The sequence below is a fragment of the Campylobacter sp. RM19072 genome, from assembly GCF_024723485.1.
In the GTDB taxonomy this organism is placed as follows: Bacteria; Campylobacterota; Campylobacteria; order Campylobacterales; family Campylobacteraceae; genus Campylobacter; species Campylobacter porcelli.
Genome location: NZ_JANQCU010000001.1, coordinates 57,672 through 115,342 on the forward strand (window position 1 = coordinate 57,672; position 57,671 = coordinate 115,342).

Genomic DNA, 57,671 nt, shown 5'->3' on the forward strand with positions numbered 1-57,671 from the left:
ATAGTATAGGCTCGTAAATTCCTACATGATTTAATGCCTCATTGAACGCATCTTCTACAGCTTGCATATTTGACTGGGTTTGTAAGCCGCTGAATTTAGAGCCATTATAGCTATATTTTAGAGCGATTTTCATTAGTATTTTTTTATAACTTTATGTTTAAAAGTAGCTATACTAGCTAAAATCGTAGTTGTAAATATAAGTGGAATTGCGTAAAATGGATATTGCGACATTAGCAAAATTGCGGTAAAATACGCCGCTAAAACAGCAAAAATACCTATATAAATAATCCCCTTTTCATACCTATATGTCACTATACCAAAGCTTAGGGCAAATAGCACACTAGCTAGTGGAAATAGGGCTATTAGAGTATAAATTGTCAGTTTTTTGGCTACTTTTGGGTCGCTATTTACTTGCTGCCAATATTTAATTATACTAAAATTATCTCCATATTTATCTTGTATATTTGAGCGGATTGTGAGCGTATCATACTTTGATACATTCCATTTATTACTTTTAATATCATAGATATAGCCATCTTTTAAGATTAAATTTAGCCTAGCATCTTCATTTGTGATATCTCCGCTACTTGCTGTTATAAATCTCTCATCATCTATACTATTATTATAAAGAACGATATTTTCATATCTTGATAGATTTTCATCGATATTTTGTCTATCTATAAATATCATCCAAGAGCCAAATCTTTGTCCAAATTCGCTTGGTTTGATATTTAAGCTTAGTTTAGTTTTTTTATAAGATACAAAGCTACTATATAAATTTAGTGCCGTAGGCATAGCGACAAGGGCTATAAATAGCAAAATTATCGAGACTATGGTTGAGATTTTTAGGAAAAATTTAGCTATATCCTTTGGGCTATATCCTAAGGTGAATATCACGATACTTTCATTCTCTCTTGATAGTCTAAAAAAGCTCATAGCCAAAGAGACAAAAAACCCAATAGGCACGGTAAATAGCAAAATTTCTGGAAGCATAAATAGATATAGATTGATAAGTTCTAAAAAATTAATATCAATATAGCTGGTAATTCTAGCAATTTGAATAAAAAATACAATCGAAACTATCAAAAATAGCGTCGCAAAAAGCGAAGCAAATGTAGATAAAAAGCTACTAAAAAGATATCTATTTACTCTATTCATATTAATCCTAAATTTATATTATTAAATTTACTTATTAAAACAATAATAAAACCCACAAATAGTGCTGGGATAAAGGCTATTTGGCTACTTTTTTTAATTAAGTGAATTATAAGCTGGATTATAGCACCTATAAATAAAGCTATAAATCCCAATTTAAGCCCCAAAATAGCAACCATAGACCCAATAAATATGCTATCAGCATCGCCCATTGGCTCTATGGCATTTTTACGCAGTAGCATTAGTGTGCTTTTTAAGATTATCATAAAACCAATGATAATAAGCGAGTTTAAAGCATTATCAATATCGCTTATAAAAGCGTAAATTATAGCTAAAAAATATCCGCTCATTAGCAGCGAGTTTGGCACAGCCTTTAGCCTAAAATCAATCACGCTAAGAGCGTAAAAAATGGTAAATATTATCACTAAAATTACAGCTAAAATTAAATTTGGCTGAATAAAATATGCCAAAATAGCTAAAATCCCAATTAAAAGCTCAGATATAGGGTAGATGGCTGGTATTTGGAATTTACAGCTTTTACACTCTCTTTTTAGGGCTAGATATGAGATTAATGGAATGAGCTTGTAGAAATTTAAATTTTTATGGCATTTAGGGCAGCGACTACGAGTAAAGATAATATCTTGTGAATTTGGTAAGCGTTCTATCAAAACCATAGCAAATGAGCCAAGACATAGACCAAAAATAAAAAATATAAATAGCATTAAATTGCCCCAAATTTACGATGCGTAGATCTAAATTTGGCGATGATTTTATCAAGCTCTTGACTAGTAAAATCTGGCCAAAGAGTTGGTGTAAAGGCTAACTCAGCGTAGCTTGATTGCCATAATAAAAAGTTGCTAAGTCTTTGCTCTCCGCCTGTTCTAATCATCAGATCCACATCTCCAAAACCAGCGCTATCAAGGTGATTTGATATGCTTTGTTCGTTGATCTTAATCCCACTAGCAAGAGCTAAATTTACAGCTCTTACAATCTCATTTTGACTTCCATAGTTTATAGCTAGGATTAAATTTAATCTATCATTATCTTTGGTTTTGTTTTTAAGATTAGTTATAGCATCTTTTAGCTCATTGCTAAATGGGCTTAAATCCCCAATAGTGTGAAATCTAATGCTATTTTCTAAAAACAAATTCTCCTTAAGCTTAATAAATTTTAAAAGCAAATTTAGTAAAAAATCAACCTCGCTTTTTGGCCGTTTCCAGTTTTCTGTGCTAAAGGCATAAAGCGTGAGATTTTTAATCCCATTTTTAGCACAGTAAATAGCTATATTTTCTACTACATCGGCACCTTTTTTGTGTCCATCAGTTCTTACTAGAGTGCGACTTTTTGCCCATCTGCCATTGCCATCCATAATGATAGCTAGGTGATTTAGGGTATTCATATGGTTGCCTTTATAGTTGCTTTTTGCCATAGCGGAGCTACAGCTTTAATCTCAAATTCGCACTTTAATTCACTAGCTAGGGCTTTGCCAAGGCTTGGGTATTGTGAGCTAATTAGGTTAAATTTCCCATCTTTTATAGAGATGATTAATGGTGCAAATATCGAAAATAGAAGGTAAATTTTAGGATTTTTATTAAGCTGAATTTGAAGTAGAGCAGAGCGATTATCATAGTAAAATGGTATATGAAGTATATTTTCATTTAACGCCATAATCATATCTGCATATATGCTAAATTCATCCTTTGATACTGGATTTGCCATTTTATTTTTAATGTGCGAGATGAGCCATGAGAGATTTTGAGAGTTTGCTACCATCTCTATCAGATTTGCTCCACCATCTAAAACTGGCTCTATAATGCTCCTTTTAGTTAGGGAATTTATACTTATCACTCCGCCGCTTTGAGAACCGATATTTGCGTAATATTCACTACCAACTTCTAGATCTGTATAGCTTGTAGTGCTTATGGTTTTAGTGCCAAATTTGATATTATAGCGATTAAATCTAGTTTGCTCTAAAATTTTGATTATCACAGGCAAACTCGAATTTATCATTGTTGGGATATTATTTGCAATCTTTGCTGATTGAATTTGATTTACCCTATTTATCATAGATTTTTCACCAATTTTGTAATTTGCGATGCGATTATCTCTTTTGGGGCTAAATCGGTTTGCGTGATTGAGTCTTTGGTTATAAAGCTTATTTGCGTCTTAATAGAGCCGAATTTAATCTCATCATTTAAGATATTTAAGCACACAGCATCAAGATTTTTATCTATTAGCATATTTTTAGCGTTATTTAGAGCATTTTGTGCGTCCATCTCCATTTTAAAGCCGATTTTTTTACACTTTAGATTTAAATTTTTCAATATATCAATATTTAGTTTTAGCTCGATTTTATCGCCCATTTGATCTTTTTTAATCTTTCCATCTTTGGGATTAAGACAGATAAAATCACTAACTGCCGCACACATTACTAAAATATCATTTTGGGTAACTTTTTGAGAATTTAACGCATTTAAAAGTTCATTTGAGCTTTTAAATTTAATAGTCTCATACGGGGTATCAAAATCAACCGAGCTTATAAATACTACATCTGCACCAGCGTAATAGAAGCTATCAGCTAAGGCCTTTGCCATTTTGCCACTTGAGTGATTAGTAATTGCTCTTGCGTCATCAATCTTCTCTATTGTTGGACCTCCTGTGATTATCACCTTTTTGCCTTGATAGAATTTATCTTGATTTAATACCCTTTTAGCAGTTTCTACAATGATCCAAGGCTCATTTAATCCGCCTTTTCCATAATCCAAACAAGCTAAAGTCTTAGCAATTGGCTCAACTATTATATAGCCACCATCTTTTAAAAGCTCTAAATTTCTAGTTGTCGCTGGATTTTGTAGCATATTATGATTAGCCGCTGGAGCGATTATTTTGGGGCAAGATGCGGCTAATATGGTTTGTAAAAATATATTATCAGCAATCCCAAGTGCGATTTTATTAATGCTATTAGCGGTGGCTGGTGCGATGATGATTAGATCATTTTTGCTAAAGCTTATGTGATCCAGTCCACCCACCCAGCTCTCATTAAGTGAGCTTAAAACACCATTACTAAGGGCTTCAAAGCCTATTGGGGTAGTAAATTTAAGCGCTCCATCACTTAGCAAAACACGCACATTTGCTCCATTTTTTTTAAGCAGACTTAAAATTTCATAAGCCTTATAAAAGCTGATACTACCACAAACGGCTAATAGGATATCTCTATTTTTCATCTTTTATACCAAAAAATTTATAGAAAAATCCGCTTTTATTACTCTGTTTGGCTCTAGCAATTATCAAATCACCTTTTTGGCTATCTTTTGTTACGCTAGAACCAGCTGCTATTATCGTATCATCGGCGATATTTAGCGGTGCTATAAGCTGGGTATCGCTACCGATAAATACATTTTTGCCTATTATAGTTTTATTCTTGTTTTTGCCATCGTAATTACAAGTTATGGTGCCACACCCTACATTTGTGCCTTCATTAATCTGACAATCTCCTAAATAGCTTAAATGCCCTGCCTTGACCCCATCTAAATTTGCATTTTTAAGCTCTACAAAGTTACCAATATGAGTGGATTTTATATAGCTTTTTGGTCTTAAATGTGCCATTGGACCAATGTCGCTATCTATTATTGTACTATACTCTACTACTGAGCCGCTTTTGATAATTGAGTTTTTAATAAGGCAATCTCCCTTAATCACACATCCACTCTCTATCTCACACTCACCTTCAAATTTGGCTCTACTATCTATAAATACACTATCAGGTAGCCTAATGATAATCCCATTTTTCATCAAATTTGATTTAATCTCATTTTGCATTAAAATTTCAGCCTTGCTTAAGGCTAGTTTATCATTTATCCCCATGAAATTTTGCTCATTAACCAAGACAGAACCAACGCTTTTACCATCTTTTATAGCTATTTCTATAGCGTCAGTTAGGTAGTATTCATTGCTTGCGTTTTGGTTGTTTATTTGTGGTAGAATTGATTTTAATAGATCTGTATTAAAGCAGTAAGCCCCAGCGTTACATAAATTTATATCTTTTTGGGCTGGAGTAGCGTCTTTTTGCTCTACAATCTTTACTACTTGATTGCCATCTTTTATTACTCTACCATAGCCAAATGGATCTTTGGACTCAAATGTGGCTATGGTTATATCGCTATTTGCTTGAGCTATTGATCTTAGCTCTTCTACTTTTACTAGCGGCATATCAGCGCAAATTATTAATGTTTTATCAAATTTTGGCTTTGCTGCCATAACAGCCCCAGCCGTGCCAGGATAACTCTTAATATCTTGTCTTGCGATATTGATACTGCTAAATTCGCTATTTATAGCTTGGCTAACTTCATCAAATTGATACCCTAAAACCACAGATATATCATCAGAGATTTGAAGTGATTTTTCTATTATATGGCTAATCATAGATCTGCCGCTTAGAGTGTGGAGAACTTTGGATTTTGGCGATTTCATTCTTGTGCCATTACCAGCTGCTAATATGATGATTGATATATTTTTCATACTCTTTTCTTTGGGGTTAAATTTGGCAATATTGTATCTAAAATATGGTTAAAATTGATTAAATTTGATTTATGGACTTAACAATAAATTTACATAAATTATTTACAATTTTGCTAAAAATAATCAAGGTAGAAGATGAAAATATCCAAGAAAATTTTAATTATTTCTAGTGTTATCATAGCTAGTGGAGCTATTTTGTGGTGGGGCTTAAGAGATGAAGCACCAAAAGATGAGTATATAACAACGATGGTAAAGCGAGGTGATATAATTCAAAGCGTAGATGCTGTGGGTGAGGTTTTTTCTCGTAATTTAGTTGATGTAGGTGCTCAAGTAAGCGGTCAGATAAAAGAGCTATATGTAAAGGTAGGAGATAGGGTAAAAGCTGGAGATAAAATAGCTCAAATAGATAGCATAAAACAGCAAAACACGCTAGATCAGCAACTAGCGGCTTTAGAGATTTTAGAAGCTAAATTAAATTCGGCTAAAATTTCAGTTGATATTGCATTAAAGCAGTATAAAAGGGAGGAAAATCTAGCTAAACAAAATGCCACAAGCCAACAAAGCTTAGAAAACGCTAAAGATACTTATAGCTTAAAATTGGCTAGTTTAAAGGAGATTGAAGCTCAGATTAAGCAAACTGGAATTGAGATTGATACTGCTAGGACAAATTTAGGTTATACTGATATTAGAGCGCCTTTTGATGGGGTTGTGGTATCTGTGCCTGTGGAGGTAGGTCAGACTATTAATGCTAATCAAACGACTCCAACTTTAGTTAATATTGCTGATTTAACTAAAATGGAGATAAGATTACAAGTAAGTGAGGGCGATGTGCCAAATATAAAGGTAGGAAATAGGGTAGAATACTCGATTCTTTCAAATAATTTTAAAAAATATAGTGCGGAAATTAGCTCAATTGACCCAGGTCTTACTACGCTAAGTGATGGCAAATACTCAACTACTAGCTCAACTACTAGCTCAACATCAAGCTCGGCAGTATATTATTACGCTAAGGTAAATGTAGATAATAGCGATGAGATTTTGCGTATTGGAATGACAACAGAAAATAGAATAATAATCGCTGAAAATAAAGATGTTTTGTATCTTCCTACAATGGCGATAAAATCAGGCAAAGATGGGAAATTTGTCTATATCAAAAATGGCGATAAGATAGAGCAAAAACCTATAAAAACTGGTATAACAAATGGGATAAATACTCAGATATTAAATGGATTAAATGAGGGCGATGAGGTTATATATTTCCATCTAAATTCATCTAATATTAAAAATATGATGAATAACCAAAGAAAACCAATGATGAGATTGTGATGATTAGATTAAGTAATATTCGCAAATCTTTTAAGATTGGCAATACTCAAACTGAGGTATTAAAAGGGATAGATTTAGAGATTAAAAAGGGTGAATTCGTAGCTATTATAGGGCAATCTGGTAGCGGTAAAAGCACACTTATGAATATCTTAGGTTGCCTTGATACCGCAACTAGCGGAAGCTATGAGCTTGATGGCAAAGATATAAGTAAATTTAATAAAGATGAGCTATCTTATCTTAGGTTAAAGAAATTTGGCTTTATCTTTCAGCGTTATAATCTACTTAGCTCTAATGATACTAAAAGCAATGTAGCCTTGCCTGGAATTTATGCTGGTATGCAAAAAAATGATAGATTAAATAGAGCCAAAGAGCTATTAGCAAAGCTAGGCTTAGAGAGCAAAATAGATACTATGCCAAACTACCTAAGTGGCGGTCAGCAGCAACGAGTAAGCATAGCTAGAGCGCTTATGAATGGTGGGGAAATTTTGCTTTGTGATGAGCCTACTGGAGCGCTTGATAGTGCTAGTGGATTGATGGTAATGCAAATTTTAAAAGACCTTCATAAAGATGGGCACACCATCATAATAGTAACGCATGATAAGGATATAGCTAACTGGGCAAATCGCATTATAGAGATTAAAGATGGTAATATAATAAAAGATGAGATAAAAAGCGATGAGATCTATGAAAATAGATCTAAAAATATATCTATAGAGTCAAATTTCCAAGCCTTTAAAGATCGGTTGATAGAGAGCTTTATAATGAGCGTATCAGCTATTAAAGCTCATAAGCTTAGATCGTTTTTGACTATGCTTGGCATTATAATTGGTATCGCATCAGTAATTTGCGTGGTGGCCTTAGCCAAAGGGAGTGAGCAGAAAATTCTAGCTAGTATAAATAGCATGGGGACAAATACTATTACTATGAATTTAGGCAAAAATTTTGGTGATAGAAATGCTAAGAAGCTTAAGGATTTTAGCATAGAAAGCTATAAAATGCTTGAGGGGTTAAGCTTTGTAGATTATGCTACGCCTAGGATTAATAGCTCTGGACTTTTGACATATGGCAGTAAAAATATAGACGCTAGCCTAAGAAGTGGTAGTGAGAATTTGCTTAGCGTATCTGGTGTTAGTATTATAAGTGGTAGGGATTTTGAGCTTGATGATTTGATATTTTCTCGCTCAAATATTATTATTGATAATTTAGCTCAAAAGGAGCTATTTGATGGGGTTGATCCTATTGGCAAGACAATTATATTTAATAAACAGCCATTTACTATAATAGGGGTAGGATATAAAGATCCAGGCTCATTTGGTGCGGATAATATCACAGTGTATCTGCCATATACAACAGTAGCCAATAAGCTTACTGGTCAGCAAAATATCCGCTCTATAGTTGTTAAAATCAATGAAAAGGTAAATACTCAAGTAGCTGAAAGTGGCTTAATAGAAGCTATGAGTTCTATTAGGGGAGAGAAAGATTTTTTTACCATAAATTCAGATACCATTAGGCAAACCGTCCAAAGCACGGTAAATACAATGGGGCTTTTGATCTCTGGGGTGGCATTTATATCTCTAATGGTTGGTGGTATTGGTGTGATGAATATTATGCTTGTGAGTGTTTTTGAGCGGACTAAGGAGATTGGAATTCGTATGGCTATAGGGGCAAAAAGTAGAGATATATTGCTACAATTTTTAATCGAAGCAATACTACTATGCGCTATTGGTGGTGTGATTGGAGTAGCAGTGGCGTATTTAGTAGGTGCCATTGTAAATAGCATAAGCACTGAATTTAGTATGATATTTAGCGTTGCTTCAATTATTATAGCTATTGTGGTTTCTAGCCTTATAGGGATAATTTTTGGCTATATTCCAGCTCAAAATGCCTCTAAGCTAAATCCAATTGATGCGTTATTAAGGGATTGATATGAGATATGTGATTGCTATTTTTATCGCTTTTATAATTAGCGGATGTGCTAGTAAAAAGCTAGATTATGAGATAAAAGAAGTTGAGTTTTATACTCCGAGTTGGTATAAGGACTTTAATCAAACTACATTAAATGAGCTTATTGATTTGGCTATGAAAAATAGCGAAGATCTTAGCAAGGCGGCTTTAAATTTAGAGATAGCTATGCTAAATGCAAATGTAGCAAGCGATGGATATATCCCATCATTTGGTGGAGAGATTAGGGCAAACTCTAGTAGGGATATTAGTAGGAGTGATGGGTTTAGTAGTGGGTTTAACTCTAAATTTAATATTAGCTATGAGCTTGATATATTCGGTAAAATTTATGATAAATATAAATCTAAAGAGTGGCTATGGGTTGCTAGTAGATCAACGCTAGAGAATTTAAGGCTAACTATCATAAATCAAGTAGCAAATATATATTTTAATATCTTATATCTTAATGACTCTTTGCGTAGTTTAAACCAAAATTTAGATAATGCAAAGATGCTTGATGAGCTTGTGAGAATTAAGTATGAAAATGGTAAAGAGGAGTTTTTATCCATTAAGCAAAGCTCACAAAATATATTAAGAATCCAAAATCAAATTCAATCAACCCAAAGATCTTTAGAGCTAAATTATGAGAGCTTGAAAAATCTTACAAGAAGTGATATGAGATTTGATGAGCTTAGCTTAAGCGAAGTTGGATTTGTAGGGATTGGAGGGTTTGATATAGGTGAGCTATCAAATCGCCCAGATATAAGTGAAGCAATTGCGAATCTAAACTCAAGCTTTTATCAATATAGACTAAGTCAAAAGGATCTTTTGCCTACATTTTCGCTTGGGGCGAGCTTGAGTGATGGGGATAGTAAATTTAAAAATAGCTTTGATTTTAATCAATTTGGTGGGGTTTTAAGCTTTAGTTTGCCATTTTTAGACTATTATAAGCTAAAAAAATATATTAAAATTAGTGAGCTTGAGTTTAATAAGCTTAGATTAAGCTACGAACAGACGCTAAAAAATGCTATAAATGAGGTGATAAAGTATATAAATTTCTATCAAACTGATAGTAAAACATATGAGAATTTAATAGTGATGAGAAACGATCAAGCTAAGATTGTAGAAATTTATAAGAGCAAATATGATGAAGGGAGTGCGGAGCTAAAAGATCTACTTGAGGCTCAAGATAGTTTGATCTCAACTCAAATTTCACTAATTAATCAAAAATTTGAGCTTTTAAATGATGAGCTTAGCTACTATAAAGCTATTGCAAAGTAGATGAATCTCTTTGCTAATTTTAGGCAATTTAGTCTATTTGTAGCTATTTGTATGGTGATTTTTGCTCTAAATTTCTATTTGGAGTTTAGAAATTATGAGAAATTCAGATCTTCGCCATATAGTTTTATCAAAGCTAGTTTGCTATTTAGTGATAAAAGGCAGGGTAAAAGTGGGGATTATTATATACTTCAGTTTAAAAGTGATAAATTTATATTCTACACTAGATCAAAAGATTTACCAAAATGTAGTAGCTGTGAAGTAGGAGTGATAACTAAAAATCTTAAATTTAAAGATTATATAACCTCTAGATTTTTCTTACCTAGCTTTAAGATTAGTGATTTTGATGAGCCAAAGAGCCTTACTAATAGATTAAAAGAGAGTATCATAAACCAGCACACAAGCACTAAAATTCAAGAACTATATAGTGCGTTATATTTAGCAACGCCGATGAGTAAGGAGCTACGCCAAAATGTAACTAACTGGGGGATTGCGCATATTATTGCAATTAGCGGATTTCATCTTAGTGTTATATTTATTTTTATATTTTTTATATCAAATTTTACGATCAAACCGCTACAAGATCGCTACTTTCCATATATAAATTTGAGATTTTATATCAGCTTAATTTTGTTTATTTTAATGGGATTTTATCTATATATTTTGGATTTTACGCCTAGTTTTTTACGCTCATATATTATGGGGGTGGTTGGGTTTTTGCTGCTTAGTCGTGGATTAAAGGTATTTAGCTTTGGAAATTTGATTTTATCTATTTTAATCGGGCTTGCTTTTAGCGTTGAGCTACTTTTTTCTATAGGTTTTTATTTCTCATGTTTTGGGGTTTATTTTATATTTTTATATATTTATCATTTTGGAAATAAAGAAGATTTAAGTAGCTATAAGCGTATTTTTATTCATACTTTGGCTTTAGAGATATTTGTGTTTTTAGCGATGAATATTCCTGTTTATTACTTTTTTCCAACTGTGAGTTGGTATCAGCTTAGCGTTATTCCTTTGGCATATGTTTTTATAATATTCTATCCGCTTAGCCTATTTTTACATCTTATTGGGTGTGGTGGGATTTTTGATGAGTGGGTTTTAAAATTTATAGAGTTTGCACCATCGCAGGGTAGGGCAAATGTGGATTTATGGCAGTTCATCGCATATAATATCCTTGCTTTACTAGCGATATATAAAAAGCAGATAATGATATTGTTAGCACTACTTGGGCTATTTGTCTATATTTTTGCCTTGATTTGATTTATTAAGGCTAAAGATAAAGTTATTTACCCCATTTTGGTGATTATATAGTAGTTTTAATTTATGAGCTTCTAAGATATTATATACTATATATAATCCCAAGCCAAAGCTCTTTTTGGCGTTTGAGCCTTGTGTGAATGGCTCTATATAATATTTCAAATCATTCTCTAAAGCAGCACCTTTAGATGAGAATATTATCTCATTATTTGAAATTATAATTTTAAGAGATTTATCATCAGAGTATTTTAAGGCATTATCAATCATATTCTTACACGCAATGGCTAAAAGCTTAAAATCAGCTTTTATAGTAGTATCATCTATGGCTTCTACCTTGACATTTGAGCTATCAGCCATAGCGATATCTATAGCCTCATCTATGACATCTCGCACCTTACACGGCTTTAACTCCCCAACAAGCCTAGAAGTAGCTCTCTCTACAGCAGCAAATTCATTTATCAAACTCTCAAGTCGCTCAAAGACATCGATTAATCGCTCTTGATTTTTATTTTTCTCTATCATCTCAGCAGTAATCCTGCCTTTTGTGATTGGAGTTTTTAGCTCGTGCATGATATTACGAAGGAATAGTTGGCGACTTTTATTTAAATTTTTAATCTGGCTTACAGCTTCATAAAACGCACTTGCAACCTGGCTAATCTCATCATTTCCAGTGGCGACATTTTTAATCTCTAAGTCGCCTTGAGCAAATTTATCAATTTCACGCTTTAGCTTACCAAGTGGCATAATCTTTCTTATAATGAATATATATGTAAGCAGTATAATCCCCGCTACAAAAGCAAAGATAATCTGTATTATTATATATCTATAAGATTGATAGGCTGTATCAATAAGTAGTAGAGTTTCATCATCTTTGGTGATTTTAAGATAGTTTTTCTTTTGATGAAACAATATAGCACTCACGCCTAGCTCAGTAGAGATCTCCTCTAATGTAGCGGCCTCTTTTATGATTTTCTCTTTTTTATCCTCATTAATTACTGGTGGCATATATAAATTTGATAGTTGCTCTTTATACTCATCTTGAGTGATTATCTCATTTAGATAGAGTAAGGTTGCCCTAGCTACGATGGAGTATTTAGTGTTTAGCTCTCTTGCATAGTTGGCTTTATCATACTCTATAAGCCATAAAAAGGCTATACCAATAGCTCCAATTCCAAGTGTAAAAATCAAAGTAATAGTATAAAAAATAGATGAAAATCGCATTTAAGCACTCTTTAAATTTACTGCTCTAGCTTATAGCCTACACCTCTAATTGCGTGTATATATTTTGGCTCTTTGGGGTTTTCTCCAATCTTAGTTCTAATGCGTCCGATTATAACATCAATACTTTTATTTGTGCTATCTTCATTTATTGAGTTGCAGTTATAAATCAGCTCTTCTCTGCTGATAGCACCTCCTTCTTTTTTGATTAAATATCTTAGTATATCATACTCAGCTACTGTGAGTTGAAGTGGCTCACCTTTTAGTGTGATAATATGGCGAAAATCATCACAAACTAAATCTTTTTGAGTTGGAGAGATCTCTTGCATTGTTATATTTTGGCGGCGTAAATGGCTCTTAATTCGTGCTAGAAGCTCTTGAGGATTGTATGGCTTTGGCAAGTAGTCATCAGCACCAAATTCAAAAGCATTAATCTTATCATTTATATCATGTCTAGCGCTTGAGATGATTATAGGGATTGTATGTTTGGTGCGTATCTCTTTACACACCTCTAACCCATCAATGCCAGGAAGGGTAAGATCTAAAATAACTAGATCAAATTTACTGGTATTAAGAGTAGATAGCCCAAGATATGGATCATCGCATATTTTCACACTCATATCAAACTGCTCTAAATACTCACTTAAAATCTCAGCAAGCTCAAAATCATCTTCAATCATTAGAATTTTTATCATATATTTGCCTTTTAAATTTGGGCTGATTATAGCCAAAAATAGCTATTATTTCAATACTAACCCCATTAAAATTCCACCCCTATTTATCCATATTATCGGCTTTCTATTTGAGGCTTTAGAGGTTTGTAGCTCTTTGCTAAATTCATTTATGTTGTTTATGATTTTTTCATTTACTTGAATGATTATATCTCCACTTTCAAAGCCGGTATTAGCAGCATTTGAGCCCTCTTTAACATCTGTGATTAATACCCCTTTTATATCTTGAGGGATTTTATATTTATATCTTATATCTTCACTTAAATTTTGCACACTTAGCCCATCAATGCTAAAATTCTTAGCTATAGTTTCTACTTCATCGCTAGTAGTTAGCTGAAGTTTTGTAGAGTAAATTTTACCAGCTCTTTCATACTCTAAGCTGATTTTGGTATTTGGAGGGTAGGCTCCAATTATATTTTTTAGATCATTTGCACTTTTAATTTGCTTATTATCTACTTTTATAATCAAATCCCCCCTTTGTAATCCAGCCTTGTTAGCTGGGTAGCCTTTTTCTACATTGGTGATTAATGCACCCTCTTTATTTTTATATATCTCTTTTTGATCTGTGGTTAAATTTGCTATCATTACGCCAATGTAACCACGAGTTATCTTCCCATCGCTAATTAATTTTTGAGCTATGGTTTTTACCATATTTGATGGTATGGCAAAGCCTATGCCATTATTGCCACCACTTCTGCTTAAAATAGCTGAGTTTATCCCCACTAAAGCCCCACGACTATCTATCAATGCTCCACCGCTATTGCCTGGATTTATACTAGCGTCTGTTTGGATAAAATCCTCATATTGATTTAGCCCGATATTATCTTTATTTAATCCACTAATTATACCGCTTGTAATGCTGCCGCCCACACCAAATGGATTTCCAATGGCAAATACCACATCGCCTTCAAGCAATTTTGAGCTATCTGCGAAGTATGCTGGGGTTAAATTTTTCGCTTCGATTTTGATAATTGCTAGGTCAGTTTTTGGGTCTGAGCCTACTACTTTTGCTTTATACTCCTTTGAGTTATCAAGCATTGATACTATGATCTCATCGCTATCTTCTATCACATGGTAGTTAGTTACTATATATCCATTGCTAGTGATGATAACTCCAGAGCCTAAAGATGAGCTTTTTTGACTTCTATGCTCTGGTATATTAAAGCCAAATCCAAAAAATTCTTTAAAAAATGGATCATTCATTAAACTATTTAAGTTATTTTTTGTTTTTATTGTTTTGCTTGTAGATATATTTACAACTGCTTGTTTGGCTTTTTGAATTGAGCTATTGTATGATAAAATTGAGTTTTGATCTAAGGCTGGATTGATACGAGTAAAATTTGAGTTTGCATCGCGAAATTCCACATCTGCACCAAAAATAGCCGTAGCTGCTAATAGGGATATTAGTGATATTTTTGTCATAATTATTCCTTAAGTTAAAAAATTACTTAATTATATTATTTACTAATAAATACATATTTAATATTTATATAAGTTAATTTAAATAAGTTGATTGACACTAACTCAACTTTTATGATATAATTTCTATAAAAAAATATAAGTGGAGATATATAATGAGTAATAGTTTATATGAAACCTTAGGCATCTCAAAGGGTGCTAGCAGCGATGAGATCAAAAAAGCTTATAGAAAATTAGCTAGACAATACCATCCTGATATTAATAAAGAGCCAGGTGCTGAGGAGAAATTTAAAGAGATTAACGCAGCTTATGAAATCTTAAGCGATGAGACCAAGCGTCAGCAGTATGATCAATATGGCGATAGTATGTTTGGCGGACAGAGCTTCCATGATTTTAGTAGGGCAAATTTTGGTAGTAACGCAGATATTAATGATATTTTAAATCAAATTTTTGGCAATTTTGGCAGATCTAGTGGCTCTAGAAGAGGTTTTGGTGGATTTAGCTCATCTGGATTTGAGAGTTTTGATGGATTTGGCGGTGGATTTGGGCAAAATTTAGATATTCAAGCTAAGATAAATATCCCATTTGAGTTAGCTGTAAATGGCGGAGATTATGAATTTAGCATAAATGGCGAAAAAATTAAAATTAAAATTCCAGCAGGTTTAAAAAGTGGAGAAAAGCTACGAGCTAGAAATAAAGGCAAAAGTGCTGGCTCACATAGGGGCGATCTTATCATAACTGTAAATATAGAAGATGATAAAGAGTATAAAAGAGATGGAGATGATCTATATAAAAATTTAGATATTAGCTTAAAAACGGCTCTTTTTGGTGGTAAGATTGAAGTTAAGACATTTAAAAAAGATGTATCTATCAAAATTCCAGCTAATACTAAAAATGGTCAAAAAATTAGATTAAAAGGATATGGGGTTAAAAATAGAAAGAGCGAGATTTATGGCGATATGTATTTAGTTATCAATGTGGTTTTACCGGATGTAGATCAGCTAGATGCGCAGTTAAAAGATCTACTTCAAACAAAATTATAAAGAGGCAATATGAGAAATTATGAAGAACCAGTTTATCTAATTAGCGTAGTGGCAAAGGTGTTAAATATCCATCCACAAACTCTAAGACAATATGAAAGAGAGGGTTTAGTAGAGCCTAGTAGGACTGAAGGCAAGATGAGATTATATAGCGAAAAAGATCTTGATAAGATTAAGATGATTTTGCGTTTAACAAGAGATTTGGGGGTAAATTTAGCAGGTGTTGATGTGATTTTAAGGCTTAAGCAAAGACTTGAGGAGTATGAGGCGATTATAGATGAATTAAGATCAAATATAAAAACACAAAATAAAGGTTCGCTAGTAAAAAGAGTCAGTAGCTTTGATATGATATTTGTAGATGATAAAAAGTAGGCTAAATGGATAATCTTGTATATATTTTTATTATTGCAGCTGGTTGTGCTATATTATTTAATCTTATATTTCGCAAATATGAGATCCCAACCATAATAGGCTATATCGCTACTGGGGTATTTATATCTCAACTTTTTGGATTAAAGAGCAATCACGATTTGAGCTTTGTGGCTGAATTTGGAATTGTATTTTTGATGTTTACTATCGGTCTTGAGTTTAGCATTAAGCATTTAATGTCTATGAAAAAATATGTATTTTTATATGGCTCTATACAGATGATAGTTACTGGATTTATCCTTAGTTTATTAGCTTTTTATATGTTTGGTTTGGATATAAAAATAGCTATTATCATAGGCTTTGCTATGGCGCTTAGCTCCACGGCTATTGTATTAAAGATACTAAATGATACTGGTCATATCTCAAAAAAATATGGGAGAAAAGCTCTTGGAATTTTGCTATTTCAAGATATTGCTGTGATCCCTTTGCTTTTAATGATGGATATATTTGATATTAAAGATGGCTCAGTAAGCTCTTTGATACTCACATCTATTATAAGTGCAGTTATTCTTATAGTGCTTTTATATTTTATTGGTAAGTATATTTTAAGTCGTGTTTTAAACGCAGTTATTCAAACAAATTCAAAAGAGATATTTATAACAACAATTTTATTTACCGTAATTGGAGCTAGTTTTTTAGCGCACTATTTTGGATTTAGCTACTCTTTGGGTGCATTTATAGCTGGAATGCTTATCGCAGAAACGCCATATAAGCACCAAATAGAGACTGACTTGATACCATTTAGAGATTTACTACTAGGATTATTTTTTATAACAGTTGGTATGCAGATAAATTTTGCTGTGATATTTACCAATCTTTTAATCATAATTCCTATGCTAATTTGTGTGCTATTTATAAAGATTATGGTGGTTTATCTATTTTTAATGATGTTCGCTAGGAAAAAGACAGCATTAAAAACAGCCCTTAGCCTAGCGCAAGTAGGCGAATTTGCCCTAGCGATATTTACTCTTTTATCAGTAAAAAATATGATAGATGATAGAATCCTTCAAATTTTAACCGCTGTAGTGATAATATCGATGGTATTAACCCCATTTATCTTAAAAAATGTCGTTAAAATCGCTGATAAAATGGAAGAGCAAGATATCTTAGATGATGAGATTATCAGTAGCCAAGAGCAAGATATAATGGACGAGCTAACCAGTAAAAATTCTATGGAGCTTAAAGAGCATTTTGTAGTATGTGGATATGGTAGGCTAGGCCGTGAAATAATAAGGCAGTTAAAGGCTAAAGGCTGCTCGTATATCGCTCTTGAGAGTGATTTAAATTTAGTAGAACGGGGTAAAAAAAGTGGCGATAATGTATATTATGGCGATGCAACGCAAAAGAACACTTTAGAAAAAGTTTGTATTAAAGATTGTGTAGCGGCTATAATCGCAGTTAGCAATGAGCAAAAATCTGAATTAATAGCAAATTCTATTAAAGATTTAGGATATGATGTAAATACTATTATAAGATTTGCTGATACTATAGAGAAGGGGCTTTATAGGGATTTTGGAGATCATTTTCATTTGGTTAAAGAAAGGGAAGCTGTGGCTAATGCGATTATACGCAAGGCCTTAGAGTGCGTAAAAGATAAATTTAGTAGGAGTGTAGATGGATAATTCGCTGATAATATTTGGTTTATTATTTCTTCTTAGTGTTTTGTTTAGCAAAATATCAGATAAATATGGCGTCCCAGCCTTGCTTATGTTTTTAGCAGTTGGAATGCTAGCTGGTAGTGATGGGGTAATAGGGCTTGAGTTTAACAATGCTAAAATAGCAGAAAATGTAGGGACAATAGCACTTATTTATATACTTTTTGCTGGCGGGTTTAATACAAATTATAAATCAATTAAGCCTATTTTTAAAAGTGGTATAATCTTAGCGACATTTGGGGTTGTAATTTCAGCTGTTATCACTGGAGTATTTGCTTATTATATAATGGGATTTTCTATTTTAGAATCCCTATTATTTGGGGCTATTATTAGCTCTACTGATGCTGCTGCGGTATTTTCTATTATGCGTTCAACCAAGCTTAAGAATAATCTTGCTTCCTTGCTTGAATTTGAAAGCGGAAGCAATGATCCTATGGCTATATTTTTAACCATTACTTTGCTTGGATTGCTTACAGCTACAACGGTGATTGATCCATATACAATGTCTATAAAGCTCTTGCTCGAGTTTATCCTTGGTGGTGCGATGGGGTATCTATTTGGTATTATAATTCCAAGCCTAATAAATAGGGTAAAGCTAGGCTCATGGGGACTATATCCAGTGCTTTTAATAGCCTTAGTTGCTATGCTTTTTGGCTTATCAGAAAAGATCGGTGGCAATGGCTATATCGCAGTGTATGTAGCTGGAATTATAGCTAATAAAAAAGAGTTTTTATATAAAAAGAATTTAACTGGCTTTTTTGATGGAATTGCTTGGATGATGCAGATATTTATATTCCTTACTCTTGGTCTTTTGGTATTCCCTAGCGAGTTGCCACATGTAGCGATGATAAGCATATTGATGGCTCTTATTGTGATGTTTATATCTAGACCTATTAGTGTGTTTTTTTGTACGATATTTTCTAAATATAATTTTAAAGAAAAATGCTTTATCTCTTGGGTTGGCCTTAGGGGCGTTGTGCCTATTATTTTAGCGACCTATCCGCTATCTGCAGAGTTAGAAAATGGTCAATTGATGTTTAATATTATATTTTTTATGGTCTTAATCTCAGTTTTAACTCAAGGCACTACTTTAAACAAAAGCGCAAAGATATTTGGGGTTATAGAAGCAGAAAAATCTAACACAAATATGCCTAGTAGCCCAATCTCATACTCAGATATAAAGCAGTATAGAATAGGCGAATCATCTAAGGTGATTGGTAAGAATTTAACCGAAATTGGACTTCCAGATGATTTTTTAATCGTTTTAGCAAAGCGAGATGGGGAGCTAATAAAGGTTAGCGGCTCATTTGAATTTATGCAAAATGATATATTGCTAATTTTATGTAATAGCGAACTAAGATACCAAAAAATTATTAGGATTTATGGATTATAGGATATATAATGGAGTTAGAAATTTGGGTTTTTGTATTGCTATTTTTAGTGGCATTTTTAAGTGGTTTTGTAGATGCTATTGCTGGAGGTGGTGGGCTTATTACCATTCCAGCACTTATATCAGTAGGCATTCCAGAGCATATAGCACTAGCTACTAATAAACTCCAAGCCACCTTTGGTAGCTTCACAGCTGCGGCTAATTTTACGCATAAAAAGATGGTGGATTTTAACTCTTTATGGCGTGGGATTATATGGACATTTATAGGAGCAGTGCTTGGCACTTGGGCGGTGCTATTAATCGATGCTAGTGTGATAAAATATCTAATTCCAATTTGCTTAATTGCGATTTTAATATACACAATCTTTAGCCCAAAACTTGGAGAAATAGATAGAGAAAAAAGGATAGGAGAGGGGCTATTTTACACTATTTTTGGCTTAATCATTGGATTTTATGATGGATTTATAGGGCCTGGGACTGGGTCATTTTGGATGTTTGCTTTTGTTAGTTTATTGGGGTTGAATTTAAAAAGCGCTGTAGCCAATACTAAAATTTTAAATTTTGTCTCAAATATTGTCTCTTTATGCGTATTTATCGGTGGCGGACAGATATTGTGGATGCTTGGTGTGATTATGGGATTTGGGCAGATGATAGGGGCATATTTTGGCTCTCATATGGTTATTAAAAGGGAGATTAAATTTATTAAGATTATATTTTTAGTTGTGGTAAGCTTAACTATTGTTAAGTTGCTTTATGATCTATTCATTTTATCATAGTAAAATATATATTTTAATTTTTGCTTAATCTAAATTAAGATATAATCTTGGCAAAAATTTTCTCAAAGGCACTTTTCTATGAAAGATCTCTTTCTTTTTTCAAATTTGATCATCAATGATCATAGTTTCACATATCTTTTTCACATAATTTTAGTCGCAATCATTGTGCTAATTATCGCCAAAATGGCTACTAGCTCGATGCAGCTTGTGCCTCGTGGTACTCAGAATTTGCTTGAGGCATATCTAGAAGGTATTGTATCTATGGGGCGTGATGTTATGGGTAGCGATGAACTTGCTAGAAAGTATCTACCACTTGTAGCTACAATTGGTTTGATAGTTTTAACAAGCAATGTTATAGGTATAATACCAGGTTTTGAAGCTCCAAGCTCAAGTTTGAATTTAACTCTTTGTTTAGCACTTTGTGTATTTTTGTATTATAATTTTGAAGGTATTAGAACTCAAGGTGTGATTAAATATTTTGCTCACTTTATGGGACCAAATAAATTTCTAGCTCCATTAATGTTTCCTATAGAGATTGTATCTCATTTATCACGCATAGTTTCGCTATCATTTAGGCTTTTTGGTAATATAAAAGGTGATGATCTATTCTTAATGGTTGTTTTAAGTCTTGCTCCGTGGGTTGCCCCACTTCCTGCTTTTGCTTTGCTTACATTTATGGCACTACTACAAACTTTTATATTTATGATTTTGACATATGTATATTTAGCTGGTGCTGTAGTGGTATCTGAAGAGCACTGATTTTTGATATATATACTTAATTTTATTCTTGGTGCGTCATGGGCAATAGCTCTTGTTGGCGCACTGATTTTTATCTACTATTTTCATTTTTTTGGATTTTTTATTAGCGGTTTTGTTGGGGCTAGTTTTGGGCTAATTTTAGCTTTTATCACACATTTGTTAATAAAAATTTTAAGCTATGATAAAATATGCGATAAGCGATCCTAAATTCTACTCAAATTTTGATTACGCTTTTAATAATTTTAGTAGATTAAAAAGTGCTGATATGATACTTTTTAGAGATAAAATATCTAAAAATTATTATAAATTAGCTACTGATTTTATTAAATTCAAATCCGAAAATCTTAAATTTTTGGCTCAAAATGATATAAATTCGGCTTGTAAGCTTGGTTTTGATGGAATTCATTTTAGCTCAAATTTAATCCATCTTTTAAAAGATACACCACCAAATTTAATCAAAATTGCTAGCACTCACAATATCAAAGAGATAGAATTAGCCAGTCAATATGGTGCTGATTTTATCACATTTAGCCCGATCTTTTTCACACCAAATAAGGGTGAGCCAAAAGGCTTAGAGGTATTAAAAGAGGTTGTAAAAATCTCTAAAGCTAAGGTTATTGCCTTAGGTGGCATAATAAGCCAAGAGCAAATTGATAGTGTGGTTGATTGCGGTGCTGCTGGATTTGCCTCTATTCGCTATTTTACGCTAGATTGAGTGTGTTATTAATATTTAATTTTTTTTGTGCTAGAATATGCCATTTTATTAATATCAAAAGGTCAAATTTATGTTTGAAACAGTTATAGGATTAGAAGTTCATTGTCAGCTAAATACAAAAACTAAAATATTTTGCGGCTGCTCAACTAGCTTTGGAGAAGAGCCAAATACGCATGTTTGTCCTACTTGCCTAGCTCTACCAGGAGCGCTACCGGTGCTAAATTCTCAAGCGGTTAAAAAGGCTATTAGCTTTGGTAAAGCGATAAATGCAACTGTGAATAAAAAAAGCGTTTTTGATCGTAAAAACTACTTCTATCCAGACCTTCCTAAGGCGTATCAAATATCTCAATTTACAATACCAATTGTAGAAAATGGGGAGTTGATTATTAAAGTTGGCGATAAAAATAAAAAAATTGGCATTACTAGAGCTCACTTAGAAGAGGACGCTGGTAAGAATAGCCATGAGGGCAAGAGTAGTTTGGTAGATTTAAATCGTGCTGGAACTCCGCTTTTAGAGATTGTGAGCGAACCAGATATAAGAAGTAGCGATGAAGCAGTAGCTTACCTTAAAAAGCTCCATAGTATTTTAAGATTTTTAAATATTAGCGATGCAAATATGCAAGAAGGCTCTTTTAGATGCGATGTTAATGTTAGTATCAGACCAAAGGGCGATGATAAGCTATATACTAGGGTTGAGATTAAGAATTTAAATTCATTTAAATTTATCCAAAAAGCTATTGAGTATGAGGTTGAGCGTCAGTGTGAAGCGTGGGAAGATGGCAGGTATGATAGCGAGGTAGTCCAAGAGACAAGGCTATTTGATACTACCAAGCTTATTACAAAACCAATGAGAAGCAAAGAAGATAGCGCTGAGTATCGCTACTTTCCAGATCCAGATCTACTCCCTGTGATAATCCCAGATAGCTTGATGGCAGAGGCTAGTATCTTGCCTGAATTGCCAGATGAGAAAAAGGCTAGATATATGAGCGAATTTGGGATAAAAGAGAGCGATGCTGATGTGATAATTAGTAGCTATGAGATGGCTAAATATTTTGAAGATTTAATAGCTAGTGGTAACTCTGCTAAATTGTGTGTAACTTGGCTAAGCGTTGAGCTATTGGGTAGATTAAAAAATGGCTTAACAATCGAGACTTCACCAGTTAGCAGTGCTAAGCTATCAATACTATTAAATAGAATAGAAGATGGCACAATCTCTCAAAAAGCTGCTAAAGATGTGCTAGATGAGATTTTCATAAGTGATGAGAGCGTAGATAGCGTAATTGATCGCTTAGGATTAAAACAAGTAAGTGATGACTCAGCGATTATAGCTATTATCGATAGTGTTTTGGCCGCAAATAGTGATAAGGTAGCTGAGTATAAAAGTGGCAAGGATAAATTATTTGGATTTTTTGTCGGACAAGTGATGAAAGAGGGTAAGGGTGCTTTCAATCCAGCTAAAGTAAATGAGCTACTAAAGTCAAAGCTATGAAAATAGCAGTAATTGGTGCTGGGAAATGGGGTCAAGCTCTATACTCAGCACTTAAGATTAATAATGATTGTGTTATTTCATCTAGAACAAAGCGAGATATAGATGGATTTATAGGTTTATCAGAAGCTTTGAAGTATGATTATTTGCTTTTTAGTATCTCAACTCAGATGACAGATGAATTTCTAAGCTTAAATTTTAAATCAAATAATCAAAAAATATTGGTAGCCTCAAAGGGCATTGATATAATTAGCGGTAAATTTTTACATGAAATATATGCTAAATTTAGCAGTGGCGATAATCTAGCATTTCTTAGCGGCCCAAGCTTTGCTAGTGAGGTTATGCAAGGGTTGCCGTGTGCTCTTGTGATAAGTAGTCAAAATAAGGAGTTAGCTCAAATTTGGGCTAGTGCTTTTCCAAATTTTATTAAGCCTTATATTAGCAGTGATGTCATAGGTGCCGAGATTTGCGGTGCGTATAAAAATGTGATTGCTATAGCTGGGGGAGTGTGTGCTGGGCTTGGGCTTGGGCAGAATGCTAGGGCTAGTTTAATATCTAGAGGGCTAGTGGAGATGGCTAGATTTGGCGAGCATTTTGGGGCTAAAAGTGATACATTTTTAGGTCTTAGTGGAGCTGGAGATCTCTTTTTAAGCGCAAGTAGTGAGCTATCAAGAAATTATAGAGTAGGGCTTGGACTAGCTAAAGGAGAGAATTTAGATAGGATTTTAGATGAGATTGGCGAAGTAGCAGAAGGTGTAGCCACAGCAAGAGCTATAACGAAAATGGCGCAACAAAGGGTGATTTACACTCCAATTGCTAATCAAGTAGTTGATATGCTAGGCGGAAAAAATGCCAAAGAGGCTTTAAAGGATCTATTAAAAAGACAATGAGAAAGATTATTTTACTATTTATATTTACTATTTGTTTGTTTGGTAACTCAAGCGATAAAGAGCTTAGAAATATGATCGGTCAGATGATTATGGTGGGTTTTAGCGGTAATAACGCTAATGATGAGTGGGTAAGACAGCTACGCTTAGATATTAAAAATGGTAGAATCGGCGGAGTTATGATACTAGCTAGAAATATTAGTGGCAAAGATGGGCTAAAAAATTTAATAAGCTATCTAAACTCAGCCAGACCAAAACAGCCGCTATTTATCGCAATTGATGAAGAGGGTGGAGAAATTAGCAGATTTAATAAATTTAGCGATTTTGAGCACTTTCCATCAGCTTATAAGGTTGGAAATGAGCTAAATTTAAGTAGCGCAAATAAGCTATATAGCAAGATGGCAATGCAGTTAAAAAGTCTTGGGGTAAATATGAATTTTGCTCCGGTAGTTGATCTGCATAATGATATATCTCCTATAATTGGTCAAAGGCAAAGGGCATTTAGTAGTGATGCTAGCGAGGTTACTGCCTATGCAAGTGAGTTTATATCTGCATTTGATAATTACAGCGTTGCTAGTGTGTTAAAGCATTTTCCAGGCCATGGCAACGCAGCAGCTGATACTCATAAAACCAAAACTATTGTGGATAATTTTGATTTTGATGAGATTAGGCCATATTATGAGCTAATTAAACGCAAAAAGGCTAAATTTGTAATGGTTGGTCATATGATAATCCCAGTAATCGATGATACAAATCCAGCCACACTCTCTTATCAAGTTGTTACAAATTTATTAAAAGATAGTCTAGCTTTTGAAGGGGTTGTAATAAGTGATGATATGCTGATGAAAGCCCTTGGCGGGACTTTAGAAGAAAACGCCATAAAAGCTATAAAAGCTGGAGTAGATATAGTGCTTGTTAGTGAGTATTTTTATAATAAAACAAACTCCATAAAAGCAGTAAATGATGCGATTTTTAACGCAGTTAAGAGCGGTCAAATAGAGATGACTAGAATCGTAGATGCCTATAATCGCATAATTGCTCAAAAGGCTAGATTTTAGCCTTTATCTAGCCCAAGTCTATTAAACTCTGTTTTTAGGCTATTTTTTACCTTATCAGCAATCTCTTTGCCGTTTATAAAATTTAACTCCACAAAATCATCAACTCTACTAAGTAGATCAAAAAGCTTACTTTGCCACTTGGTGCTATCTTTGGAGTTCAAAGACTCTATAAACACAAGCTCTTTGCTAAAATCGCTTAAATTTTCTAAGATTTCATCTTTTTTATCTGGGTATAGTATGCCATTATCTAAGGCTATTTGACGCAATATATCTATTTGATTATCTATCTCACCGCAAAATTTAGAGTAGGCTAAATTTGGGTTTTCATCTTCTATTGTGATATTTTGCGTAACTTTATTTATCTGTTTGTATAGTATCACTCCTACGACCAAAACGGCCAATGCCATTATAATTAGATCATTTTGTCCCATTTTTTCTCCTTAAATTTGCCATCGCAGCAATAGCAAGGCTAATCCATATAAGCATAAAGCTAGTAAATTTATAAAAATCAAGAGTCTCATTATACATAAAAACTGCAATAATCATACTTAAAGTTGGACTTATATATTGTAAAAATCCAATTGTAGAAAGCTTTAGATATTTGGTGCTAGCATTAAATGTCAGTAGCGGTAAAATTGTGATAAAGCCGCTTAAAAATAGCATTACTCCATTAAAATTTAATCCAAATTCGCTACTTTGATTAATATATAAATATACCAAATATATTATGGCAAATGGCGATAAAATCATAGTTTCTATAAATAATCCTTCAAATGCTCTTACCCCAAGTCTTTTACGCAAAAGCCCGTATAGAGCAAATGATAGTGGTAGTATAATGGATATGAATGGAAGTCTGCCAAGAGCGTAAATTTGAATTGCGATAGCTATAAATACAATGAAAATTGATAGCTTTAAGGCTGGGCTAAGCTCCTCTTTTAATATAATAGCCCCAAGAAGTATCGAAAAAAGCGGATTTATAAAGTATCCAAGACTAGTTGCTAAGATATCATTTTGATTGATTGCATAGATAAATATCCCCCAGTTACTAGCGATTAATACGCCAGTAACGGCTAGAGTTAGGGTTACTTTTTTGATTTTTGCTAATCTTTTGACGCTATTTAGCTTTTTGGTGATTATAAGCACAATTAGCAAAATCACAGATGACCATATAACTCTATGGGCTAAGACTTCAGTGGCACTAATGCCTTGGATAAATTTAAAAAATATAGGGAAAATCCCCCACATAATAAATGTAGCTAAAGCTAGGATAAACCCTTTTTGTGCCATTATTAGTGTAAATCGCCTATAAATTTAATAATTCTTGGATTGTTTTGTGCTTCAAAAAACTCTTTTGGCGGCTGTATTGTTACTATTTTACCATTTTCTAAAAATATAATCTTATCAGCAATATCTTTAGCAAATTTAAGTTCATGTGTTACTAAAATCATCGTTTGATGCTCATTAGCTAGCATTTTAAGAGTGGATAAGACTTCGCTTACTAGCTCTTTATCAAGTGCGCTTGTAGGCTCATCAAGTAGTAAAATATCAGGCTTAAGTGCTACGGCTCTAGCTATTGCCACCCTTTGTTGTTGGCCGCCGCTAAGTGAGCTTGGGTAGGCATTAGCCTTATCTTTTAAGCCAAATTTTTCTAGCAAATTCAAAGCGATATTAGTAGCTTTATCTTTTGACATTTTTTGGACGCTAATTAACCCTTGAGTGATATTTTGTGTAGCGTTTAGATGGGCAAAAAGATTATAAGATTGAAAGACCATACCCATTTTTCGCCTTAAATTTAGAATTTCTTTTTTATTTATATGAGTTTTAAAATCTATCTTTAAACTACCATCGCTAAATTGCAAAATCCCACTATCTGGAGTCTCAAGATAGTTTAGTGAGCGAAGAAGGGTTGTTTTGCCACTTCCGCTTGGCCCTATAATTGCTATTATCTCACCTTTTTTAATATTAAAACTAATATTTGATAAGATGGTGTGAGAGCCAATTTTTTTATTTATATCTTTTATTTGTAGCATAGCTTCCTCTTATAAATGCTTACTAAATTTAGCTTCAAGGCGAGTTTGGATATAGCCAAGACCTATACAAATAACCCAGTATATAAGGGCAGCTTGTGAATACACTCTTAGGAATTCGTAATTTTGTGAGGCTATAGTTTGAGCTTGGCGGAATAGCTCAGCTACCAAAACAACCGATGCTAGTGAAGTATCCTTAATAAGTGCTATAAAGGTATTAGATAGTGTTGGCAAGGCTATTTTAAAAGCTTGTGGAGCTATGATTTTTATAAATGTATCGCTATTTGTTAGTCCAATGCTCCAGCCAGCCTCCCACTGCCCCTTTGGCACTGCTAGAATGCTAGCTCTAATTGTCTCACTACTATATGCTCCAATGCTAAGGCTAAAGGCAATTATAGCACTAATAAATGGATTTAGCGTTACTCCGATATTTGGCAAGCCATAAAATATGATAAAAAGCTGCACAAGAAGTGGAGTTCCCCTTATTATGGATACATAAAATTGACAAGCGATTTTAGCTAAATTTGATATTGGATTTTTATTATGATTGATACGGATAAGTGCGACAATAGCACCTATGGCTATGCCAAAAATAAAAGATATAATGCTAAGGGGGATAGTGTATAGTATCGCCCCTTTAATCATAGGTATAAAAGCATCAATATAGCTACTCACTAACATCCATTCCAAAATATTTTTCTGAAATTTGCTTTAGTGTGCCATCTTTTTTCATAGTTTCTAATGCTTTATTGATTCTATCTCTTTGTTCTGTTAGCTCTTTTTTGAATAAAAATACACTTCTAGTGCCATCGCCTGTATTAAATGCAACCTTAATATTTTTATCTCCAGTTGTTTTAATATAGTTTAAAATAGCTAGTTTATCATTCATAGTAGCGTCTGCTCTACCTTGACTTACAGCCTTAATGGCTGGGGCTAAGCCATCAACTAAGACGATATTTGCACCATTTTGGATAGCCATCTCATAGTAGTTACTTCCCATTGATTGGGCGATATTTTTGCCTTTTATATCATTTAGCGAGTTTATGCTATTATCATCAGCCCTTACTGCTATAGCTGCTGAAGTAACTATATATGGATCGCTAAGTGTGTAAAGCTCAGCTCTTTTTGGGTCAGCATCGCTAATTTGATTAGCTATCATATCAAAGCGATTTGAGTTTAACCCTGAGAATATCGCATCCCAGTTTGTCTCATGAAATTCGATCTCAAATCCAGCTCTTTTGGCTGCTTCAGCTATTACTTCAACATCATAACCTACCAATTTACCGCTTTCATCGTGATATGAAAATGGATTATATGTGCCTTCTGTAGCGACTCTTAATTTATCCTTTACGCTCTTATCTCCAGAACAACCAATAAAGATAAAAGCCATAAATAAAATAGCAAAGATATTTCTCATTTTTTTCCTTTAAATTTGATTTTTTCTTATATGTTTTGTATATGCGTGTATATACTCATAGCCTGAATATAGCGTGATGGCTACAGCAATCCATAATAAAATCTCGCCACCCCACCACTGCATAGATAAAAATCCTATAGCGACCATTTGCATAATAGTCTTAATCTTACCAGCTATGGAGGCACTCACATCGATATTTTCACTAGCCATAACAACCCTAAATCCAGTGATAAAAAACTCCCTAACAAGTATGATATACACAGCCCAAGCATTAGCTCTATCTATAATCATTAGTCCCAAAAATGCTGCTAAAATCAGCATCTTATCAGCTAATGGATCCAAGATAGCACCTAGCTTTGTCTTTTGATTCCAGCTTCTAGCTATATAGCCATCAAAAAAATCAGTAATACTAGCTACTACAAAAGTTAAAGCACAGAAGTAGTTAAGCCAACTAATATCTATATAACTACTGCTATTTTTGATTTTTAATAGCAAAAAGAACATTAATGGCGCTAAAAGTATGCGAAATATGGCTAGAGAATTTGGTAAATTTATCATTTAAATGTAGTGCCACCATCAATTATAAATGTATGTCCAGTTACCCAACTAGCCTTTGAGCTACATAAAAATAGACAAGCCCCAGCTAAATCTGTAGGCTGCCCCATACGGCCAAGTGGGCTTAGTGCAGCTGTAGCGTCTCTTACCTCTTCATAGTTTGTAAAAGCCCTTAGTGCATCTGTTTCTATCGGACCTCCACTTACTACATTAACTCTAATATTATGCTCTCCAAGCTCAGTTGCGGCGTATCTTGCCATAGCTTCTACTGCGGCTTTTGCTGTGCCGTGCCCGCTATAGTGTTCGATATAGACTAGATTGCCAGTTGAGCTTAGGCTGATTATGCTACCACCGCCTACTTTTTGCATTCTTTTAGCCGCCTCTTGGGAGCCTACTACAAAGGCATTAACCGTAGCGGTAAATATATTATTTATTCCACGAGGTTTGAGCTTCATAAATTTAGTATATCCACCAGCTACAGCACGCCCTGAAATAATCGCATTTGATATGAAAAAATCAATCCTATCAAAATCCTTATCAATCTCTAAAAATAGCTCTTTATAAGTTTCAGGCTCAAGGATATTTAAAGCATAAGCTCTAGCTTTTATCCCAAATTCTTTCTCTAATTCCAAAGCTTGATTTTTAGCCATCTCTTCATTTGAATTATAGGTAAAAGCGATATTTGAACCGCATTTAGCAAATTCAAGCACAATTGCCCTACCAATCCCTCTTGTACCGCCACTAATAACTAATGTTTTGCCTTTAAATTCATCATGATAACAATTCATTAAAATCCTTTTATATCATAAGTTTTCATTACTAATTCTATTTTTTTAAGGTTTTGCTCGCTTGGGGCAACCAGCGGAAGTCTATACTCTAATGTGTCTATTAGCCCAGCAATATACATAGCTGCTTTAATAGGTATCGGATTTGACTCACAAAATAGAATTTTATTAATATTATATAGCTTATCATTAATCTCTTTTGCTTTTAAAAATTCATTTTGTAATGCGTATCTAGTAAGTGCAGATATTTGATCTGGTAATAAATTTGAAGTAACAGATATTACGCCTTTTCCGCCATTGCTAAGCACTGGATAATTTATAGCATCATCGCCGCTTAATAGATATATTTTTGGCTCATGAGCTAATATATCAACGCATCTTTCTATATTTCCACTTGCCTCTTTAACTCCATAAATATTATCACAATCATTAAATAGTCTTATAATTGTCTCTGGCAATATATCACATCCTGTTCTAGATGGGACATTATATAATAAGATTGGTATATCTACTGATTTGGATATGGCTTTGTAGTGTTGATACAATCCTTCTTGAGTTGGTTTATTATAGTATGGAGCTACTGATAATATCCCATCAGCACCGCATTTTTGGGCAAATTCAGCTAGACCTATAGCTTCGTGCGTGGCGTTACTTCCTGCACCGGCTAATACCTTGACATTGCTACCTTTACACGCATTTACGGCTATTTCGATACAAATTCTATGCTCATCATGGGTTAAAGTAGCACTCTCTCCAGTAGTTCCTACAGGCACAACTGCGTCAATGCCATTTTTAATCTGTCTTTTAATGAGTTTTTCATAGCAATTTTCATCTATTTTACCATTTTTAAAAGGCGTTACTAAGGCCGTCATTGCCCCATAAATACTCTTTTTCATTTGGTTCCTTTTAATATAATTGTAGTTGATTTATCTTTATTAAAATATCTATTTGCGCAATCTTTAATATCTTGCGTTGTAAGTGCATTTGTCATATCTGAAAGCTGCCAAAGTGTCTCTATATCGCCTTTTGCTATGTAGCTTCCATATAGACTTGCAAGTTTACTAGCACTACTTAGCGAGTAGATAAAGTTGCTTTTTAAGCAATTTTTTATCTTAGTTAGCTCATCAGCTTTTATATCGCTATTTTTTAGCTCTTTTATTAGTTTTAAAATCTCTTTTTTAACATTTTTGGCTTTTACGCCTGGATTACAAATAGCAATTATAATAAATAAATTCTCATCAATGCTATCCATAGGATAAGCGTAAATTTGATTTACTAAATTTAATTCATCTATTAAGACTCTTTCAAAAAGGGAGCTTTTGCCGCTTGATAGATATTCGCTAATAGCACTTAATGCGGTTTGATCTTTATGATTAAATGGTGGAATTTTGTAGGCTATGGCTATCATTTCTACATCGCTTTGCTTGCGGATTACTAGAGATTTTTCGCCATTTTGTTCTGGTTCTACGCAGTGTAAAGCAGGGATTTGACAGCGGTTTTTTATACCTTCAAAGTGCTTTTTGCCTAGATTAAAGGCGCTCTCTTTATCGATATCACCAGTAATCATCAAAAAAGCATTTTTAGGCTGGTAGTATATAGACCAAAAATTGCGAATATCATCTATAGTCCAATTTTGTATATCATTTATAAAGCCAATTGGAGTCCAGTGATATGGATGATAGATAAAAGCGTGATTAAATAGCCTAAAATAGAGCATTCCAGTTGGATTATTATCCGTTCGCCATCTACGCTCTTCTAAAACCACATCACGCTCAGGCAAAAACTCATCTTCTCTAAGGCTTAAATTTGACATAATATCAGCATAAAGCTCTAGTGAAGTATCAAGATTTTGGCTTGAGCATTTGATGAAATAGTGGGTAAAATCAAATCCAGTGCTAGCATTATTTACCCCACCAAAACCCTTTACTATTTGGTCAAATTCCCCAGCCTTTTTATTGTCTGTGCTTTTGAAATTTAGGTGCTCTAGCATGTGTGCGATCCCGCTTTTACCCATTGTTTCGTTTCTAGAGCCAACCTTATAATATAGATCTATACTAATAACATTTGAGCCTAAATTTAGTGGAGTGTGATATATCTCAAATCCATTCTCAAGGGTAATTTTGCTAAATTGTGGTAGCATTTATCTCCTTATATCTACGCCAACTGCTTGGGAAATACTCTCATATCCTTCGCTTAGGGCTAAATTTAATATTTGATTGTTTATATTTTTACAGATACTAGGGCCTTCATAGATAAAACTAGTGTATATCTGTATTAAATTCGCACCCATTTTAATGCGTTCATAAGCCTCATCTGCGCTATCAATCCCACCGCAGCTAATTAAAATAGCTTTGCCAAAAAGCTCTTTGGCAACCTCTTTAAACAGCTCTTTACTCTTATTTTTTATAAGTTGTCCGCTCAAACCGCCAAAATCTTTTGCCTTAGGAGTAAGTGAGTAATCTACGCTTGTATTGTTGATTATAAGCCCTTTAAATCCAGAATTTGCAGCAGTTAAACAAAGCGATATAGCTGAGTCTATACTCATATCTGGGGCGATTTTTAAGATTAATGGCTTTTTGGTTAAGCCGTTTAAAGTAGTAGATAATTCACCTATAAAAGATTCGCTTTGTAAATCTCTTAAATTTGGGGTATTTGGCGAGCTTATATTGATTACAAAGGCATCACAGCAACTATCAAGCCCTTTAACTAAAGTCTCATAATCCTGAATAGCCATTTCATTTGGGGTGATCTTGTTTTTACCTATATTGGCAATTAATGGAATGCTAGAAGGGTATAATTTCGTGGCTCTAGCTTTAATCTTATCTAGCCCATCATTATTAAATCCCATAGCGTTTTGAATGCTTTTTTCTTCTATTAATCGAAATAGTCTTGGCTTTGGGTTGCCAATTTGCGGTTTTGGAGTCAAAGTCCCATACTCTAAAAATCCAAATCCCATCGCAGATAGCGGTAATATCATAGTTGCATTCTTATCAAATCCACCAGCAAGACCAATAGGATTTAAGAAATTTAATCCAAAAATATTTTGCGATAATTTAGTATCAATAAAGCAAAAATTATTCACCAAATAGTCGCTCACAAATGGAATTTTTACAGATACACGCATAGCTAATTCAGCTATTTTATGGGCATTTTCTGGGTTTAGTTTAAATAAAATTTTTTTAATATCGCCATAATCCATTATATTCCTTTAAAATCAGCAATTTTAGCTAAAATTTGCTTAAATTTGCTTATAATTTAAATAAATTTAATGATATTTTGGATATGTGTGAATATAATAAAATTATAAATTCAAGGTGCTAAAGTGGTAAATTACTTAAATTTTAATTTAAAACATATATTAGTTGTGGTAAGAGTTGCTTTATATCTTTAAATACCGAAATTTTAAAACAATTTATATAATATTCATTTATAATAATTATAATTTAATCAGCGATGAAAAATCAAAAATAAGGATATAAAACACAATGAATAGAAGAAATTTCTTAAAATTAAATCTCTTAGGTTTAGCAGGTGTAGCTTATGCAAATCCTCATATGGGGCATGACATGATGGATCATGACATGATGGGGCATATGGGGCATGACATGATGGACCATGACATGATGGGCCATGATATGGATAAAATGCCAATGAATAGAGAGATTGATACCTCTTTTATCCAATTTGCTCAAAAAGATTTAAAGCTTTTAGACCAGAAATATTTCCCTAAAGGAGAAGCTTTAAAAGCTCTGCCTGTGCTTAAAAATGAAAGCAAGGAAAAAAATGTTTTTCGTGCGACAATAGAGGTAAAAGAGAGTCAAATCGAAGTGATTAAGGGCAAAAAAACAAAATTTTATACCTATAATGGCTCAATACCAGCTCCAAAAATAGAGGTTTATGAAGGGGATAAAGTTGAAATTTTAGTTAAAAATAAACTCAAAGAACCGACAACCATACATTGGCACGGACTTCTTGTGCCGCCTAATCAAGATGGAAATCCACACGATGCTATTTTAGCAGGTGAAGAGAGGATTTATCATTTTACAATACCACAAAATAGTGCTGGTACTTACTGGTATCATCCTCATCCGCATTTTATTGCTTCAAAACAAGTTTTTATGGGTTTAGCTGGATGTTTTGTAGTCAAGGCTAAAAAAGATGCTCTTAGCCATCTTAAAGAAAAAGATCTTATGATTACTGATTTGCGTCTTGATGAAAACGCTCAAATTCCACACAATACCTTAATCGATTGGCTTAATGGTAGAGAAGGTGAGTTTGTGCTTATTAATGGACAATACCAACCTAAAATCAAACTCGCAAGCAATGAACGCATACGCATTTATAATATGAGTGCAGCTAGATACTTAAATTTACGCATACAAGGGGCACAATTTATACTTGTTGGAACTGATGGAGGGCTTATAGAAAAACCGATTTTTAAAGATGAAATTTTCTTAAATCCTGCTTCACGCGTAGAAGTTTTAATCGATGCGACAAAAGATGGAGAATTCAAGCTTGAAAGTGGCTATTATGATAGAGATAAAATGATGGTAAAAGAAGAGCCAAATACTCTTTTCTTAGCTGATATTTCTTTTAAAAAAGAAAAATTACAACTACCAAAAACATTAAGAACCTTTGAGCCTTTAGAAGAACCAAAAGATTTTAAAGAAGTCATAATGAGCGAAGACCATATGCAAATGAGTGGCTTAATGAATAAAAATGAAGAAGAGTTAAGAATTGCACTAGCTTCTATGTTTTTAATCAATGGGAAAAGCTTTGATTTAAATGGTGTTGATTTACATTCTAAAGTAGGAGTGGTAGAAGAGTGGATAGTGATTAATAAATCACATATGGACCATCCTTTTCATATACATGGCACACAATTTGAGCTTATCTCATCAAAATTAAATGGTAAGGTTAAAAAAGCAGAATTTAGAGCCCTAAGAGATACTATTAATGTGCGTCCTAATGAAGAAGTAAGACTAAGAATGAAGCAAGATTTTATAGGTCATAGAATGTATCATTGTCATATTTTAGAACATGAAGATTTGGGTATGATGGGAAATTTAGAAGTGAAGGAATAAAATGGTAGAAGCTTAAATTTGCTTAGAAAAACAAAATATAGATATGATTTTATTATGCTATAGGTGGTTATACTAGCCATTTATAGCTTAAATTTGCTTATAATTTAAATAAATTTAATGATATTTTATGCTGCGTTAGATATAATCAAAATTATAAATTTAAGGTGTTAAAATGGCATATCAAGAGAAAAAATGGCAAAATTTCTATGAAAGAGCATGGGCTATAAGGGCTGAGTTTATGAGTAAATTTATAAGTGGGGGGGGGTATAACGCTTTACAAGTAATTTCAGAGTTGGAGAAAAGGGAGCGACATTATACCCTTGCAGTTAATGATAATGGCGATTATGAATGGCGAAAAAAAGAGAGCCAGAGCGAGAAATTTAATTTTGTAGATATTCCGTATTATGGTGTAACTTCCCTAAATGGTATGACTATTTTAGTCCCATATTATACTAAAACAAGCTTTATTGATTTTATTATCGATGCTTTGTCATTTGATGAGTATGATAGTGTAATCGAGCTTGGGTGCGGATATGGTAGAAATTTATTTAAGATATTTTATAATGGCGGTGGGATAAATTTAAGATATTTTGGTGGCGAATTTACTAATAGTGGTGTAGAGATGGCTAGAAAATTAGCAGATATTGAGCCTAAGATGAAGGCTGAGTTTTTCCATTTTAACCACTTAAAGCCTAAATTTGATAAGAATTTGGATTTTGGTAAGCGTGTTTTGGTCTTTACATATCATACTATTGAGCAGGTTAAAGAGATTCCAGATAATTGGTTTAAATCTGTAGCAAGTATCGCTCCATTTGTGAGATGTATCCATGGTGAGCCATTTGGATTTCAAGTAAAAGATTTAGGAGAAGTAAGCGAGGAGCATCGCAATTTTTTTATAAAAAATGGCTGGAATTTAAATTTTGCTAAAACTTTGAAAAAAGCTAATCAAAATGGAGATATAATCATCGAAGATGCTCTTTTAGAGCATAGTTGTAGAACTGACCCATTTAATCCAACTTCGATTGCTGTGTGGAGATCTATTTAAAAAATGTAATCTAGATTTATAATGCGCTCACTAGCTTTGGTAGCTAGTGAGTCTTATTTAGTGGATTGCTCCTAGTTTTAGCCTTTGGTATATTTGACACTGGCTTTCTAGCTCTTTATCTGTGCCAAATCCTACTATTTTACCAGAGCTAATAACCGCTATTTTATCAGCATTTTTGATGGTTGAGAGCCTATGAGCGATTATAAAAATTATCTTTTCATGGGCTAATTTCTCAATTGCTTTGGTTATCTCTTGTTCGCTTTCATTATCTAATGCGCTTGTTGCCTCATCAAAAATTAAAATTTGAGGATTATGGTATAAAGCCCTTGCGATAGCAATTCTCTGTCTTTGACCGCCACTTAGATTAGCCCCATACTCGCTAAGCATTGTATGTATGCCGCTATCTAGCTTTTGGACAAAATCATATGCGTTTGCCATCTTAAGTGCATTTATAACCTTATTATCATCTAAAGGTGCTCCATAAGCGACATTAGCAGCGATTGTATCATTAAATATATATACTCTTTGAGTTACTAGGCCTATATTTTCTCTTAAGCCTTTAAGTTTAAATTCACTTATATCATTTTCATTTATTAGTATTGTTCCTAAGTCTGGATCATAAAATCTCATTAAGAGATTTATAAGTGTGCTTTTACCGCCACCGCTACTACCTACTAGGGCTATCATTTGACCTTTATATACTTTAAGGTTGATGCCATTTAATGCTACCTTATCTCCATAGCTAAATTTGAGATCTTGGATTGTGATTGAATTTACTTTATGCGGGAAGTCAAGCTTGCCATCAACTATATTTGGGCTCATATCAAGTAGCTCAAATGTCCTTTGACTAGCTACTATAGCATCTTGCATTTGATTGTATATAGAAGTTAGCCTTTTAATTGGCGTATATAGCATAAATAGTGCTGTAAGAAAGCTAAAGAAGCTCCCAACTGTGATCTCTCCATTTATAACTTGTTGGCCGCCTATTATAATAGTAATGGCAATGCCAATAGAGCCTAGCGTCTCCATCATCGGACTTACTAGGGTATTTACCTTGACGGATTTTAAATTTAATTTAAAGATTTTATCGTTTTGAGTGTCAAATTTCTCTAGCTCCTTACCTTGTGCGTTACTAGCTTTTATGATCTCAATATTAGCAAATATCTGACTTAAAACAGAGGTTATATCGCCTGAGGTTTCTTGTGAAGTTCGGCTTATCTTTCTCATCTTTTTAGCCAGTCTTGAGAGTGGATAGAGTGCTGCTGGCAAGACTATTAGAGAAAATAGTGCTAGGGTAGGGCTTTGATAAATCACCACACAAAGCAAACCAATAATAGTTACAAACTCACGCACTAGCTCTGGGATTAAATTTGATACTATAGAGCGAATTCTCTCTATATCGCTCATAATCCTACTCATAAGCTCTCCACTTCTATATTTATGAAAAAAGCTCATATCAAGGGTTAATATATTTGCTAGTTGATTGTGTCTAAAGCGTCTTACTATATCTTGTCCGATATAGGCTGTGAAATATACTTGTAAGTAGATCCCAAGGCTCTTTATAAAGTATATCCCAATAATCGCATATGGAAGCAAATATAGTAAATTTTCATCTTTTTGGATAAAGATATAATCTAGCACAGGCTTAACAAGCCAAGCTGATACCGCAGTCCCAACACTAGCCATAATCATTCCGATAATAGCTATGATAAATTGTGGTATATACTCCTTATAATATGATTTAAATCGTCTAAAAACCTCTGCTATTCCGTCCATATTTTCTCCCATTTTACTCCATTTGGCGTATCCATTATAGCCACGCCAAGGCTATTTAATTCATCTCTTATCAAATCAGCTTTTTTATAATCCTTAGCCGATTTAGCCTCATCTCTAGCTTTTATTAAATTCATAATTCTCTCTTTTTGCGTTTCATCAAATCCATATTGAAACCACTCAAATTCATCTTGATATAATATCCCAAGAGTATCTTTGATAAAATTTAGATTAGCCATAATTGTGGATTTTAAGGCTTTATTTTTTGGCTCTTTATCTAGATTTGTGTTGGCTTGATTTACCATTTCATCAATTTTAGCTAGAGCCACCGAGATATTTAAATCATCGCTTAAAGCATCTAAAATAGAGTTTTTAAACTCCCCTTTAGCCTCATTAGCTTCAACCCCACTTAATCGCTTTTTAAGCCTATAAATTTTATCAAGACGCTTTTTGCTAGAGAGTAGATCAGCTATATCGTAGTTGAAATTTGCTCTATAATGGCTACTCATCAAATAAAATCTCACCGCCTCGCCAGGTGCGATAGCTAACGCATCTTTTATGAAAAATGAGTTACCTAAGCTCTTACTCATCTTCTCATTATCTACTTGTATAAACCCATTATGCATCCAGTGCTTAGCTAACTCTTTATGATATGCACACCTACATTGTGCGGCTTCATTTTCGTGGTGCGGAAAGAGCAGATCAGCCCCACCAGCGTGAATATCAATAGTCTTACCAAATATATTTGAAATCATCGCTACACACTCTGTATGCCAGCCAGGACGCCCCTTGCCAAATGGACTATCATACCAATTCTCATCAAATTTCCATAAAACAAAATCTTTTTCACTTCTTTTGGAGTTATTGCTTTTTACTCTAGCGATGAGATTTTCATCTTTTCTACCGCTTAAGCTTAAATATTTTTCATCTTTGCTAGTATCAAAGTAAATTCCATCTTCAAGCTTATATGTTGCGCCATTTTGCTCTAGCTTTAAGATATAATCTATAATAGAGTTTAAATAACAAGTAGCCTTAGGCTCTATATCAGCGTTTAATACATTTAGGGCTTTCATATCACTAATGTATCTATCTATATAATGTGTTGTGATCTGCTCTAAAGTTTGATTAGTTGATTGCATTTTGGCTAAAATTTTATCATCTATATCAGTGAAGTTTTTAACAAATTTAACTCTATATCCAAGCGCTATCAAAACCCGCCTAAGAAGATCAAAGCTAATGCTAGATTTAGCATGACCTAGGTGAGCATCATCATAGACAGTTGGGCCACATACATATATATTTATCTCATTGCTATTTAGTGGTTTTAACTCAATTTTTTGCTTTAATGCTGTATCATAAATTTGCATATATAAACTCCCTTAACTCTACTAATAAATAGCCAAAAATTATAACTAAAATTATGGTAATTAAATTTATCCTACTAAGGCTTATATCTAAAAATTGCTTAATACCAAATATAAAAATTGAATATCCTAGCAAAAATACTCCGCTAATAGTGCTAGCTAAAGCTAATCCACTAGCACCAAGAGGCTTAAATAAGATTAGGCATAAAATTGTGTTGATAAATAGTGAGTATATGGCGATTTTGGCTGCGATTTTTTGTTGCATTTTGGCATATAGCCAAAGCGAAAATAGTTTATAAAGTCCAAAAGGCAAAAGTCCAAGTATATACATTTGTAAAACCTTAGCCGATTCTATGGTATTTTGCGAATTAAACTCCCCACTTTGAAATAGCAGCCAGATAATCTCTTTAGATAAAATATATCCGCCGATTGTGGAAAATATAAGCAAGAAAAATAGCAAATTAAAGCTTTTTTTAAGTAAATTTATAGCCGTTTCATCACTATTTATCTTAATGGCTTTTGAAATTTTAGGGAAAATCGCAGTTGATAAAGCAATGGCAAATAGTGCTAATGGCAGTTGAAAAATTCTATTAGCATAATATAGGTAGCTTATGGCCCCAGTGGCTAAGAAACTAGCGATAAATGTGGAGATAAAATCGCTTAATTGATTTGCGCTACTACCAATTATCCCGTGAGTAAAATTTTGCCAAAAACCCTTAGCTTTAGCTCTTTTGCCTTTTATAAACTTAGCCATTCCAAGGGTTAATAATCGAAGTAAATTTAGCCTTTTAAGTGCGATAATATGGGATAAAACTTGGATAAATCCACCAACTACAACGCCCCAGCTAAGGTATAAGGCTGCGCTTTGCTGATCTAGATTATTAGCTAAAAATAGAGCCGTTATCATGGATAAATTTAAAAATGCCGTGCTAAAAGCAGTAGTGGCAAAGTGATTTTTGTATTGTAATAGTGCTGATAGTAAGGTAACTATAAAAATAGCCAAAAGATACCAAAAATTAATCCGCACCAAAGGCACAGCAAGAGCTATAATCTCATCGCTAAATCCATAAGCCAAAGCCTTTGTAACAAGCGGAGCAAAAAGCATAACTATCAAGCTTAAAATTAGCATAGCAAGGCTTAATTTGATTAAAATTTCAGTAGCAAATAACCCTTTTTTACTTACCTTAACTAAATTTGGCATAAAAGCTTGAGAAAATGCCCCTTCGCCAAAGAGTCTGCGAAAGAGATTAGGTAGCTTAAACGCTACAAAAAATATATCGCTCCAAATGCTTGCACCAAGAGCATTTGCTGTCATTAAATCTCTGATAAATCCAAGCACCCTAGAGCATAAAATTCCAATACTATTTGTAAAAAAATGTCTAAGCAAATATCTATTTTCCTAAATTTAATTTTACTATAAATTTATAATTAAAATAAGCAAAATGGCACCTTGATAAATGCCTAAGATTTATCACTATAATTAAATGAAAATATCCATATAAAAGCTATTTATAAATGCTTATTAATTTATCTTAAAATATTAAAAATAAGTTGATATTATACTCTAAAAAAAGTTAATATTAATATATTTTTTAGTAGAATATCTGAATTTAAATTCTCAAAGGAGCAAAGGTGTTATTTACCAAAGCTAGTGAATATGCTATGCTATCATTAATATTATTATCGCAAGCAAACTATCCAAAAGATGTAGATACTATATCATCAGAGCTTGGAATTTCAAAAAGTTTTTTAGCTAAAATCTTACAAAATTTAGCAAAAGCTGGGATATTAAACTCTTTTAAGGGGGCAAATGGCGGATTTGTTTTAGCTGATAAGCCATCAAATTTGACTATTAAACATATTTTAGAGAGTGCAGAAAAGCGTAAAGTAAATGTATTTGAGTGTGCAAATTCTAGATGCGATTGCCCTAGCAATAAAGGAGATGGGTGCCAAATTTGGCCTATATTTAACGACTTGCAAGGTCGAGTTGATAACTTTTTAGACCAGATAACATTAGCTGATATTATGAAGAAATAGTTTGGCTAAACGCAATATTTTAACCATGGTGGCGCCATTTTTAGCGCCAGTTATAAAGGCTAAGAGTCTAACTGTAGTTTTTGTCATTATAGCTATTTTGGCTATTATCATTGTGCCTTTACCTAGTGGGGTGCTTGATTTTTTCTTAGCTCTATCCATAGCTATATCTGTGCTTATAATATTAATCTCTATTTATGTACCCAAACCAACAGATCTTAGCACATTTCCTACTTTAGTTTTGATAGTTACTCTATTTAGATTAGCACTTAATATAGCAACTACTAGAATGATTTTAAGCGAAGGTCATAACGGACCAGAGGCTGTAAGTGATATTATCGCTAGTTTTGGTAAATTCGTAGTTGGTGGCAACTATGCAATTGGCGTGATTGTCTTTTGTATTTTGGTGCTTATAAATTTTATGGTTGTAACTAAAGGCTCAACCCGTGTAAGTGAAGTTCAAGCTAGATTTACTCTAGATGCGATGCCAGGAAAGCAGATGGCTATTGATGCGGATTTAAATGCGGGTTTGATAGATGAGCAAGCAGCTAAGCAAAGGCGTCAAGATATAATATCTGAAGCGAATTTTTATGGAGCAATGGATGGTTCATCTAAATTTATAAAAGGTGACGCTGTAGCTGGTATTATCATTACAATTATTAATATTATTGGCGGATTTTTGATTGGCTCTTTTGAGCATGATATGGCTATTAAAGATGCCGCAGCTACATATACGATTCTTACAATTGGAGATGGATTGGTAAGCCAAATTCCAGGTCTTATCACATCAACTGCAACGGCTATTATTATAACTAGAGCTAGCAAGGATGAGGATAATTTTGCCGAAGGGGTCGTATCCCAGCTACTTGGCGAGTATAAAACGCTTTTGATAGTTGGTTTTATACTTTTTATGTTTGCTTTAGTTCCAGGCCTTCCGACGCTATCGCTTGGATTTATGGGGCTTTTATTTTTAGGAATTGGCTTTATTTTAAAGCAGATAGAAGATGGCAAAATCGATTTTAGTGCGATTAAAAGTGATAAAAATAGCCCCCAATCATCAGACGCTACAGGTAAATCCACTCAAGCATCTACAAGCAAACTTCCTAAAAAAAGCGAAGAAGAGATCGCTATGGAAGAGCAAGCTAAGATTGATGATATTTTAAAAATTGAAATTTTAGAGCTTGATTTGGGCTATGGACTTTTAAAGCTTGCCGATGGTGATTTGATAGAGAGAATTAGAGCTATGAGACGAAATATGGCTACAATGCTAGGATTTTTAATGCCTAAAATTAGATTAAGGGATAATATCTTGCTTGGGCCAAATGAGTATAAATTTAAGTTAAAAGGCGTAGTAATAGGCTCTGGCGTGGTTTATCCTGATAAGTGCTTAGCTATGGATAGTGGATATGTGAGTGCTGATATTGATGGCATTGCGGTAAAAGACCCAGCTTTTGGGCTTGATGCTTTGTGGATTGATCAAAATTATAAAGAAGATGCGATATTAAGCGGATATACAGTCGCTGATGCGGCTAGTGTTATATCTACTCACATGAGCGAATTAGTCAAGCAAAATGCGAGTGAATTATTAACCAAGCAAGAGGTTCAAAATATCCTTGATAAGGTAAAATCAGAATACTCTGTAGTGGTTGATGATACGCTAAAAGTAGTTGGTGTGGGAGTTATACAAAAGGTATTAAGAGCTTTGCTTAAAGATAATATCCCTATTAAAGATATGCTTAGCATACTTGAGGCAATTAGCGATGTGGCTGAAGTTAGCAAGAATTTAGATATGATAATTGAGCATGTTCGAGCAGCCCTAGCAAGGGTGATAACTTCTATGTATGTTGATGAGAATGGTCAGCTAAATTTCTATATCCTAGAAGCCTCAGCCCAGCAAAAGCTAATAGACAGCCTAAGCTATAAAGATGGTGCATACACTATGATGATAAATGTAGCACAAACTTCAGCCATAGTAAGCGCATTAAGAGCAAAAAGAGAGAATCGCCCTATAAGCGAACAAGGCGATATGGTGCTTTGCGTTGAGCCTAGTATTCGTAAATTTATAGATAGTATAGTGCAGAATTTCTCAATCGATATTGCTGTGCTTAGCTTTGCTGAAATTGCACCAAACACGCAGTTTGAGACACTTGGGACTATAGAGATACCAGAACTTTAATAAAGGAATAAAATGAAAATTTATCATCTTAGTCATACTGATTTAGATGGATACTCTTGTCAGTTTGTTAGTAATTTTTATCTTAAAAATATTGAATTTTATAACTCAAATTATGGAAAAGAGATTGATAAAAAAATGTCGCATATCATCTCTAAAATTGGTAATGATAAGGCTGTTATTTTAATTACAGATTTAAACTTAACCAAAACTCAATGCCAAAGCTACGAAGAGCAACTCAAAGATAAAAATGTTAAGTTAATTTTATTAGACCATCATCAAACTGGTGCTGAGTGCTCACAGATATTTCCTTGGTATTATCTTGATAATTCTAGGAGTGCTACTAAAATTTGTTATGATTTTTTTAGTGCGATGTTTGGGGCTGATGAGAGGCTAGAGGCGTATTGTAATGTGGTAAATGCGGTGGATATTTGGCTAAAAAATGATCCAAATTTTGAGCTTGGTAAGGTCTGTATGGGGGCAATTGCTGGAGCTAAGGAGATAAATAAGGTTATGTTTGAAAAAGAGCATATAGAGTATATCTTTTATCTTATTAAAAATTTTTGCGAATTCTTAAGCTTAAATAACGCTCATATCGAGCTTGATAATAGACTTCATGGAATTAAAAAAGAGTTTTTTTACCTTAAAAATGATGATACTCTAAGCAATCTAAATTCAAATTATCTAGTCAGACATCTTACTTCAAATAGTGATAAATTTAGCATTGATTATCGTGGGAGTAGGGGGATTTTAACCTATAATATAGGGAGTGCTAGCGTGATTGGAAATGACTTTTTAGTAGCAAATCCTGAGTTTAAATTTTTCATTGATATAACTAGTAAAAAGAGTATGAGTTTTAGATCAAATGGGGATTTTGATGTAAGCCAAATGGCAAAAGAGCTTTGTGATGGAGGTGGGCATAAAAATGCTAGTGGTGGGTTTTTTGCTGGATTTATAGATAGTTATAATTATGATGAGATAAAATCACAAGTGGTAAATTTGATTAATAAAAAAACAGGAGAGCAATAATGAAAAATTATGAAAATGATGTGACTTTAGAGGAGATGAGCTATGAGCTTGAGCTAGCGACTCTTGGTATGTTGTATTATGCTGGGGTTAAAAAGGAGCTGATAAATGAGGCCTTTGATAGATACATTGATGTTATAGATGATGTGCTAGAAGATAGCGACGCAAACGGCGTAGATGAGGTTATAGCTGTAGTAGAATATATGAAAAAGAATTATCCAGAGCTATTTAAGTAGCCTTTTGGTTTTATATCTTAGTAGTCTAATGGCAAATTGACTCTTTTTATTTAGCGTTTTATAATACCTATAGATATTAAATTTAAACCTACTAATCTGAATTTGAGTAAAAATATGCTCTAATTCATCTCTCTCTTTTGCTGTTAGATTGCTCAATTTGTCCCCTTTTTGATTTAAGAAGTGAATTATACTTTATGAGTTATTAAATATCAATAAATTTTTTGCATACAATTTATATTTTCACATATTTAAATTTTATGATTATAAGCAGTTAGGTATATCAATTGCTAAATAAATTTGATAATTTTAATATTTTTGCTTAAAATACTTGACAAAGGTTGGCTCAATGTTGTATAATTAACTTAGCAATTAAATATAAAGAGTGCTAATAATGAAAGTAGATAAGAGAGATTTAATACTAGAGTCTATCATTCATGCATATTTAGAAGCAAATGAGCCAATTGGGTCTAGTGAGCTTGGTATGAGAATGAATATAGCTATCCCGGCATCTACTATTAGGGTATATTTTAAAAAGCTTAGCGATGAGGGGGCGATCACTCAACTACACATTAGCGGTGGGCGAATTCCTACAGCTAGTGCGATGGAGATTTATTGGCAAAATAGACTTAAATTTAGCCCAATATTATCTATAAATAATATTGATTTACTAAATTTTTTAGTTTATAAAAATGATATTTATTGCATGATTTTTGAAAATCAAAAGCTATTTTTAAAAGATGTTTTAAATCTTAAAGATCGCTTTTTAGTTCTTGATTTTAACACTCAGAGTATATCTATTAAATTTAGCTCAAAAGTTGAAAAATTTTTAAGCAATTTAATTGGAGTTAGCTTAGAAGAGCTAGATCACATCTCTATGCAAGTGGGACTAAGTGAGCTAAGAGTTAAAATTAAAGCTTTAAAAAGAGAGGAGATTTTATTTCAAGAAAATGAGAAAATTGCTTTTGAAATTTGTAAAGATGATAGTATAAAGGCGATTTTAGATCCATCATTTGGTAATAATTTTAATGGAAATTTAGCCTTTAGTCCGCTATTTTCTACTGGCTATATGGGATTAAAAACTGATGTGATATATCAGGGCAAACCAGCTATTATGCTTTGTGCTAGTAGCGTTTATAGCGATTATGAGAAGTTTTTAAGTATGTTAAAGGAGGCTGCGTGAGTCAAGATATAGATGAAAATTTAGATGACAATTTAGCTTTAAATGAGCAAGATTGTCAAGATTGTAAGCAAGATGAGCAAAGCGAATTAGATAGTGAGTTAGCTAAGGTTAAAGAGGATTTGATAAGAGCTACTGCGGATTTTGAAAATATCAAAAAGCGTTTAGAGCGAGAAAAGGCTGAAGCTTTGAAATTCGCAAATGAGAGCTTTGCTAGAGATCTTTTGCCAGTTATTGATGCTTTGGAGATTGCTGCGAATTTACAAAGTGGCGATGATGAGATAGCAAATAAGATAAAAGATGGTATAAACTTAACCATAGAGCAGTTTAAAAAGTGCTTTGAAAAGTATGGTATAAAGGAGATTGATACTAGCGGTGAGTTTAACCCAGAAGTTCATAACGCTATAAATTATATACAGACAGATGAGGTAGAAAGTGGCAAGATAGCTACTGTTTATCAAAAAGGTTATCTATATAATGATAGAGTTTTAAGACCATCTATGGTTGTAATAGCAAAATAGTTTAATGGAGAAAATATGTCAAATACTGAAAATTCACAAAGAGTCCAAATAGCTAATGAAAGCTTGGATAGTGTAAAAAGTACAGGCTTTTATACAGCTATAGCAAACTCAGCCAATGAGCGTTTAGAATATTTGCGTAAAAAAGAGATAGAAAAAGCCAAGCAAGGGCAAAGAGTGGAAAATAGCCAAATTATTTCTATTTTTTCACTATGTGTTTCGGTCATCTCAGCTTTTGTAGCTTTTGGGTCGGCATACATTGCTAGGTCACAAAAACTTATAAACCAAAATATGCAAGCTATTGAAATTTGGAGGGAAATAGGTAAAAATAAAGAAAAAAATTTTTTCTTGTCACGAGAAAATGTCTTTTATAGACGACTACAAACAAGCAATACTCGCATTTGACATGTTAGAAAGTTTTTATGAAGACTCTAGAAATTTTTATGAAATCCTATGCTATGGCTATATTAAAGGAAATATTGACAAAAAATATTTTAAAGAAATGTATAAAGATAGCTTAAGAGATTTCATAGAAAACAGCATAAACAAGGAGTTCTATACAGAACCAACAACAAAATATACTTATACAAATGAAGTATATAAAGAATTTAAATTAATTTTAGGAGAAGATATGATAACACAAGAAAATAGTTGTAATGGCATAAACCATAATGCATTATTTGATGATTTGATACTATTATATTTATATGAAATTGATAGTGTCAGCGGGGATGATATAGAAAAAATTTTTGCACCACATCATCCCCAATTGGTAAATAATGTTATTTGTAATAGGAGAAATAAAACTTCTTATCTTAATGAAAATATTGACTACATTAAATATGATGAGAAAACTGGGGAGTTATCTATTACAGATAAAGGAAAAAGAGAGATAGAGAAAAGATATCAAGGAAGAAGAAAATAGGTGCACAATTTGTGTGATTTATTGTTTAATAAACTAATTTCAAGGAGAAAACAATGGCAAAAGTAATAGGAATAGACCTAGGAACAACAAATTCATGCGTAAGCATATATGAAAGAGGCGAAAGCAAAGTAATCCCCAACAAAGAGGGTAAAAATACAACTCCAAGCGTTGTGGCTTTTACTGATAAGGGAGAGATTTTAGTCGGCGATACAGCTAAACGCCAAGCAGTAACAAATCCAGAAAAAACCATATTTTCTATAAAAAGAATTATGGGTCTTATGATGAATGAGAAAAATGCCGTGGAAGCAAAAAGCCGCCTTCCATATCATATAGTAGATAGAAATGGTGCGTGTGCTGTTGAGATAGCTGGTAAAACATATACTCCACAAGAAATTTCAGCTAAAGTATTGATTAAATTAAAAGAAGATGCTGAAGCGTTTTTAGGCGAAAGTGTAACTGATGCCGTTATCACCGTGCCTGCATACTTTAATGATAGTCAAAGAAAAGCTACAAAAGAAGCTGGCACGATAGCAGGGCTTAATGTGCTTAGAATTATAAATGAGCCTACGGCTGCGGCTTTGGCTTATGGATTAGATAAAAAAGAGGCTGAAAAAATCGTAGTTTATGACCTAGGTGGTGGGACATTTGATGTAACTGTGCTAGAAACTGGAGATAGCGTAGTTGAGGTTTTAGCAACAGGTGGAAATGCCTTCTTAGGTGGAGATGATTTTGATAATAGATTAATTGACTTTTTAGTAAGTGAGTTTAAAAGTGAAACTGGAATCGATCTTAAAAATGATGTAATGGCTCTTCAACGCTTAAAAGAAGCAGCTGAAAATGCTAAAAAAGAGCTAAGTAGCGCTATGGAGACAACTATAAATCTACCATTTATCACAGCTGATGCAACTGGCCCAAAACATCTTACAAAAACTCTTAGTAGAGCTAAATTTGAAAGTATGATAGATGATTTGGTATCTCAAACTATCACAAAAATAAATGAGGTAGTAAAAGACGCTGGTATAAGCAAAAGTGATATAAAAGAAGTAGTAATGGTAGGTGGCTCAACTCGTGTTCCTGTAGTGCAAGAAGAGGTCAAAAAAGCATTTGATAAAGAGCTAAACAAATCAGTAAATCCTGATGAAGTTGTAGCAATTGGTGCGGCTATCCAAGGTGCGGTTATAAAAGGCGATGTAAAAGATGTTCTTTTGCTAGATGTTACACCTCTTAGCCTTGGTATTGAGACTCTTGGTGGGGTTATGAGTAAATTGATAGAAAAGGGCACCACAATCCCAACTAAAAAATCTCAAACTTTCTCAACTGCTGAGGATAATCAAAGCGCAGTTACAATCAATGTACTCCAAGGCGAAAGAGAGTTTGCTAAAGATAATAAAAGCTTAGGTAATTTCAATCTTGAAGGAATTATGCCAGCTCCAAGAGGTGTGCCACAAATTGAAGTTACATTTGATATAGATGCAAATGGAATTTTAACCGTTTCAGCAAAAGATAAAGCCAGTGGTAAAGCTCAAAACATAACTATCAGTGGCTCAAGCGGCTTAAGCGAAGAAGAGATAAATAAAATGGTAAATGACGCTGAAGCTCATAAAGAAGAGGATAAAAAGAGAAAAGAGGCAGTTGAGGCTAGAAATGGTGCTGATAGCTTAGCCCATCAAACTCAAAAATCTCTTGATGAGCTTGGCGAGAAACTTCCAAGCGAAGATAGGGCTAAAATCGAAGCAGCCTTAAATGATCTAAAAGAGACATTAAAAGATGAGAGTGCTACAAAAGAGCAAATCGATATAAAAGTAAAAGCTCTAAGCGAAGTTAGCCATAAACTAGCTGAAGCTATGTATCAAAATCAAACCGCTGGTGCCAACGCACAAGATAAGAAAAAAGATGATGATGTCATAGACGCTGAAGTAGAATAAAATTTAAGCTAGCCTAATTAAGGCTGGCTTAAATATAGATATATCTCATCGGCTAATAAGAAATTTGGATTATAAATTCTCCCATTTTTTAATATTAATTTTCTCTCTTTGATTAAAATTTCAGCTGTTTTTTGCATATTTGAGCTTAAATCGCTTAAGCTTACGCCAATAATGCTCCTAAGGCCTAAAAATACTCTTTCACTTCTTTTATCCTCAAGGCTTAATTTCTCAATGCTTTTTTTAAAAGGGTTAGCTATATAATTTTTAAGATTTGTCGCACCCTTATATCTTTTTAGCCCAATTGTCCCCACAGCATACGCACCAAATCCATAGTAGTCATCGCCTTGCCAGTAGTCAAGATTGTGCTTACAGATTTGACCGAAATTTGAGATTTCATACTGATTAAAACCTATATTTTCAAGTGAATTTATGAGATATTTAGCTAGGATTGGGCTATCTTTTTGATATGATATTTTAGAGCTAAACTCACTCTCAAGCATTAAGCTATAGGCTGATATATGTGTAATTTCTAACTCTTTTAAGGCTTGAATTTCGCTAGATATTAAGGCTTTAGTATCAAGTTTTGTGCCATACATTATATCAACATTTATATTTTTAAAACCAGCTATTTTGGCATCTTCTACAGCTTTAAATATTCTTTTTGAGTTGTGAATTCTGCCTAAAAATTTAAGCTTTTTTTCATTAAAGCTTTGAGCCCCAAGGCTTAAGCGATTTACGCCAAGCTCTCTCATATGATTTAGCCACTTTAAATTTGCTGAGTTTGGGTTTGCTTCACTTGTGATCTCACAATCTTTATTTAAATTTGGTCTTAAGTATTCAAAAATTTCATCATACAACCTAGCATCTACGCTACTTGGAGTGCCACCACCTATAAATATTGTGGAGATTTTATCATTGAATTTGATATTTTTTATCTCTTTTGTAAGGGCTTTAAAATACTCTTTAGTTATAGCAAATTGATCGCTATGAGAGCCAAAAGCACAATATGGGCACTTTGATTCGCAAAATGGAATGTGTATATAGATATGCAAAATTTGTCCTAAAATTTATTCTAAATTTAACAAATAATTTATTAAATTTAGTTGATTTATTAAACTTTAAACGCTTTTAGGGTAGGATTTTTACCAAATTTTTAGGATCAAAAATGGATAAAGGCAAGAGGTATCGTCCAAATGTAGCGGCGATTATTTTATCTCCATCTTATCCTTTAGAGTGTAAAGTATTCATCGCTCAACGATATGATATTAGTGGAGCTTGGCAGTTTCCACAAGGTGGGATAGATGAAGGCGAATCACCCAAAGAGGCTCTTTTTAGAGAGCTTGAAGAGGAGATAGGGACAAGCGAAGTAGAGATTTTATGCGAGCACCCTAAGTGGCTTGAGTATGATTTTCCTGAAAATATCGCTAAGAAAATGGCGCCATATGATGGACAAACTCAAAGATATTTTTTGGTTAGATTAAAGCCAAATGCAAAGATTGATCTAGCGACAAAACACCCTGAATTTGATGATTACTGCTTTATGCCTGTAAATGATGTATTAAGCAAGGTTAATCACTTCAAAAAGGGTGCGTATGCTAAAGTGCTTAAATATTTTAAAGATGAAGGATTCATATAATGCTAATTGTTCAAAAATATGGCGGGACAAGCGTTGGAAATTTAGAAAGAATAGAAGAGGTTGCTAAAAGAGTAATTGCTACTAAAGATGCTGGTAATGATGTAGTAGTCGTGGTTTCTGCTATGAGTGGGGTAACAAATCAGCTAATAGAATATGCTGAGCACTTTAGCAAAATTCAGCCACAAAGTGCAGATATGGATATGCTCCTTAGCTCTGGCGAGAGAGTTACAAGCTCACTTCTATCAATTGCTTTAAATTCAAAAGGATATAAGGCTGTGGCATTTAGTGGAGATATGGCTGGGATTATCACTAATAGTGATTTTACCAAGGCTAGAATTATCGATATTAATGGAGATAAGATAAAAGAGGCTTTAAACGATGGAAAGATCGTTGTTGTAGCTGGATTTCAAGGCGTTAGTAAAGATGGAGATGTAACAACGCTAGGTCGTGGCGGAAGCGATCTAAGTGCCGTGGCTGTAGCAGGAGCTCTAAAGGCTGATTTGTGTGAGATTTACACAGATGTAGATGGGGTATATACTACAGATCCAAGGATAGAGCCTAAGGCTAGAAAGCTTGAGAAAATTAGCTATGATGAGATGCTGGAGTTAGCTAGTATGGGGGCAAAGGTACTACAAAATAGAAGTGTAGAGTTAGCCAAAAAATTAAAGGTAAATTTAGTCACTAGAAGTAGCTTTAACAATAATGAAGGAACACTAATCACAGGAGAGACAAACATGGAAATATCAGGAATGGAGCAAGCATTAATAAGCGGTATAGCACTAGATAAAAATCAAGCAAGAGTAACTATGAGAGGGGTTGTAGATAAGCCAGGAGTTGCAGCTAGTATATTTAAAAAATTAGCTGATAAAAATATAAATGTAGATATGATTATCCAAAATACAAGCCACGAAGATGGCACTACAAGTCTTGGCTTTACCGTTCCTCAAAATGAGATGGAGGCGGCTAGAAATGTAGTTGATGATGGTAGTGCAAAATCCATTGAGATAGATAGCGAAGTAGTCAAGGTAAGCGTAGTTGGTGTGGGTATGAAGAGTCATAGCGGTGTAGCATCTATGGCGTTTTCTGTATTGGCAAATGAGGGGATTAATATCCAGATGATCTCTACTAGCGAGATTAAAATTTCGATGATTGTAGCAGAAAAATATGGTGAATTAGCCGTTAGAGCGCTTCATAAAGCTTATGAGTTAGAGAAGTAATGGATCTTATCAAATGGAGCTTGGATGCTATAAGGAGTTCAAGCAAGGAGCTTAGCTGGATGGAGGAGAGGCGTCTAGAGTGGGCGCCGCTACTTGCCTCAAGGCTTAGATACCTTATCGATGGTGCGCCATTTATAATTATATGCGATGAGGATAGGGAGTGGTTTGAGAGCTATTTTTTACGCAGTATTAACCGCAAAGGCTCGCATAGACCTATATTGCCATTTATTTCGCTTAAGTCCTTATATCCAAGATTAAATGATATAAATTCCAAAGAAGAGATAAGTTTGCTTGATGATATGCTTAGTATCTCTTTTCCAAATGGATTTGTATATTTTTATATCGGTAAAAGTAGCTCAAAGCTATGTGCAATAGCCAAAAATCGCACTAGTAGCTATATGTGGCTATTTGATGAACAAGCTGAAAATAGCTTCTATCTTAGCTCTACAGATGAAAATTTGGATTTTAAGCTTTTATCTATGTTTAGATTGTTTGATAGAACTATAGATGCGGTGCTATTTGGTCGGGTTGAGCTTTGAGTTTAAGTAGTAAAATTATTATTAGCGATAATTTTGAGAGTATTAAGGTTGAGTATTCTCAACTCTTAAAGCCTGAGTATCTAAAAATTTTTGAGTATGAGAGTTTGCTGATGGAGGGGGCTAGGGAGATAATTTCCCAAGCATATATCGCAGAAAAAGAGCCAAAAGTTTTGCTAATTATGGCTAATAAATATGGCATTGAGTCGCAAAATGCTCTACTTAAAATCCTTGAAGAGCCACCAAGAAATATAATCTTTGTCCTAGTCGCACCAGCTAAAAATATATTTTTAGCTACAATTCGCTCTAGATTAAGTATAGAAAATAGGGTTAAATTAACCAAAAGTGAGCCAACGGGGATAGACTTTACTAAGCTAAGCTTAAGCTATATCAATGAGTATGTATCTACTCAAACAGCACTTGAAAAGAGCGATAAATTAAGCAAAACTCAACTTCTAAATTTACTTAAATCCATAATAATAGACGCAGTCAAAAATGGGGTTAAATTTACTCATGAAGATTATATATACTTTAATAAATTATATAGAATCACAGATCTAAATTCCAAAGCTCAAACCACGCTTTTACCGATACTTTTACTAATAATGCAAAGGATAAAATGAGAGCGTATAAATTAAATACAGATAGCGATTTTGACCAAATTTGCCACTTTATATCACCGCATAAAAGTGGGGCGAAAATTATGAGAAAAAAGGCAAATTTAAATTTTATTTTAATCAAAGATATAAAGGCTGTAGCTGTAAATATCTTAAAGCAAGATGCCCTTAGTATCGGTGCTGAATTGGTAAGTTCTCATAATGCAATTTTTGGTGGTGTGGGGTTAGAAAACGCACTTTTAATAGCAAATGATAAGCAAATTCAAATTCTAGCCAAAAAGGAGCTAGCTCAAGATTTTGGTCTTAAAAAATTGGGCTATTTTTTATCAAATTCATTCCAAAAGCCAAAAAAATGCGAGATTATGGCGGTTTTAAATTTCAATAATGATAGCTTAAATCCAGCAAGTAGAGTTGGCATTGATGATGCGATTTTGCGTATGGAGAGTTTGATTGATTTGGGTGTGGATTATATAGATATTGGTATGGTTAGCTCACGGCCAGGAAGCGAATATATCGGTGCTAAGGCGGAATTTGAAAGGGTAAAGCCAGTTGTGGATCTAATCTATGCTAATAAGCTTTATGAGAAAGTTGAGTTTAGCCTTGATAGTTTTGATCCATTTTGTTTGGAGTATGCTTTGAATCATGGATTTGGCTTTGTAAATGATATAAGTGCGGATACAAATTTGGCTTTTTTAGCCGGTAAATATGGAGCAAAATATTGTCTAATGCATAAAAATGGCGATACAAAAACTATGCAAATCAATGTCAAAGATAGCGATATTTTAGGGCTTATAAGTGAGTTTTTCGCTCAAAAATTAGAAGAGATTAAAGAGTCTAAGGCTAAGCAAATTTATCTTGATATAGGTATAGGATTTGGCAAAACTGCTCGTGATAATATGGCTTTGATTAAGCATTTAGAGCATTTTTTGTCTTTTGGATATCCGCTTTTAGTAGGTGCTAGTAGAAAATCTATGATAGATTATTACAGCCCAAGTAGCGTAGATGAGCGCTTAGCTGGGAGCTTGTATCTACACCAAAAAGCTATAGAAAATGGCGCTACTATCATTAGAACGCACGATCCAAAAGAGCATATCCAGATGCTAAATTTACATAATTCATATAAGGATTTAGAGATAGTATGAATCATAAAGAGTATTTAGAAGCAGTTGAGACGCTAAATAGATGGGCGAAGGCTTATTATACTGATGATAATCCTATAGCTAGTGATGATGAGTATGATGCTTTGTATCATAAGGTGGTTGAGTTTGAGAGCCAAAATCCAAATTTAAAAGCTATATTTTCGCCTACTAATAGAGTTGGTGGCGAGATTTTAGATCAGTTTGAGAAGTTAGCTCATAAGGCTAGAATGTGGTCTATGGAGGATATTTTTAGCGATGATGAGCTTTTAGCGTGGATTGAGCGTGGAGATAAGGGGTTGCAAAGATTTTTTGTAGAGCCTAAATTTGATGGTGCGAGTTTGAATTTAACATATGAAAATGGAATTTTAAAAAGTGCTGCCACAAGGGGAGATGGAGAGATTGGCGAGGATGTTACTAATAATGCTAAGGTGATTAGCTCTATTCCTTTAAAGATTCCTTATGATGGATTTATCGAGATTAGGGGTGAAGTGGTTATAGCTAAAAAGGATTTTGAAGAGATTAATGCTAAGAGAATTCAAGATGGGCTTAATTTACTAGCCAATCCTAGAAACGCAGCCGCTGGTAGCTTAAGACAGCTTGATCCAAGTATAACTAAATCTAGAAGGCTTAAATTCTATCCGTGGGGAGTGGGGGCAAATGAGCTTAAATTTGCCACACATAGCCAAATGATGGAGTTTGTAAGATCTCTTGGATTTTTAAGAGATGATTTTATTAGGGTTTGTAATAGCGTAGATGAGGTTAAAAATGCCTACTCTAAACTCTTATTGCTAAGAGATGAGAAGCCTATAATGATGGATGGTATGGTAGTTCGCATTGATAGCCTTGCTAAGTGCGATGAGCTAGGATTTACGGTTAAATTTCCTAAATTTATGGTAGCTTATAAATTCCCAGCTACGCAAAAGAGCGCTAAATTACTAGATATAGCTTTACAAGTAGGTAGAACTGGCGTGGTTACTCCTGTTGGTATTCTTGATGGGGTGGAGATTGATGGGGCTTTTGTAAGAAATGTAACCTTACATAACTTCGATGAGATAGAGCGTCTAGGGCTTATGAAGGGTGATATGGTCTGCGTAATTAGAAGTGGAGATGTGATACCTAAGATTACAGATGTGTATAAAAGTAGAAGAGATGGCACCCAATCTAATATAGAGCGTCCGACTAACTGCCCTAAGTGTGGTAGTGAGCTTTTAGATGAAGGGGTATTTATAAAGTGTCAAAATTTGAGTTGTAAGGCTAGGGTGGTAAGCTCGATTATATATTTTGCTTCTAAAAAGTGTATGAATATCGATGGTTTTGGCGATGCTATTATAGAGCTTTTATATGAAAATGGCAAAATATCAAGTATAATTGATATTTATAGATTAGATAGGGGTAGCTTTAATGGTTTAGAGGGCTTTAAGGATAAAAAGATAGATAATATCCTAAATGCCATAAATATAAGCAAAACCCCACCACTTCATAGATTTATCACATCTTTAGGGATTGAGCATATTGGCGAAGTAGCAGCAAAAAAGATAGCCTCAACCTATCCAAATAATTGGCTAAATTTAAATCAAGATGAGCTTTTAAGCCTTGATGGATTTGGCGAGGCGATGGCACTTAGCTATTTGGAGTTTATGCGTGTTAATTATGATAAAATTATTGAGCTTATGGAGTTTGTAAAGCCTAAAATTGAAGATATTAAATTTACTCAAAATATATTTAGTGGTAAAACTATAGTTATAACTGGCACCCTTTCTCGTCCTAGAGATGAGATAAAAAAAGAGCTAGAGAGCTTTGGGGCTAAGGTTAGTAGCTCTGTATCATCTAAGAGTGATTATCTACTAAGCGGGGAATCAAGCGGAAGTAAATATGATAAAGCCATATCTTTAGGGGTTAAAATCATAGATGAAAAAGAGTATGAAAGATTGATAAATGAGGGCTGATTTGGCTGTGGCAAATAGCTTAAATATCAGTAGAAATCAAGCAGCACAACTCATATATGATGGCTCTGTGCTTGTAAATTCAAAACCTATAAATAAGCCTAGTCAAGAGATTAGTGTAGATGATGTTATAGAGGCTCAAACTCAAATTTATGTTAGTAGAGCAGCGTTGAAATTGGCTGGATTTTTAGATGAAATTAAGCTAGATTTAAGCGGTAAAATCGCTTTGGATATTGGCTCTAGTACTGGTGGATTTGTCCAAATTTTGCTAGAAAAAGGGATAGGGCAGATCACAGCTCTTGATGTAGGCACTATGCAATTAAGTCCAAATTTAAGAGATGATAGCAGGGTAATAGTCCAAGAAAATACCGATATTAGGGAGTTTGTAAGCGTGGATAAATTTGATATTATTACTGCTGATGTGAGCTTTATCTCATTATTACATATCATTACGCATATTGATAGGTTGGCACTTAGTGATATAATACTATTATTTAAGCCGCAATTTGAGGTTGGCAAGAGTGCTAAACGAACTAAAAATGGTGTTGTAAAAGATGAAAAGGCTATAAATAAAGCTATGGTTAAATTCCAAAGTGAGTGTTTAGCTTTGGGCTGGAAATTAATCAAAAAAAAGCGAGTCAAAAATCAAAGGCAAGGAAGGGAATATTGAGCTATTCTACTATTTTAAAAAGTAGCATAAAAGCCATAGCCATCGGTAATTTCGATGGAATTCACAAAGGCCATAAGGAGCTAATCAAGCAGCTTGGAAAAGATGGCGCTTTAGTGGTAGTGCGAAGCGATAAGGCTTGTTTAACTCCTAAGGATAGACACCAAGAGTATAGCGGTGTGCCATGTTTTTACTATGATTTAAAGGATATTTCTGAGCTTAGAGGCGATGAGTTTATAGATATGCTTAAGAGGGATTTTGTAAATTTAAGCAAGATTGTTGTCGGATATGATTTTAAATTTGGCAAGGATAGAGCCTGGGATAAACATGATTTAAAGCATCTATTTAGCGGTGAAGTGGTTGTGGTAGATGAGTTTTGCTTTGATGGTCTTGGGGTGCATAGCTCAGCTATAAAAAGATTTTTGCGTGATGGTGATATATATAGGGCTAATAGGCTTTTAGGGCGTGAGTATAGCGTAATTGGCAAGGTGATAACAGGCCAAGGAATTGGTAAAAAATATCTATATCCAACCCTGAATTTGGATATAACCCCATATCTAGTGCCTAAAGATGGAGTATATGCTACAAGGACAAAGATAGATGATAATACCTATAGCTCTATCACATTTATTGGCTATAGGCTTAGCACTGATGGGGAGTTTGCTATTGAGAATCATATTTTAGATAAAAGCATTGATAATAGACCAAGTAGTGTGCGAGTTTGCTTTGTTGAGTGGATTAGGGATAATGCTAAATTTGATAATCTAGATGATTTAAAAAAGCAAATTTCAAAAGATATAGTAATAGCACAAAA

General features: G+C 33.7%; 57 protein-coding genes and 1 pseudogene (2 of these 58 cut by a window edge). 33 read left to right on the forward strand and 25 right to left on the reverse strand.

Annotated elements, in window-relative coordinates; genetic code table 11:
• The 7 genes in view from truA to glmU are tightly spaced (each overlapping or abutting the next) and all read right to left on the reverse strand, a layout consistent with a single transcriptional unit that may run on beyond the window.
• Positions 1-133, reverse strand: partial view of a tRNA pseudouridine(38-40) synthase TruA gene (gene truA / locus CSUIS19072_RS00310; RefSeq protein WP_086292754.1) — the 5' portion only. The gene continues 629 nt to the left of window position 1, outside the view; 133 of the gene's 762 nt are visible here — the first part of the coding sequence; its start codon is at positions 131-133; the stop codon falls past the left edge of the window.
• Complete coding sequence (locus CSUIS19072_RS00315) at positions 133-1,158, reverse strand: LptF/LptG family permease (protein ID WP_086292752.1); 1,026 nt, start codon at positions 1,156-1,158, stop codon at positions 133-135. The genes truA and CSUIS19072_RS00315 overlap by 1 nt, the downstream gene beginning before the upstream one ends.
• A complete protein-coding gene (locus CSUIS19072_RS00320) occupies positions 1,155-1,877 on the reverse strand; it encodes a prepilin peptidase (RefSeq protein WP_086292750.1) in 723 nt (240 codons plus the stop codon). The genes CSUIS19072_RS00315 and CSUIS19072_RS00320 overlap by 4 nt, the downstream gene beginning before the upstream one ends.
• The gene (uppS, locus tag CSUIS19072_RS00325) at positions 1,877-2,554 is read right to left on the reverse strand and encodes a polyprenyl diphosphate synthase (RefSeq protein ID WP_086236581.1); all 678 of its coding nucleotides are present in this window, start codon (positions 2,552-2,554) and stop codon (positions 1,877-1,879) included. Before uppS ends, CSUIS19072_RS00320 begins: the two co-directional genes overlap by 1 nt.
• On the reverse strand, positions 2,551-3,222 hold the full coding sequence (locus tag CSUIS19072_RS00330) for a hypothetical protein (RefSeq protein WP_086292748.1): 672 nt from the start codon (positions 3,220-3,222) through the stop codon (positions 2,551-2,553). The genes uppS and CSUIS19072_RS00330 overlap by 4 nt, the downstream gene beginning before the upstream one ends.
• Positions 3,219-4,379 carry a bifunctional phosphopantothenoylcysteine decarboxylase/phosphopantothenate--cysteine ligase CoaBC gene (gene coaBC / locus CSUIS19072_RS00335; protein ID WP_086292747.1) on the reverse strand — a complete coding sequence of 387 codons (1,161 nt, stop codon included), beginning with the start codon at positions 4,377-4,379 and terminating at the stop codon, positions 3,219-3,221. The genes CSUIS19072_RS00330 and coaBC overlap by 4 nt, the downstream gene beginning before the upstream one ends.
• Positions 4,369-5,673, reverse strand: coding sequence for a bifunctional UDP-N-acetylglucosamine diphosphorylase/glucosamine-1-phosphate N-acetyltransferase GlmU (gene glmU, locus CSUIS19072_RS00340; protein ID WP_086292744.1), 1,305 nt, complete (start codon positions 5,671-5,673; stop codon positions 4,369-4,371). Before glmU ends, coaBC begins: the two co-directional genes overlap by 11 nt.
• A 135-nt stretch (positions 5,674-5,808) precedes the next feature.
• Between glmU and CSUIS19072_RS00345 the strand changes: the two genes are divergently transcribed.
• From CSUIS19072_RS00345 to CSUIS19072_RS00360, 4 genes are read left to right on the forward strand one after another with little or no spacing between them, the layout of a single operon-like run.
• A complete protein-coding gene (locus CSUIS19072_RS00345; protein WP_086292743.1) occupies positions 5,809-6,999 on the forward strand; it encodes an efflux RND transporter periplasmic adaptor subunit in 1,191 nt (396 codons plus the stop codon).
• On the forward strand, positions 6,999-8,924 hold the full coding sequence (locus tag CSUIS19072_RS00350) for a MacB family efflux pump subunit (RefSeq protein ID WP_086292741.1): 1,926 nt from the start codon (positions 6,999-7,001) through the stop codon (positions 8,922-8,924). The genes CSUIS19072_RS00345 and CSUIS19072_RS00350 overlap by 1 nt, the downstream gene beginning before the upstream one ends.
• A gap of 1 nt (position 8,925) precedes the next feature.
• Positions 8,926-10,221, forward strand: a complete 1,296-nt coding sequence (locus tag CSUIS19072_RS00355) for a TolC family protein (protein ID WP_086236587.1) — start codon at positions 8,926-8,928, stop codon at positions 10,219-10,221.
• Positions 10,222-11,478 carry a ComEC/Rec2 family competence protein gene (locus CSUIS19072_RS00360; protein ID WP_086236588.1) on the forward strand — a complete coding sequence of 419 codons (1,257 nt, stop codon included), beginning with the start codon at positions 10,222-10,224 and terminating at the stop codon, positions 11,476-11,478. It abuts the gene before it with no gap.
• Here the strand turns inward: CSUIS19072_RS00360 and CSUIS19072_RS00365 are convergent.
• Genes CSUIS19072_RS00365 through CSUIS19072_RS00375 form a run of 3 tightly spaced genes read right to left on the reverse strand, consistent with a single transcriptional unit; the run spans position 11,449 to position 14,846 of the window.
• Positions 11,449-12,696: an ArsS family sensor histidine kinase gene (locus CSUIS19072_RS00365; RefSeq protein WP_086236589.1), complete on the reverse strand. Its 1,248-nt coding sequence runs from the start codon at positions 12,694-12,696 to the stop codon at positions 11,449-11,451. The genes CSUIS19072_RS00360 and CSUIS19072_RS00365 overlap by 30 nt on opposite strands.
• Positions 12,697-12,713: 17 nt before the next feature.
• Entirely contained in the window at positions 12,714-13,388 is a 675-nt protein-coding gene (locus CSUIS19072_RS00370) for a response regulator transcription factor (RefSeq protein ID WP_086236590.1), read from the reverse strand.
• 45 nt (positions 13,389-13,433) lie between these two features.
• Entirely contained in the window at positions 13,434-14,846 is a 1,413-nt protein-coding gene (locus tag CSUIS19072_RS00375) for a Do family serine endopeptidase (RefSeq protein ID WP_086292739.1), read from the reverse strand.
• Positions 14,847-14,998: 152 nt separating this feature from the next.
• On the opposite strand from CSUIS19072_RS00375, the gene CSUIS19072_RS00380 reads away from it, so the two are divergent.
• The 10 genes from CSUIS19072_RS00380 to CSUIS19072_RS00425 all read left to right on the forward strand — a co-directional run bounded on the left by CSUIS19072_RS00380 (position 14,999) and on the right by CSUIS19072_RS00425 (position 25,038).
• Complete coding sequence (locus tag CSUIS19072_RS00380) at positions 14,999-15,886, forward strand: DnaJ C-terminal domain-containing protein (protein WP_086236592.1); 888 nt, start codon at positions 14,999-15,001, stop codon at positions 15,884-15,886.
• A 9-nt stretch (positions 15,887-15,895) separates the two neighbouring features.
• Positions 15,896-16,255 (forward strand): heat shock protein transcriptional repressor HspR, encoded by a 360-nt coding sequence (locus tag CSUIS19072_RS00385; RefSeq protein ID WP_086236593.1) that lies wholly within the window; start codon positions 15,896-15,898, stop codon positions 16,253-16,255.
• Between the two features lie 5 nt (positions 16,256-16,260).
• Complete coding sequence (locus CSUIS19072_RS00390) at positions 16,261-17,934, forward strand: cation:proton antiporter (RefSeq protein WP_086236594.1); 1,674 nt, start codon at positions 16,261-16,263, stop codon at positions 17,932-17,934.
• Positions 17,927-19,360 (forward strand): potassium/proton antiporter, encoded by a 1,434-nt coding sequence (locus CSUIS19072_RS00395; RefSeq protein WP_086236595.1) that lies wholly within the window; start codon positions 17,927-17,929, stop codon positions 19,358-19,360. Before CSUIS19072_RS00390 ends, CSUIS19072_RS00395 begins: the two co-directional genes overlap by 8 nt.
• An 8-nt stretch (positions 19,361-19,368) precedes the next feature.
• Positions 19,369-20,133: a TSUP family transporter gene (locus tag CSUIS19072_RS00400; RefSeq protein WP_086236596.1), complete on the forward strand. Its 765-nt coding sequence runs from the start codon at positions 19,369-19,371 to the stop codon at positions 20,131-20,133.
• Between the two features lie 78 nt (positions 20,134-20,211).
• Positions 20,212-20,892 carry a F0F1 ATP synthase subunit A gene (locus CSUIS19072_RS00405; protein WP_086236597.1) on the forward strand — a complete coding sequence of 227 codons (681 nt, stop codon included), beginning with the start codon at positions 20,212-20,214 and terminating at the stop codon, positions 20,890-20,892.
• 178 nt (positions 20,893-21,070) lie between these two features.
• The gene (locus tag CSUIS19072_RS00410) at positions 21,071-21,607 is read left to right on the forward strand and encodes a thiamine phosphate synthase (protein WP_086236599.1); all 537 of its coding nucleotides are present in this window, start codon (positions 21,071-21,073) and stop codon (positions 21,605-21,607) included.
• A gap of 70 nt (positions 21,608-21,677) precedes the next feature.
• Positions 21,678-23,096, forward strand: coding sequence for an Asp-tRNA(Asn)/Glu-tRNA(Gln) amidotransferase subunit GatB (gatB, locus tag CSUIS19072_RS00415; RefSeq protein ID WP_086236600.1), 1,419 nt, complete (start codon positions 21,678-21,680; stop codon positions 23,094-23,096).
• On the forward strand, positions 23,093-23,983 hold the full coding sequence (locus tag CSUIS19072_RS00420; RefSeq protein WP_086236601.1) for an NAD(P)H-dependent glycerol-3-phosphate dehydrogenase: 891 nt from the start codon (positions 23,093-23,095) through the stop codon (positions 23,981-23,983). Before gatB ends, CSUIS19072_RS00420 begins: the two co-directional genes overlap by 4 nt.
• The gene (locus CSUIS19072_RS00425; protein WP_086292737.1) at positions 23,980-25,038 is read left to right on the forward strand and encodes a glycoside hydrolase family 3 N-terminal domain-containing protein; all 1,059 of its coding nucleotides are present in this window, start codon (positions 23,980-23,982) and stop codon (positions 25,036-25,038) included. The genes CSUIS19072_RS00420 and CSUIS19072_RS00425 overlap by 4 nt, the downstream gene beginning before the upstream one ends.
• Here CSUIS19072_RS00425 and CSUIS19072_RS00430 read toward each other — a convergent pair.
• Genes CSUIS19072_RS00430 through CSUIS19072_RS00475 form a run of 10 tightly spaced genes read right to left on the reverse strand, consistent with a single transcriptional unit; the run spans position 25,035 to position 33,021 of the window.
• Entirely contained in the window at positions 25,035-25,469 is a 435-nt protein-coding gene (locus tag CSUIS19072_RS00430; protein WP_086236603.1) for a hypothetical protein, read from the reverse strand. The two genes, CSUIS19072_RS00425 and CSUIS19072_RS00430, sit on opposite strands and share 4 nt — an antisense overlap.
• On the reverse strand, positions 25,456-26,325 hold the full coding sequence (gene rarD / locus CSUIS19072_RS00435; RefSeq protein WP_086242072.1) for an EamA family transporter RarD: 870 nt from the start codon (positions 26,323-26,325) through the stop codon (positions 25,456-25,458). Before rarD ends, CSUIS19072_RS00430 begins: the two co-directional genes overlap by 14 nt.
• A 2-nt stretch (positions 26,326-26,327) precedes the next feature.
• A complete protein-coding gene (locus tag CSUIS19072_RS00440; RefSeq protein WP_086292735.1) occupies positions 26,328-27,068 on the reverse strand; it encodes an amino acid ABC transporter ATP-binding protein in 741 nt (246 codons plus the stop codon).
• A 9-nt stretch (positions 27,069-27,077) separates the two neighbouring features.
• Complete coding sequence (locus CSUIS19072_RS00445; RefSeq protein WP_236847901.1) at positions 27,078-27,740, reverse strand: amino acid ABC transporter permease; 663 nt, start codon at positions 27,738-27,740, stop codon at positions 27,078-27,080.
• Complete coding sequence (locus CSUIS19072_RS00450; protein ID WP_086236606.1) at positions 27,733-28,482, reverse strand: transporter substrate-binding domain-containing protein; 750 nt, start codon at positions 28,480-28,482, stop codon at positions 27,733-27,735. The genes CSUIS19072_RS00445 and CSUIS19072_RS00450 overlap by 8 nt, the downstream gene beginning before the upstream one ends.
• A 9-nt stretch (positions 28,483-28,491) precedes the next feature.
• A complete protein-coding gene (gene pgsA / locus CSUIS19072_RS00455; protein ID WP_236845255.1) occupies positions 28,492-29,037 on the reverse strand; it encodes a CDP-diacylglycerol--glycerol-3-phosphate 3-phosphatidyltransferase in 546 nt (181 codons plus the stop codon).
• Positions 29,037-29,825, reverse strand: a complete 789-nt coding sequence (locus tag CSUIS19072_RS00460) for an enoyl-ACP reductase (RefSeq protein WP_086236608.1) — start codon at positions 29,823-29,825, stop codon at positions 29,037-29,039. The genes pgsA and CSUIS19072_RS00460 overlap by 1 nt, the downstream gene beginning before the upstream one ends.
• On the reverse strand, positions 29,825-30,718 hold the full coding sequence (gene dapA, locus CSUIS19072_RS00465) for a 4-hydroxy-tetrahydrodipicolinate synthase (RefSeq protein ID WP_086242075.1): 894 nt from the start codon (positions 30,716-30,718) through the stop codon (positions 29,825-29,827). The genes CSUIS19072_RS00460 and dapA overlap by 1 nt, the downstream gene beginning before the upstream one ends.
• Positions 30,715-31,962 (reverse strand): M16 family metallopeptidase, encoded by a 1,248-nt coding sequence (locus tag CSUIS19072_RS00470; protein ID WP_086242076.1) that lies wholly within the window; start codon positions 31,960-31,962, stop codon positions 30,715-30,717. Before CSUIS19072_RS00470 ends, dapA begins: the two co-directional genes overlap by 4 nt.
• On the reverse strand, positions 31,963-33,021 hold the full coding sequence (locus CSUIS19072_RS00475) for a quinone-dependent dihydroorotate dehydrogenase (RefSeq protein WP_086242077.1): 1,059 nt from the start codon (positions 33,019-33,021) through the stop codon (positions 31,963-31,965).
• A 286-nt stretch (positions 33,022-33,307) separates the two neighbouring features.
• On the opposite strand from CSUIS19072_RS00475, the gene CSUIS19072_RS00480 reads away from it, so the two are divergent.
• Together CSUIS19072_RS00480 and CSUIS19072_RS00485 are read left to right on the forward strand one after the other, a co-directional pair.
• Positions 33,308-34,906: a multicopper oxidase family protein gene (locus CSUIS19072_RS00480; RefSeq protein ID WP_086292731.1), complete on the forward strand. Its 1,599-nt coding sequence runs from the start codon at positions 33,308-33,310 to the stop codon at positions 34,904-34,906.
• 172 nt (positions 34,907-35,078) lie between these two features.
• Positions 35,079-35,951 carry a hypothetical protein gene (locus CSUIS19072_RS00485; RefSeq protein WP_086292729.1) on the forward strand — a complete coding sequence of 291 codons (873 nt, stop codon included), beginning with the start codon at positions 35,079-35,081 and terminating at the stop codon, positions 35,949-35,951.
• Between the two features lie 57 nt (positions 35,952-36,008).
• Here the strand turns inward: CSUIS19072_RS00485 and CSUIS19072_RS00490 are convergent, their stop codons facing one another.
• From CSUIS19072_RS00490 to murJ, 3 genes are read right to left on the reverse strand one after another with little or no spacing between them, the layout of a single operon-like run.
• Positions 36,009-37,727 carry an ABC transporter ATP-binding protein gene (locus CSUIS19072_RS00490; protein ID WP_086236940.1) on the reverse strand — a complete coding sequence of 573 codons (1,719 nt, stop codon included), beginning with the start codon at positions 37,725-37,727 and terminating at the stop codon, positions 36,009-36,011.
• The gene (gene cysS, locus CSUIS19072_RS00495; RefSeq protein WP_086292727.1) at positions 37,715-39,091 is read right to left on the reverse strand and encodes a cysteine--tRNA ligase; all 1,377 of its coding nucleotides are present in this window, start codon (positions 39,089-39,091) and stop codon (positions 37,715-37,717) included. The genes CSUIS19072_RS00490 and cysS overlap by 13 nt, the downstream gene beginning before the upstream one ends.
• Positions 39,078-40,475: a murein biosynthesis integral membrane protein MurJ gene (murJ, locus tag CSUIS19072_RS00500; RefSeq protein ID WP_086292725.1), complete on the reverse strand. Its 1,398-nt coding sequence runs from the start codon at positions 40,473-40,475 to the stop codon at positions 39,078-39,080. Before murJ ends, cysS begins: the two co-directional genes overlap by 14 nt.
• A gap of 245 nt (positions 40,476-40,720) precedes the next feature.
• Here murJ and CSUIS19072_RS00505 point away from each other — a divergent pair, with 245 nt between their 5' ends.
• The 4 genes from CSUIS19072_RS00505 to CSUIS19072_RS00520 are packed head-to-tail and all read left to right on the forward strand — an operon-like array spanning position 40,721 to position 44,557.
• Positions 40,721-41,125, forward strand: coding sequence for an Rrf2 family transcriptional regulator (locus CSUIS19072_RS00505; RefSeq protein WP_086236616.1), 405 nt, complete (start codon positions 40,721-40,723; stop codon positions 41,123-41,125).
• 1 nt (position 41,126) lies between these two features.
• Entirely contained in the window at positions 41,127-43,298 is a 2,172-nt protein-coding gene (gene flhA / locus CSUIS19072_RS00510; RefSeq protein ID WP_236847900.1) for a flagellar biosynthesis protein FlhA, read from the forward strand.
• A 12-nt stretch (positions 43,299-43,310) separates the two neighbouring features.
• Entirely contained in the window at positions 43,311-44,324 is a 1,014-nt protein-coding gene (locus tag CSUIS19072_RS00515; RefSeq protein WP_086292723.1) for a DHH family phosphoesterase, read from the forward strand.
• Positions 44,324-44,557, forward strand: a complete 234-nt coding sequence (locus CSUIS19072_RS00520) for a hypothetical protein (protein ID WP_086236618.1) — start codon at positions 44,324-44,326, stop codon at positions 44,555-44,557. The genes CSUIS19072_RS00515 and CSUIS19072_RS00520 overlap by 1 nt, the downstream gene beginning before the upstream one ends.
• Here CSUIS19072_RS00520 and CSUIS19072_RS00525 read toward each other — a convergent pair.
• Positions 44,546-44,713, reverse strand: a complete 168-nt coding sequence (locus CSUIS19072_RS00525; protein WP_180379353.1) for a hypothetical protein — start codon at positions 44,711-44,713, stop codon at positions 44,546-44,548. The genes CSUIS19072_RS00520 and CSUIS19072_RS00525 overlap by 12 nt on opposite strands.
• A 235-nt stretch (positions 44,714-44,948) precedes the next feature.
• On the opposite strand from CSUIS19072_RS00525, the gene CSUIS19072_RS00530 reads away from it, so the two are divergent.
• From CSUIS19072_RS00530 to dnaK, 5 genes are read left to right on the forward strand one after another with little or no spacing between them, the layout of a single operon-like run.
• Positions 44,949-45,737: an HrcA family transcriptional regulator gene (locus CSUIS19072_RS00530; protein WP_086236619.1), complete on the forward strand. Its 789-nt coding sequence runs from the start codon at positions 44,949-44,951 to the stop codon at positions 45,735-45,737.
• Positions 45,734-46,255 carry a nucleotide exchange factor GrpE gene (locus CSUIS19072_RS00535; protein WP_086236620.1) on the forward strand — a complete coding sequence of 174 codons (522 nt, stop codon included), beginning with the start codon at positions 45,734-45,736 and terminating at the stop codon, positions 46,253-46,255. Before CSUIS19072_RS00530 ends, CSUIS19072_RS00535 begins: the two co-directional genes overlap by 4 nt.
• 15 nt (positions 46,256-46,270) lie before the next feature.
• On the forward strand, positions 46,271-46,657 hold the full coding sequence (locus CSUIS19072_RS00540) for a hypothetical protein (RefSeq protein WP_086236621.1): 387 nt from the start codon (positions 46,271-46,273) through the stop codon (positions 46,655-46,657).
• A 1-nt stretch (position 46,658) separates the two neighbouring features.
• Positions 46,659-47,177, forward strand: a complete 519-nt coding sequence (locus CSUIS19072_RS00545) for a hypothetical protein (protein ID WP_086236622.1) — start codon at positions 46,659-46,661, stop codon at positions 47,175-47,177.
• A gap of 53 nt (positions 47,178-47,230) precedes the next feature.
• The gene (dnaK, locus tag CSUIS19072_RS00550; RefSeq protein ID WP_086292721.1) at positions 47,231-49,102 is read left to right on the forward strand and encodes a molecular chaperone DnaK; all 1,872 of its coding nucleotides are present in this window, start codon (positions 47,231-47,233) and stop codon (positions 49,100-49,102) included.
• Positions 49,103-49,119: 17 nt separating this feature from the next.
• On the opposite strand, the gene hemW is transcribed toward dnaK, so the two are convergent.
• Positions 49,120-50,154, reverse strand: coding sequence for a radical SAM family heme chaperone HemW (hemW, locus tag CSUIS19072_RS00555; RefSeq protein WP_086292719.1), 1,035 nt, complete (start codon positions 50,152-50,154; stop codon positions 49,120-49,122).
• Between the two features lie 113 nt (positions 50,155-50,267).
• Between hemW and CSUIS19072_RS00560 the strand changes: the two genes are divergently transcribed.
• From CSUIS19072_RS00560 to CSUIS19072_RS00595, 8 genes and pseudogenes are all read left to right on the forward strand, one after another.
• Positions 50,268-50,738, forward strand: coding sequence for an RNA pyrophosphohydrolase (locus tag CSUIS19072_RS00560; protein WP_086292717.1), 471 nt, complete (start codon positions 50,268-50,270; stop codon positions 50,736-50,738).
• Positions 50,738-51,955 (forward strand): aspartate kinase, encoded by a 1,218-nt coding sequence (locus CSUIS19072_RS00565; RefSeq protein WP_086292715.1) that lies wholly within the window; start codon positions 50,738-50,740, stop codon positions 51,953-51,955. Before CSUIS19072_RS00560 ends, CSUIS19072_RS00565 begins: the two co-directional genes overlap by 1 nt.
• Complete coding sequence (locus CSUIS19072_RS00570; RefSeq protein ID WP_086236627.1) at positions 51,955-52,494, forward strand: HobA family DNA replication regulator; 540 nt, start codon at positions 51,955-51,957, stop codon at positions 52,492-52,494. Before CSUIS19072_RS00565 ends, CSUIS19072_RS00570 begins: the two co-directional genes overlap by 1 nt.
• On the forward strand, positions 52,491-53,114 hold the full coding sequence (locus tag CSUIS19072_RS00575; protein WP_086292713.1) for a DNA polymerase III subunit delta': 624 nt from the start codon (positions 52,491-52,493) through the stop codon (positions 53,112-53,114). The genes CSUIS19072_RS00570 and CSUIS19072_RS00575 overlap by 4 nt, the downstream gene beginning before the upstream one ends.
• Entirely contained in the window at positions 53,111-54,250 is a 1,140-nt protein-coding gene (gene folP / locus CSUIS19072_RS00580) for a dihydropteroate synthase (protein WP_086292711.1), read from the forward strand. Before CSUIS19072_RS00575 ends, folP begins: the two co-directional genes overlap by 4 nt.
• Positions 54,247-56,193 carry an NAD-dependent DNA ligase LigA gene (gene ligA, locus CSUIS19072_RS00585; RefSeq protein WP_086292709.1) on the forward strand — a complete coding sequence of 649 codons (1,947 nt, stop codon included), beginning with the start codon at positions 54,247-54,249 and terminating at the stop codon, positions 56,191-56,193. The genes folP and ligA overlap by 4 nt, the downstream gene beginning before the upstream one ends.
• Positions 56,183-56,885, forward strand: a pseudogene (tlyA, locus tag CSUIS19072_RS00590) (23S rRNA (cytidine-2'-O)-methyltransferase TlyA). The gene ligA and the pseudogene tlyA overlap by 11 nt, the downstream one beginning before the upstream one ends.
• A protein-coding gene (locus CSUIS19072_RS00595; protein ID WP_180379367.1) for a bifunctional riboflavin kinase/FAD synthetase crosses the window boundary here: on the forward strand, positions 56,854-57,671 show its 5' portion. Its footprint extends 82 nt past the window's final position; the window shows 818 of its 900 coding nt (coding positions 1-818); it begins with the start codon at positions 56,854-56,856; its stop codon lies off the right edge, out of view. The pseudogene tlyA and the gene CSUIS19072_RS00595 overlap by 32 nt, the downstream one beginning before the upstream one ends.

What these genes read in the sequence shown, in the direction of transcription:
- CSUIS19072_RS00315 (WP_086292752.1), bottom strand. Translation starts at nt 1,158, where the DNA reads ATGAATAGAGTAAATAGATATCTTTTTAGTAGCTTTTTATCTACATTT.
- CSUIS19072_RS00320 (WP_086292750.1), bottom strand. Translation starts at nt 1,877, where the DNA reads ATGCTATTTATATTTTTTATTTTTGGTCTATGTCTTGGCTCATTTGCT.
- uppS (WP_086236581.1), bottom strand. Translation starts at nt 2,554, where the DNA reads ATGAATACCCTAAATCACCTAGCTATCATTATGGATGGCAATGGCAGA.
- CSUIS19072_RS00330 (WP_086292748.1), bottom strand. Translation starts at nt 3,222, where the DNA reads ATGATAAATAGGGTAAATCAAATTCAATCAGCAAAGATTGCAAATAAT.
- coaBC (WP_086292747.1), bottom strand. Translation starts at nt 4,379, where the DNA reads ATGAAAAATAGAGATATCCTATTAGCCGTTTGTGGTAGTATCAGCTTT.
- glmU (WP_086292744.1), bottom strand. Translation starts at nt 5,673, where the DNA reads ATGAAAAATATATCAATCATCATATTAGCAGCTGGTAATGGCACAAGA.
- CSUIS19072_RS00345 (WP_086292743.1), top strand. Translation starts at nt 5,809, where the DNA reads ATGAAAATATCCAAGAAAATTTTAATTATTTCTAGTGTTATCATAGCT.
- CSUIS19072_RS00350 (WP_086292741.1), top strand. Translation starts at nt 6,999, where the DNA reads ATGATTAGATTAAGTAATATTCGCAAATCTTTTAAGATTGGCAATACT.
- CSUIS19072_RS00355 (WP_086236587.1), top strand. Translation starts at nt 8,926, where the DNA reads ATGAGATATGTGATTGCTATTTTTATCGCTTTTATAATTAGCGGATGT.
- CSUIS19072_RS00360 (WP_086236588.1), top strand. Translation starts at nt 10,222, where the DNA reads ATGAATCTCTTTGCTAATTTTAGGCAATTTAGTCTATTTGTAGCTATT.
- CSUIS19072_RS00365 (WP_086236589.1), bottom strand. Translation starts at nt 12,696, where the DNA reads ATGCGATTTTCATCTATTTTTTATACTATTACTTTGATTTTTACACTT.
- CSUIS19072_RS00370 (WP_086236590.1), bottom strand. Translation starts at nt 13,388, where the DNA reads ATGATAAAAATTCTAATGATTGAAGATGATTTTGAGCTTGCTGAGATT.
- CSUIS19072_RS00375 (WP_086292739.1), bottom strand. Translation starts at nt 14,846, where the DNA reads ATGACAAAAATATCACTAATATCCCTATTAGCAGCTACGGCTATTTTT.
- CSUIS19072_RS00380 (WP_086236592.1), top strand. Translation starts at nt 14,999, where the DNA reads ATGAGTAATAGTTTATATGAAACCTTAGGCATCTCAAAGGGTGCTAGC.
- CSUIS19072_RS00385 (WP_086236593.1), top strand. Translation starts at nt 15,896, where the DNA reads ATGAGAAATTATGAAGAACCAGTTTATCTAATTAGCGTAGTGGCAAAG.
- CSUIS19072_RS00390 (WP_086236594.1), top strand. Translation starts at nt 16,261, where the DNA reads ATGGATAATCTTGTATATATTTTTATTATTGCAGCTGGTTGTGCTATA.
- CSUIS19072_RS00395 (WP_086236595.1), top strand. Translation starts at nt 17,927, where the DNA reads ATGGATAATTCGCTGATAATATTTGGTTTATTATTTCTTCTTAGTGTT.
- CSUIS19072_RS00400 (WP_086236596.1), top strand. Translation starts at nt 19,369, where the DNA reads ATGGAGTTAGAAATTTGGGTTTTTGTATTGCTATTTTTAGTGGCATTT.
- CSUIS19072_RS00405 (WP_086236597.1), top strand. Translation starts at nt 20,212, where the DNA reads ATGAAAGATCTCTTTCTTTTTTCAAATTTGATCATCAATGATCATAGT.
- CSUIS19072_RS00410 (WP_086236599.1), top strand. Translation starts at nt 21,071, where the DNA reads ATGATAAAATATGCGATAAGCGATCCTAAATTCTACTCAAATTTTGAT.
- gatB (WP_086236600.1), top strand. Translation starts at nt 21,678, where the DNA reads ATGTTTGAAACAGTTATAGGATTAGAAGTTCATTGTCAGCTAAATACA.
- CSUIS19072_RS00420 (WP_086236601.1), top strand. Translation starts at nt 23,093, where the DNA reads ATGAAAATAGCAGTAATTGGTGCTGGGAAATGGGGTCAAGCTCTATAC.
- CSUIS19072_RS00425 (WP_086292737.1), top strand. Translation starts at nt 23,980, where the DNA reads ATGAGAAAGATTATTTTACTATTTATATTTACTATTTGTTTGTTTGGT.
- CSUIS19072_RS00430 (WP_086236603.1), bottom strand. Translation starts at nt 25,469, where the DNA reads ATGGGACAAAATGATCTAATTATAATGGCATTGGCCGTTTTGGTCGTA.
- rarD (WP_086242072.1), bottom strand. Translation starts at nt 26,325, where the DNA reads ATGGCACAAAAAGGGTTTATCCTAGCTTTAGCTACATTTATTATGTGG.
- CSUIS19072_RS00440 (WP_086292735.1), bottom strand. Translation starts at nt 27,068, where the DNA reads ATGCTACAAATAAAAGATATAAATAAAAAAATTGGCTCTCACACCATC.
- CSUIS19072_RS00450 (WP_086236606.1), bottom strand. Translation starts at nt 28,482, where the DNA reads ATGAGAAATATCTTTGCTATTTTATTTATGGCTTTTATCTTTATTGGT.
- CSUIS19072_RS00460 (WP_086236608.1), bottom strand. Translation starts at nt 29,825, where the DNA reads ATGAATTGTTATCATGATGAATTTAAAGGCAAAACATTAGTTATTAGT.
- dapA (WP_086242075.1), bottom strand. Translation starts at nt 30,718, where the DNA reads ATGAAAAAGAGTATTTATGGGGCAATGACGGCCTTAGTAACGCCTTTT.
- CSUIS19072_RS00470 (WP_086242076.1), bottom strand. Translation starts at nt 31,962, where the DNA reads ATGCTACCACAATTTAGCAAAATTACCCTTGAGAATGGATTTGAGATA.
- CSUIS19072_RS00475 (WP_086242077.1), bottom strand. Translation starts at nt 33,021, where the DNA reads ATGGATTATGGCGATATTAAAAAAATTTTATTTAAACTAAACCCAGAA.
- CSUIS19072_RS00480 (WP_086292731.1), top strand. Translation starts at nt 33,308, where the DNA reads ATGAATAGAAGAAATTTCTTAAAATTAAATCTCTTAGGTTTAGCAGGT.
- CSUIS19072_RS00485 (WP_086292729.1), top strand. Translation starts at nt 35,079, where the DNA reads ATGGCATATCAAGAGAAAAAATGGCAAAATTTCTATGAAAGAGCATGG.
- CSUIS19072_RS00490 (WP_086236940.1), bottom strand. Translation starts at nt 37,727, where the DNA reads ATGGACGGAATAGCAGAGGTTTTTAGACGATTTAAATCATATTATAAG.
- cysS (WP_086292727.1), bottom strand. Translation starts at nt 39,091, where the DNA reads ATGCAAATTTATGATACAGCATTAAAGCAAAAAATTGAGTTAAAACCA.
- CSUIS19072_RS00515 (WP_086292723.1), top strand. Translation starts at nt 43,311, where the DNA reads ATGAAAATTTATCATCTTAGTCATACTGATTTAGATGGATACTCTTGT.
- CSUIS19072_RS00520 (WP_086236618.1), top strand. Translation starts at nt 44,324, where the DNA reads ATGAAAAATTATGAAAATGATGTGACTTTAGAGGAGATGAGCTATGAG.
- CSUIS19072_RS00530 (WP_086236619.1), top strand. Translation starts at nt 44,949, where the DNA reads ATGAAAGTAGATAAGAGAGATTTAATACTAGAGTCTATCATTCATGCA.
- CSUIS19072_RS00540 (WP_086236621.1), top strand. Translation starts at nt 46,271, where the DNA reads ATGTCAAATACTGAAAATTCACAAAGAGTCCAAATAGCTAATGAAAGC.
- CSUIS19072_RS00545 (WP_086236622.1), top strand. Translation starts at nt 46,659, where the DNA reads ATGTTAGAAAGTTTTTATGAAGACTCTAGAAATTTTTATGAAATCCTA.
- dnaK (WP_086292721.1), top strand. Translation starts at nt 47,231, where the DNA reads ATGGCAAAAGTAATAGGAATAGACCTAGGAACAACAAATTCATGCGTA.
- CSUIS19072_RS00560 (WP_086292717.1), top strand. Translation starts at nt 50,268, where the DNA reads ATGGATAAAGGCAAGAGGTATCGTCCAAATGTAGCGGCGATTATTTTA.
- CSUIS19072_RS00565 (WP_086292715.1), top strand. Translation starts at nt 50,738, where the DNA reads ATGCTAATTGTTCAAAAATATGGCGGGACAAGCGTTGGAAATTTAGAA.
- CSUIS19072_RS00570 (WP_086236627.1), top strand. Translation starts at nt 51,955, where the DNA reads ATGGATCTTATCAAATGGAGCTTGGATGCTATAAGGAGTTCAAGCAAG.
- folP (WP_086292711.1), top strand. Translation starts at nt 53,111, where the DNA reads ATGAGAGCGTATAAATTAAATACAGATAGCGATTTTGACCAAATTTGC.
- ligA (WP_086292709.1), top strand. Translation starts at nt 54,247, where the DNA reads ATGAATCATAAAGAGTATTTAGAAGCAGTTGAGACGCTAAATAGATGG.